41 protein-coding genes and 1 pseudogene (2 of these 42 only partly in view) are annotated in these 57,671 nt (G+C 72.1%); 19 read left to right on the top strand and 23 right to left on the bottom strand.

Annotated features, from left to right (window positions below; genetic code table 11):
* Positions 1–1,460: the 5' portion of a hypothetical protein gene (locus HEP85_RS07645; protein ID WP_329525856.1), read on the bottom strand. 106 nt of this gene lie to the left of the window's left edge; 1,460 of the gene's 1,566 nt are visible here — the first part of the coding sequence; its start codon is at positions 1,458–1,460; the stop codon falls past the left edge of the window.
* Between the two features lie 37 nt (positions 1,461–1,497).
* Positions 1,498–1,692, bottom strand: a complete 195-nt coding sequence (locus tag HEP85_RS07640; RefSeq protein ID WP_168527119.1) for a hypothetical protein — start codon at positions 1,690–1,692, stop codon at positions 1,498–1,500.
* Positions 1,693–2,133: 441 nt separating this feature from the next.
* Here HEP85_RS07640 and HEP85_RS07635 point away from each other — a divergent pair, with 441 nt between their 5' ends.
* From HEP85_RS07635 to HEP85_RS07615, 5 genes are all read left to right on the top strand, one after another.
* Complete coding sequence (locus HEP85_RS07635; protein ID WP_168527118.1) at positions 2,134–2,526, top strand: ankyrin repeat domain-containing protein; 393 nt, start codon at positions 2,134–2,136, stop codon at positions 2,524–2,526.
* 300 nt (positions 2,527–2,826) lie between these two features.
* Positions 2,827–4,245, top strand: a complete 1,419-nt coding sequence (locus HEP85_RS07630) for a HEAT repeat domain-containing protein (RefSeq protein ID WP_329525855.1) — start codon at positions 2,827–2,829, stop codon at positions 4,243–4,245.
* Positions 4,246–4,384: 139 nt separating this feature from the next.
* Positions 4,385–5,548, top strand: coding sequence for a glycosyltransferase family 1 protein (locus HEP85_RS07625; RefSeq protein ID WP_168527116.1), 1,164 nt, complete (start codon positions 4,385–4,387; stop codon positions 5,546–5,548).
* Positions 5,545–6,699, top strand: coding sequence for a glycosyltransferase (locus HEP85_RS07620; RefSeq protein WP_168527115.1), 1,155 nt, complete (start codon positions 5,545–5,547; stop codon positions 6,697–6,699). The genes HEP85_RS07625 and HEP85_RS07620 overlap by 4 nt, the downstream gene beginning before the upstream one ends.
* Positions 6,696–7,781, top strand: coding sequence for an SGNH/GDSL hydrolase family protein (locus tag HEP85_RS07615; protein ID WP_348772386.1), 1,086 nt, complete (start codon positions 6,696–6,698; stop codon positions 7,779–7,781). Before HEP85_RS07620 ends, HEP85_RS07615 begins: the two co-directional genes overlap by 4 nt.
* Positions 7,782–7,806: 25 nt before the next feature.
* Here HEP85_RS07615 and HEP85_RS07610 read toward each other — a convergent pair whose 3' ends face one another.
* From HEP85_RS07610 to HEP85_RS07590, 5 genes are all read right to left on the bottom strand, one after another.
* The gene (locus HEP85_RS07610; RefSeq protein ID WP_369657640.1) at positions 7,807–8,676 is read right to left on the bottom strand and encodes a biotin-dependent carboxyltransferase family protein; all 870 of its coding nucleotides are present in this window, start codon (positions 8,674–8,676) and stop codon (positions 7,807–7,809) included.
* A complete protein-coding gene (locus HEP85_RS07605; protein ID WP_365225006.1) occupies positions 8,676–9,290 on the bottom strand; it encodes an allophanate hydrolase subunit 1 in 615 nt (204 codons plus the stop codon). Before HEP85_RS07605 ends, HEP85_RS07610 begins: the two co-directional genes overlap by 1 nt.
* Complete coding sequence (locus HEP85_RS07600) at positions 9,287–10,045, bottom strand: LamB/YcsF family protein (protein ID WP_168527114.1); 759 nt, start codon at positions 10,043–10,045, stop codon at positions 9,287–9,289. The genes HEP85_RS07605 and HEP85_RS07600 overlap by 4 nt, the downstream gene beginning before the upstream one ends.
* Before the next feature lie 29 nt (positions 10,046–10,074).
* Entirely contained in the window at positions 10,075–10,917 is an 843-nt protein-coding gene (locus HEP85_RS07595; protein ID WP_369657639.1) for a putative hydro-lyase, read from the bottom strand.
* Positions 10,918–10,994: 77 nt separating this feature from the next.
* Positions 10,995–12,314: an MFS transporter gene (locus HEP85_RS07590; protein ID WP_168527113.1), complete on the bottom strand. Its 1,320-nt coding sequence runs from the start codon at positions 12,312–12,314 to the stop codon at positions 10,995–10,997.
* Positions 12,315–12,517: 203 nt separating this feature from the next.
* On the opposite strand from HEP85_RS07590, the gene HEP85_RS07585 reads away from it, so the two are divergent.
* The 4 genes from HEP85_RS07585 to HEP85_RS07570 all read left to right on the top strand — a co-directional run bounded on the left by HEP85_RS07585 (position 12,518) and on the right by HEP85_RS07570 (position 20,680).
* Positions 12,518–13,222 carry a GntR family transcriptional regulator gene (locus HEP85_RS07585; protein WP_168527112.1) on the top strand — a complete coding sequence of 235 codons (705 nt, stop codon included), beginning with the start codon at positions 12,518–12,520 and terminating at the stop codon, positions 13,220–13,222.
* Positions 13,223–13,337: 115 nt separating this feature from the next.
* Positions 13,338–14,855 (top strand): hypothetical protein, encoded by a 1,518-nt coding sequence (locus HEP85_RS07580; RefSeq protein WP_168527111.1) that lies wholly within the window; start codon positions 13,338–13,340, stop codon positions 14,853–14,855.
* Between the two features lie 133 nt (positions 14,856–14,988).
* Entirely contained in the window at positions 14,989–15,870 is an 882-nt protein-coding gene (locus tag HEP85_RS07575) for a hypothetical protein (RefSeq protein ID WP_369657638.1), read from the top strand.
* A 58-nt stretch (positions 15,871–15,928) separates the two neighbouring features.
* The gene (locus tag HEP85_RS07570; protein WP_369657637.1) at positions 15,929–20,680 is read left to right on the top strand and encodes a hypothetical protein; all 4,752 of its coding nucleotides are present in this window, start codon (positions 15,929–15,931) and stop codon (positions 20,678–20,680) included.
* Between the two features lie 99 nt (positions 20,681–20,779).
* Here HEP85_RS07570 and HEP85_RS07565 read toward each other — a convergent pair whose 3' ends face one another.
* The 8 genes from HEP85_RS07565 to HEP85_RS07530 all read right to left on the bottom strand — a co-directional run bounded on the left by HEP85_RS07565 (position 20,780) and on the right by HEP85_RS07530 (position 32,870).
* Entirely contained in the window at positions 20,780–22,330 is a 1,551-nt protein-coding gene (locus HEP85_RS07565; RefSeq protein WP_168527110.1) for a GMC family oxidoreductase, read from the bottom strand.
* A gap of 49 nt (positions 22,331–22,379) precedes the next feature.
* A complete protein-coding gene (locus tag HEP85_RS07560; RefSeq protein WP_168527109.1) occupies positions 22,380–23,942 on the bottom strand; it encodes an APC family permease in 1,563 nt (520 codons plus the stop codon).
* Positions 23,943–24,134: 192 nt separating this feature from the next.
* Positions 24,135–25,595 carry an aldehyde dehydrogenase family protein gene (locus HEP85_RS07555; protein WP_168527108.1) on the bottom strand — a complete coding sequence of 487 codons (1,461 nt, stop codon included), beginning with the start codon at positions 25,593–25,595 and terminating at the stop codon, positions 24,135–24,137.
* Complete coding sequence (locus HEP85_RS07550) at positions 25,588–26,733, bottom strand: aromatic ring-hydroxylating dioxygenase subunit alpha (protein ID WP_168527107.1); 1,146 nt, start codon at positions 26,731–26,733, stop codon at positions 25,588–25,590. The genes HEP85_RS07555 and HEP85_RS07550 overlap by 8 nt, the downstream gene beginning before the upstream one ends.
* A gap of 11 nt (positions 26,734–26,744) precedes the next feature.
* Positions 26,745–27,899, bottom strand: coding sequence for an N-methyl-L-tryptophan oxidase (gene solA / locus HEP85_RS07545; RefSeq protein ID WP_168527106.1), 1,155 nt, complete (start codon positions 27,897–27,899; stop codon positions 26,745–26,747).
* A 38-nt stretch (positions 27,900–27,937) separates the two neighbouring features.
* A complete protein-coding gene (locus HEP85_RS07540) occupies positions 27,938–30,391 on the bottom strand; it encodes an FAD-dependent oxidoreductase (RefSeq protein ID WP_168527105.1) in 2,454 nt (817 codons plus the stop codon).
* A gap of 202 nt (positions 30,392–30,593) precedes the next feature.
* Complete coding sequence (locus tag HEP85_RS07535) at positions 30,594–31,679, bottom strand: S-(hydroxymethyl)mycothiol dehydrogenase (RefSeq protein ID WP_168527104.1); 1,086 nt, start codon at positions 31,677–31,679, stop codon at positions 30,594–30,596.
* 369 nt (positions 31,680–32,048) lie between these two features.
* Positions 32,049–32,870: an IclR family transcriptional regulator gene (locus HEP85_RS07530; protein WP_248001867.1), complete on the bottom strand. Its 822-nt coding sequence runs from the start codon at positions 32,868–32,870 to the stop codon at positions 32,049–32,051.
* A 214-nt stretch (positions 32,871–33,084) separates the two neighbouring features.
* Here HEP85_RS07530 and HEP85_RS07525 point away from each other — a divergent pair, with 214 nt between their 5' ends.
* Positions 33,085–33,405, top strand: a complete 321-nt coding sequence (locus HEP85_RS07525; RefSeq protein WP_168527103.1) for a bifunctional 3-phenylpropionate/cinnamic acid dioxygenase ferredoxin subunit — start codon at positions 33,085–33,087, stop codon at positions 33,403–33,405.
* The gene (locus tag HEP85_RS07520) at positions 33,402–34,664 is read left to right on the top strand and encodes an NAD(P)/FAD-dependent oxidoreductase (protein ID WP_211117866.1); all 1,263 of its coding nucleotides are present in this window, start codon (positions 33,402–33,404) and stop codon (positions 34,662–34,664) included. Before HEP85_RS07525 ends, HEP85_RS07520 begins: the two co-directional genes overlap by 4 nt.
* Positions 34,665–34,882: 218 nt before the next feature.
* Here the strand turns inward: HEP85_RS07520 and HEP85_RS07515 are convergent, their stop codons facing one another.
* The gene (locus tag HEP85_RS07515) at positions 34,883–35,515 is read right to left on the bottom strand and encodes a hypothetical protein (RefSeq protein WP_348772385.1); all 633 of its coding nucleotides are present in this window, start codon (positions 35,513–35,515) and stop codon (positions 34,883–34,885) included.
* Between the two features lie 677 nt (positions 35,516–36,192).
* On the opposite strand from HEP85_RS07515, the gene HEP85_RS07510 reads away from it, so the two are divergent.
* The 5 genes and pseudogenes from HEP85_RS07510 (at position 36,193) to HEP85_RS07490 (ending at position 44,171) form a co-directional block, all read left to right on the top strand.
* Complete coding sequence (locus HEP85_RS07510) at positions 36,193–39,084, top strand: nitrate- and nitrite sensing domain-containing protein (protein ID WP_369657636.1); 2,892 nt, start codon at positions 36,193–36,195, stop codon at positions 39,082–39,084.
* Positions 39,081–39,521 (top strand): roadblock/LC7 domain-containing protein, encoded by a 441-nt coding sequence (locus HEP85_RS07505; protein WP_153291761.1) that lies wholly within the window; start codon positions 39,081–39,083, stop codon positions 39,519–39,521. Before HEP85_RS07510 ends, HEP85_RS07505 begins: the two co-directional genes overlap by 4 nt.
* Positions 39,522–39,530: 9 nt before the next feature.
* Positions 39,531–39,926 (top strand): DUF742 domain-containing protein, encoded by a 396-nt coding sequence (locus tag HEP85_RS07500; protein WP_168527102.1) that lies wholly within the window; start codon positions 39,531–39,533, stop codon positions 39,924–39,926.
* A gap of 24 nt (positions 39,927–39,950) precedes the next feature.
* A pseudogene (locus HEP85_RS07495) lies at positions 39,951–43,585 on the top strand (hydantoinase B/oxoprolinase family protein).
* A complete protein-coding gene (locus HEP85_RS07490; protein WP_168527101.1) occupies positions 43,566–44,171 on the top strand; it encodes an ATP/GTP-binding protein in 606 nt (201 codons plus the stop codon). The pseudogene HEP85_RS07495 and the gene HEP85_RS07490 overlap by 20 nt, the downstream one beginning before the upstream one ends.
* A 118-nt stretch (positions 44,172–44,289) precedes the next feature.
* Here HEP85_RS07490 and glpK read toward each other — a convergent pair whose 3' ends face one another.
* The 5 genes from glpK to HEP85_RS07465 all read right to left on the bottom strand — a co-directional run bounded on the left by glpK (position 44,290) and on the right by HEP85_RS07465 (position 50,476).
* Positions 44,290–45,810 carry a glycerol kinase GlpK gene (glpK, locus tag HEP85_RS07485; protein WP_168527100.1) on the bottom strand — a complete coding sequence of 507 codons (1,521 nt, stop codon included), beginning with the start codon at positions 45,808–45,810 and terminating at the stop codon, positions 44,290–44,292.
* Between the two features lie 13 nt (positions 45,811–45,823).
* Positions 45,824–46,564, bottom strand: coding sequence for an MIP/aquaporin family protein (locus HEP85_RS07480; protein WP_168527099.1), 741 nt, complete (start codon positions 46,562–46,564; stop codon positions 45,824–45,826).
* A gap of 536 nt (positions 46,565–47,100) precedes the next feature.
* Entirely contained in the window at positions 47,101–48,732 is a 1,632-nt protein-coding gene (locus HEP85_RS07475) for a GGDEF domain-containing protein (protein WP_168527098.1), read from the bottom strand.
* A gap of 99 nt (positions 48,733–48,831) precedes the next feature.
* Positions 48,832–50,022 carry a lipid-transfer protein gene (locus tag HEP85_RS07470; protein ID WP_168527097.1) on the bottom strand — a complete coding sequence of 397 codons (1,191 nt, stop codon included), beginning with the start codon at positions 50,020–50,022 and terminating at the stop codon, positions 48,832–48,834.
* A 28-nt stretch (positions 50,023–50,050) separates the two neighbouring features.
* Positions 50,051–50,476, bottom strand: coding sequence for a Zn-ribbon domain-containing OB-fold protein (locus HEP85_RS07465; RefSeq protein ID WP_168533412.1), 426 nt, complete (start codon positions 50,474–50,476; stop codon positions 50,051–50,053).
* A gap of 359 nt (positions 50,477–50,835) precedes the next feature.
* Between HEP85_RS07465 and HEP85_RS07460 the strand changes: the two genes are divergently transcribed.
* Positions 50,836–51,369, top strand: a complete 534-nt coding sequence (locus HEP85_RS07460) for an NUDIX domain-containing protein (protein WP_168527096.1) — start codon at positions 50,836–50,838, stop codon at positions 51,367–51,369.
* A gap of 28 nt (positions 51,370–51,397) precedes the next feature.
* Here the strand turns inward: HEP85_RS07460 and HEP85_RS07455 are convergent, their stop codons facing one another.
* On the bottom strand, positions 51,398–53,764 hold the full coding sequence (locus tag HEP85_RS07455) for a TIM-barrel domain-containing protein (protein ID WP_168527095.1): 2,367 nt from the start codon (positions 53,762–53,764) through the stop codon (positions 51,398–51,400).
* Positions 53,765–53,977: 213 nt separating this feature from the next.
* Here HEP85_RS07455 and HEP85_RS07450 point away from each other — a divergent pair, with 213 nt between their 5' ends.
* Both HEP85_RS07450 and HEP85_RS07445 read left to right on the top strand, forming a co-directional pair.
* Entirely contained in the window at positions 53,978–55,945 is a 1,968-nt protein-coding gene (locus HEP85_RS07450) for an acetoacetate--CoA ligase (RefSeq protein WP_168527094.1), read from the top strand.
* Between the two features lie 247 nt (positions 55,946–56,192).
* Complete coding sequence (locus HEP85_RS07445) at positions 56,193–57,086, top strand: hypothetical protein (RefSeq protein WP_168527093.1); 894 nt, start codon at positions 56,193–56,195, stop codon at positions 57,084–57,086.
* 71 nt (positions 57,087–57,157) lie between these two features.
* On the opposite strand, the gene ptsP is transcribed toward HEP85_RS07445, so the two are convergent.
* Positions 57,158–57,671 carry the end of a phosphoenolpyruvate--protein phosphotransferase gene (ptsP, locus tag HEP85_RS07440; protein ID WP_168527092.1) on the bottom strand. It continues 1,157 nt past the right edge of the window, so only the last 514 of its 1,671 coding nucleotides appear in the window; its start codon lies off the right edge, out of view; its stop codon occupies positions 57,158–57,160.

The raw sequence follows: 57,671 nt of genomic DNA, 5'->3' as shown, positions 1-57,671 counted from the left end.
CTCGTCGCGTCGTCGTAGGGGTCCGGGGTGGCCGGGACCTGGAGGCGCAGGACGGGGCCGGCGCCGAGCCGGGCGTATCCGCGGCCGGGCGGCACGCTCTGGGGCGGAGTGGTGTGCGGCGGCGCCCCGAGCACGGCCTCCAGTTGCGGGGCCGTCGCGGAACCGAGCACCACACGCGCGCGGGTGTGCTGGCGGACTGCCTCGCCGAGGGAGTCGAGGCTGTCGAACTGCTCGGCCACGACGACCGTGACGCCCGCCGCGCGCCCGTGCCGCAGCGGCACCTCGAGAAGGTCCTGGGGATCCCGGTGGCCGTCGGCGGCGGCGAGGTGCCCGAGCGTGCCCGGACGGTCCAGCAGGATCCAGAGCGGGTTCTTGATGTCCTCCGGGGCGGGATGCCCGGCCTGCCGGGCGTGGTTCGCGGAAAGCAGGCGCCGCTCCGTCTCGTGCGCCGCCCATTCCAGACTGGCGAGCGCTCCGGCGAGGCCGGACTCGACGGCGAGCACACCGTCCCGGCCGGTCAGGCACGCGTACTCGCCGGTGCCGCCGCCGTCGACGATGACGACGTCACCGTACTCGAGGGCCTGCAGGGCGATGGAGCGCACCAGCGTGGACAGACCGCTGCCCGGCTCGCCCGCGACCAGCAGGTGCGGTTCCGTCGAGCGGGCGCCGGTGCGCCAGACGACCGGCGGGACGTCGCGCTGGGCCTCGCCGAAGCCGAGGGGGAGCGTGCGCTGGACGTCGGCCGGGTCGGTGAAGCCGAGGACCGTCTCACCGGGCGCGGTGACGAAGCGCTGGGCGGCGATGTCGGTGGGCAGCGGCGGCAGCACGGTGACCGTGAGTTCGTTGCCCTCCTGCTCCCACGCGAAGTGGTATTCGCGGCCACGGCCCGACTTGGCCTGCAGCAGCTGTTCGATCCGGGCCCGGGAGATCGCCTCCCCGTCCGTGAAGTACGCCGGATAACGGACGAGGAGGCGGGACACGCGTCCGTCGCCGTCGAAGTCGTGGGTGGGGAAGGCCTTCTCCCAGTCGCCGCCGTGGGCGTAGAGGGGAGCGGGGTCCTCGGCCACGGAGAAGTACGGGACGAGTGCCTCGTAGAGCGATTGGAGGCGTTTGACCTGAGCCTCGTCGGGGCCCGAGGGCGCCGGCGGGGTGCGGTCGCGGCCGTACCAGGCTGCCGCCGCCATCAGGGTGATGGCGGCGAGCAGCGGTCCGTACGACACCAGTGCCACGACCAGGATCACCGAGGCCACCAGGAACAGCAGCGGCCCGCGCCCGTCCTTGGGGGTCTCGGCCCACTTGCGCTGCCCGGCACCTGCCAGGCGGCGCAGTCCACGGGCGACCGTGATCAGCGGCTGGAGAACGTCGGTGGCGCTGTCGGCTGCCGTCCGGGCCAGCTCCCGGCTTCGGGCGATCTGTGCGCTGCCGTTGCTGAGGATGCGGGGGAGGGGGCGCCGGGCCACTGCTGTCTCCTGAAGGTGCGTGCGATGGGCGGGGACGTCAGAACTTGATCCCGCCCAGGAGGCTCGCCAGGCTCTCGCCGCCGGCCTTGATGCTCGGCGCGATGGCCGTGCTGGCGAGATAGAAGCCGAAGAGCGCGGACGTCATGGCGTGCGACGCCTTGAGCCCGTCCTTGCGGAAAAAGAGGAAGACGATGATGCCGAGCAGGACGACGCCTGACATGGACAGAATCATTTGTGCTCTCCTGGTTCGCGGGGACAGTCACCATGAGTTGTTCCAGGATCACAGGATGTATCCATACGATAAAAGGTGCAAATGGGTCGATTTCTTGTGATTTCACTCGTTCGACTGAGCTGTTCCGGTGGGACGAAGGGGGTCTGCCGACTCCCGTTGTCTCCCGGTATCTCCTGGTGGAATCGTGGTGATCCTTGCCTCGGTGGCGGCCGGTCATGTGCCGCCGGAGCCAGTACGCTGACGATTCACCCGTACGGCCGCACATCCCGCTGTCGTACGAACCTGCGCATGACACTCCGCGCGTTGTCGTAGGCTCCCGCAGTCCGTGGTCGGTCGTCGGTCAGCCGGTCGCCGGGCAGTCGTTGTCAGTCGTTGTCAGTCGTTGTCAGTCGTTTGTTGTGGTTCCTGTCGTTGTCGCCGTTGTGAGAGGTGGTCCGGCCGATGAGTGAAGTCCCCGACCCCGAGGTCGTGGAGTTGGCGACCAAGATCTTCGATCTGGCACGCCGGGGCGAGACCGAGGCGCTCGTGGCGTACGTAGACGCGGGCGTTCCGGCCAACCTCACCAACGACCGTGGCGACTCCCTCCTGATGCTCGCCGCGTACCACGGTCACGCCGGGGCGGTGCGCGCCCTCCTGGAGCGCGGCGCCGAGGCGGACCGGATCAACGACCGGGGTCAGACACCGCTCGCCGGGGCCGTCTTCAAGGGCGAGGAAGCGGTCATCCGCGCCCTCCTCGACAGCGGTGCCGATCCGGCCGCGGGCACCCCCTCGGCCGTCGACACGGCCCGGATGTTCGGCAGGACGGAACTGCTCGAACTGTTCGGCGCACACTGATCCGACCACGCTGACCAGGCACGACAAGGAAAACGGGGGAGGCGGTACGGGGCCGCCGGAAATACGGTCGCGGCAGGAAGAACTGCCGAGTCATCATGACGTCGTGATTCACGGACGCGATGGCTGGGCAGGTGTTGCCGCACCGCGCGGGCCGTGACGCGGCCCGCATGGGCCACCGACGAGAGGCAGAGGAAGATGGTCTACAGCAAGCAAGAAACGGCGGACGCTCCGACGTGTTGTCACGCGGCCAGGTAATGCAGGATCCCGGTTGCGTCGACGCTTGATGTGAGGCTGTTTCCCATGTTCGATCCGGTCATAGCGCCCAGCGGAACGCTGCTCGGCCTGCTCCAGAGGGGCCGCGGCGACGGCACGCTGCACGCGCTCACCGCACCGCGGGCCGAGGCGCTCGCGGCACTGAACCACTGTGTGCTGAGTGATCCCCGCCACGACTGGCAGGTGGAGAACCGCTCCCTGTACTACGCCCGTCTCTACCTCGATCTGAGCGGTGGGCTCGACGAGATCGAGCGGCACCTCTTCGACGCCGAGGACGTCCTCGACGACTGCGAGTCACGCACGGGGCTCGCCCTCGCGGTGCTCGGGCACCTCGCCTCGTACGGCCGGCGGGACGCCCTGGAGCTGCTGCGCGGGTACGCCGCCTCGGGTACCAACTGGGCGTGGGCCCTGGACGAGCTGGCCCTGCGCGACGACGACGCGGGCCTGCGGGCCCTCGCCGAGCCCGTGCTCGCCCGCTTCCCGGCCGACCCGGAGGGCGAGGCGGCTCTCACCGCCCAGGTGCGCGACGCCTTCGAACCCCGGCCCTGGCGGCTGTGGGCCGACGATCCCCGCCCGGCGATCGCCGCACGCGTGCGCGCGGCCCAGGAACAGGGCTCCTTCGACCGATGGCAGCGGCAGATGCGGCCGGCCGGCCCCCGCCCGGGGTGGAGCGTACGAGCGGTGTTCGAGTGGGCGCAGCAGGGCCTGGACCGCGGAGCCGCACTCCATGTGCCGGCCGCGCGCTGTCTGACGGCCGTCGCGGCCCCCGAGGACCGGCCCGAGATCGTCGAGGCCGCCCGTGGCGGCGGCGACGGAGCCCGGTGTACGGCCCTGCGCTATCTCGCCGACAGCAACGATCCGGACGCCCTGGCGCTGATCGAGGCCGCCGTGGGCGACGGCACGGCGGCGGTCGCGGAGGCCGCCGTCGACGCGTTCGAACGCATGCGCAGTGTCGCCGCCGTCGACCGGGCGCGCGGCTGGGCGCACCGGCCCGACGCCCTGGGCGCCGCCGCGGGCCGGATGCTCGCCTGCCGCGGCGGCACCAAGGACAGCGAACTGGTCCTGGGCGCGCTGCGGGAGGCCGTACGCGGCGAAGGCCCCGACGCGCCGACGCTGTGGACCCTGGTGGACGGCGCCGGGCGCCTCGGCATCGTCTGCGCCGCCCCCGTACTGCGGCACATCTACCGCGAGACCGCCTCGTCCCATCTGCGCGGGCGAGCCGCCCGGGCGCTCGCCGCCACCGATCCCTCCTTCCCCGCGGGCTTCGCCGTCGAGTGCCTGTGGGACTGCGAGGAGTCGACCCGGGAAGTGGCCGCGCGACACGCCGAGACGGGTGACGCCCGCGTCGTGGATCAGCTGCGCCGGCTCGCGTCGGATCCGGCCGAGGAGGCGGAGGTCCAGACGGCCGTCCGCAGCCGGATCGGGCCCGACGCACCCGCCGTATGAACGAGAGGTGACTCGGGGGGCGTGAGGGCATGGCCGCGGGCTGACCTGGACAGGTGTGCGAGACAACGCTCACGGGCCGTTCCCCGGCAGGAAAGATCCACGTTGACGCGACCACGTCCAGCACGGCGAGAACACCGGTATGCGTGTCGTCATCGTGACCGAATCCTTTCCCCCCGATGTGAACGGCGTGGCCCACTGCGCGCTCCAGACCGCCCGGCACCTCGTCGATCGCGGTCACGCTCCCCTTGTCGTCGCTCCGGCCACCTCCCCCAAGTTCGCGGCTTCGTTCGAAGAGGGTGGTGCCCCCGTCGGGGGCGGGCCCGACGCCCTCTCGCCGTGTCCCGTCGTCCGTGTCCCCTCCATTCCGCTCCCGGGCTATCCCCAGGTCCGCGTCGCCCTCCCCAGCCGACGCGTCGCCGCCGCCCTCGCCGAACACCGCGCGGACGTCGTCCACCTGGCCAGCCCCTTCATCCTCGGCGTGCGCGGCATGGCGGCCGCCGCCAAGCTCGGCATCCCCGCCGTGGCCGTCTACCAGACCGACCTGGCCGGATACGCCCGTACGTACATGGGTGCCGGCGAAGCCACCGCCTGGCGGCGGATCCGCTCCGTCCACACCGCCGCCGACCGGACGCTCGCGCCCTCCAGCGCGGCCCTGCACGACCTGGAGGCACACGGTGTGCCCCGGGTACGGCTGTGGCCGCGCGGTGTGGACACCGTCCGCTTCCGTCCCGACCTCCGGGACGAGGCGCTCCGGCGTGAACTGGCGCCGAACGGCGAGCTGATCGTCGGCTACGTCGGCCGGCTCGCCCCCGAGAAGCAGGTCGAACTGCTCGCCGGGGTCTGCGGCCTGGACGGCGTACGCGTCGTGATCGTGGGCGACGGGCCCAGCGAGACCTCGCTGCGCGAGGCGCTGCCCGGCGCCGTCTTCCTCGGGCGGCGCACCGGCGACGAACTCGCCCGGATCTTCGCCTCGCTGGACGTCTTCGCGCACACCGGCCCCTTCGAGACCTTCTGCCAGACCGTGCAGGAGGCCATGGCCAGCGGGGTCCCCGTCGTCGCGCCCGCCGCGGGCGGACCGCTGGACCTGGTGGCACACGGCCGTACGGGGCTGCTGGTGCCGCCCCGCGACGCGACCGCCGTACGCGACGCCGTGGCGGCCCTGGCGGCCGATCCGGCCCGCCGGGCCGACTACGGCGCCGCCGGGCGCGCCACCGTCGAGGGCCGCACCTGGGCGGCCGTGGGTGACCAGCTCATCGATCACTACGCCGACGTGCTCTCGGCACGGACGGTGGTGGCGGCATGAGTCTGCGCATCGTACGGCTGGCCAACTTCGTGGCCCCCTCCTCCGGAGGCCTGCGCACCGCCCTGCGGGAGCTCGGCGCCGGCTACCTGGCCGCCGGGCACGAGCCGGTGCTGGTCGTCCCCGGAGAGCGGGTCAGCGACACCGACACCGAGCAGGGACGGGTGATCACGGTGCCCGGTCCGCTGCTGCCCGGAACCGGCGGCTATCGCGTGCTCACGGACAAGCGGCGCGTCGCCCGCCTCCTGGAGTCGCTCGCCCCCGACCGCCTGGAGGTCTCCGACCGGACCACCCTGCGCTGGACCGGAGTGTGGGCGCGACGGGCCCGGGTGCCCGCGGTGATGGTCTCCCACGAGACCGCCGACGGCGTGCTGCGGACCTGGGGGCTCTCCGAGGCGATGGCCCGCAGGACCGCCGACGCCCTCAACATCCGTACGGCGCACTCCTACGCACGGGTCGTGTGCACGACGGAGTTCGCGGAGCGCGAGTTCGTCCGTATCGGCGCCCGTAACGTCGTACGGGCCCCGCTGGGCGTCGATCTGGCCGGCCGGCACCCCACGCTGCGGGATCCCGCGGTGCGCGACCGGTACGCGCGCGCCGACCAGGTCCTGCTGGTGATGTGCTCCCGGCTGTCCGTCGAGAAGCGGCCGGGCACGGCGCTCGACGCGCTGGAGGCACTGCTGCGGCGCGGCGAGCGGGCCGTGCTGGTCGTCGCGGGGGACGGACCGCTGCGGGCCCGGCTCGAACAGCGGGCCGCCGAACGGCGGCTGCCCGTCACGTTCCTCGGGCATGTCGCCGACCGTGCGCTGCTGGGCGCGCTGCAGGCCTCGGCGGACGTGTGTCTGGCGCCGGGCCCCGCCGAGACGTTCGGGCTCGCCGCCCTGGAGGCGATGGCCTGCGGTACCCCCGTGGTGGCCAGCGCGCTGTCCGCGCTGCCCGAGATCGTCGGGTCCGCCGGGGCCACCGCCGGGGACAGCGGTGACTCCTTCGCGGACGCGGTGCGGCTGCTCCTGGGGCGTACCGAGACCGAGCGCCGGGAAGCGGCACGCGCGCGTGCCGAGTGCTTCGGCTGGGACACCGCCGTGAAGGCCTTCCTCGCGGCGCACGACGCGACCGTCGAGGTGCGGCCCCGGCTCCAGGAGGGCGTCGGATGAGACCCCTTCGGTTCGTGGCTCTCGGGGACTCACTGACCGAGGGCGTGGGCGACCCCGTGGGAGAGGCCTGGCGGGGCTGGGCGGCGCTGCTCGCCGACGGGTTGTCCGGCGGGGTGCCGGAGGCGGTTCCCGAGGCGGTGCCCGAGGCGGTGCCGGTCGGGGCCGCCGCCGGGTTCGGCCGCGGGCCGGTTGGCGGGTTCGCCCACGGGGTGGTTGGCGGGTTCGCCCACGGGGCGGCCGGTGAGCCGTCGGGTGCGGTTGCCGACGGGGCGGCCGTCGAGTCGTCCGGTGGGCCGGCCGGTGGGTCCTCGGGACGGCCCGTCGGCGGACCGTCCGATCGGCCCGTGGCGTCCGTGGAGTTCACCAACCTCGCGGTGAGCGGCGCCCAGACGCGCGACGTCCTGGAACGGCAGACGCCGCAGGCGCTGGCCCTGCGCCCGGACGTGGTGTCCGTCGTGATCGGGGTGAACGACACTCTGCGGTGCACCTTCGACATCCACGCCGTGGCCGCCCGGCTCGACCAGGTGTACGCGGCCTTCCGGGACCAGGGCGCCGTGCTCCTGACCGCCTGTCTGCCGGATCCCGGTGCGATGCTCGGGCTGCCGGGGGCGCTCGCACGTCCGCTGGCCCGGCGCCAGCGGGCCGTCAACGCGGTCGTGCACGCGCTGTCCGAGCGCTACGGCGCGGTGCACGTGCACGCGGCGGAGGGCGCCTGGCTGACGGACCGCGCGTTGTGGAGCGCGGACCGGCTGCACCCGGGGGAGCGCGGGCACCGGCAGCTCGCCCTGCGCTTCCACATGTCCCTCGCACAGCGGGGCGTCGCCACCGGGCCCGCGCCGTCGGCCGAGCCCGAGTTCCCCGCGCCCACCCGTTCGGCGAGCCTGTGGTGGCTGGCCACCGCCGGGACGGGATGGGTGGCCCGGCGGTGCACCGACCTGTTGCCGCAACTGCTCACCCTGGCCGCCGCCGAGATCCGCCACCGGGCGCGCGGCACCAGCGCCCGGCTCGACCTCGGTGCCTCGCACGCCGTGGCGTCCGCGCTGGCCGCCCTGTCCGGGGGCGAACAGCCGGACGCCGCATGAGGAAGCGGGGCGGACCGCCGGCGCCTCAGCGTCGGCGTACGACCAGGAAACGGACCGGCGTGCCCGGGACCGCCTGAGCGGCCGCCGAGAGGTCGGCCGTACGGACCACCGCGATCACCGGGTAGCCCCCGGTGGTGGGATGGTCGGCGAGGAACACCACCGGTCTGCCGTCGGGCGGCACCTGCACGGAGCCCAGCACCATGCCCTCACTGGGGAGTTCGCCGGAAACGGCCCTCTCCAGTGGGGGCCCTTCCGTACGCAGCCCGATGCGGTTGCTCGCCGAGGACACCCGGTAGGCGGCCGTCGCCAGGGTGCGCAGGGCGGAGGCGGTGAACCAGTCGTCGCGCGGACCCGGCGTCACCCGCAGGACGAGCTCGGTGGGCGGACCCGGGTGCGGAACCACGTCCACGCGCGCGGGGACGTCGTCGGGGTGCCCCAGCGGCAGCACCGTACCGTCCGTGAGGGGCGGCGGACCCAGGCCCGAGAGGAGGTCGGTGGAGCGGCTGCCGAGGACCGGGTCCACGGCGATTCCGCCGGACACGGCCACATAGCTGCGCAGTCCCGCGCGAGCGGCGCCGACGTCGAGCAGCGCCCCGGCGGGGACACGTACCGGCGCACCCCAGGGAGCCGGGCGTCCGTCCACCGCGACCGGGCAGGGCGCGCCCGCGACCGCCACCGTGACCGCCGAACGCGGGCGCAGGCCGCAGCCGTTGAGGGTCGTCTCCAGGACGGCCGCCTCGACGGGGTTGCCGACGAGACGGTTGGCCAGCGCCGCCGCGGGCGCGTCCAGCGCGCCGGAGCGGGGGACACCGAGGTGCGCGTGGCCGGGGCGGCCCTGGTCCTGGACGGTGGTCAGGGCCCCGGCGCGCACGACGGACAGGGCCCGGTCGGTCATCAGCACCCCGCCGCTACGAACCGGACCCGGGTGCCCGGGGCGAGCAGCGCGGCCGGCACGCGCGCGTGGTCCCACAGCACCGCGTCCGTCGTGCCGATCAGCTGCCAGCCGCCCGGCGACGAGCGCGGGTACACGCCCGTGTACGGACCCGCGAGGGCCACGGAACCCGCCGGGACCGAGGTACGCGGAGTCGGCCGGCGCGGCACGTCGTACCGGGAGGGCAGTCCGGTGAGGTAGCCGAATCCGGGTGCGAACCCGCAGAAGGCGACCCGGAACTCGGCCGCCGCGTGGATCTCCGGCACCTCGTGTTCCGGCACCCCCCACCGCGCCGCCACGTCGGCCAGGTCGGGGCCGTCGTAGCGTACGGGGATCTCTACCGCGTCCTTCGCGCGCGCGGGCAGCGGCGGGATGTCCCAGGCGGGGAGCCGTGACGCCAGACGCACCGGGTCGTCCACGCCGTCCAGCAGGACCGTACGGGCCGCCGGGACGATCTCCCGGACGGACAGGGAACCGTCGGCGCGGCGGCGCAGCAGCTCGGCGTGCAGGGACTGGGCCGCCTCGCCGGAGGCGACCTCGACGAGCAGGGCACGTTCCCCGACCGGCAACACCCTCATACGAAGGCCTCCACGCGGACGCCCGAGGACTCCAGACGGGCGCGGACCCGGCGCGCCAGCTCCACCGCGCCCGGGGTGTCCCCGTGCAGGCACAGCGAGCGGGCGCGGACCGGGACGGGCTCCCCGGTGTGGGACGTCACCGTGCCGAACCGGGCCAGGCCCAGGGAGCGTTCGACGACCTCCTCGGCGTCCGTGATCACCGCGCCCTCCAGGGTGCGCGGCACGAGGGTTCCCTCCGCGGTGTAGGCGCGGTCCGCGAACGCCTCGGTGACCGTGGGCAGTCCGGCCCGCTCCGCCAGCTTCAGGAAGCGGGAGGACGGCAGACCGAGGACGGGCAGTGCGGCGTCCGCGAGCAGGACGCCGTCGACGACCGCTGCCGCCTGCTCCTCGTCGCGCACGACGCGGTTGTAGAGCGCCCCGTGCGGCTTCACGTACGCCACGCGCGCGCCCGCCGCACGCGCGAAGACCTCCAGGGCGCCGATCTGGTAGGCCACTTCGGCCGTCAGTTCGTCGGGCGGCACGTCCATCGCGCGCCGCCCGAAACCCGCCAGGTCGCGGTAGGAGACCTGGGCGCCGATCCGTACGCCCCGTTCGGCCGCCAGCTCGCACACCCGCCGCATGGTGACCGCGTCCCCGGCGTGGAATCCGCAGGCCACATTGGCGCTGGTGACGACGGACAGCAACTGCTCGTCGTCGGTCAGCCGCCAGCGGCCGAAACCCTCGCCGAGGTCGGCGTTGAGATCGATCGGGGTCATGAGGCGCAGTCTCTCCTTTCCGGGCCGCTTCAGGCCACGCGGTACTGCTCGTCACGGGCGTCGGTGAGGAACATCTGCCCGGGTGCGTGGGTGATCGCGAACGGTGGGCGGGACGCCATCACGGCCGCCTGGGGAGTCACTCCGCAGGCCCAGAAGACGGGGATGTCGTCCGGTTCGGTGTCCACCGCGTCACCGAAGTCGGGGTGCGCGAGACTGCGGATGCCCAGCCCCGAGGGTTCCCCGCAGTGCACGGGGCTGCCGTGCACCGCGGGCATGAGGCTGGTCTCCCGGATCGCCGCGGCCAGGTGTTCGGGCGGGACCGGACGCATCGACACCACCATGGGGCCGTGCAGCCGCCCGGCCGGCCGGCAGCGGCGCGCGGTCACGTACATGGAGACGTTGCGGCCCTGTTCGATGTGGCGCAGGGGGACGCCCGCCTCGGTGAGCGCCCACTCGAAGGTGAAACTGCACCCGATCAGGAACGAGACCAGGTCGTCGCGCCAGCGGCCGACGACGTCGGTGGGCTCGTCCACCAACTCGCCGTTCTCCCAGACCCGGTAGCGGGGCAGATCGGTGCGCAGGTCCGCGCCGTCGGCGAGCGGGGTGGTCCAGGAGCCGGCGTCGGTGACGTCGAGGACCGGACAGGGTCCTGGGTTGCGCTGGCAGAACAGCAGCATGTCGTACGCCCAGTCGGCGGGCACCGAGATCAGGTTGGCCTGGGTGTGCCCCGCGGCGATCCCGGCCGTCGGGCCCGACACGCCCGAACGGAACCAGGCCCGTGCCTTTTTGGGGGTCCACGCGCGTGCGTGCTCGCCGAGCGGGTGCAACGGGCGCTCCTTGGAGGGGCGTTGTGCGGAGGCCGTGGGAGTCACGGGAGGTGCCGATCCTGTGGCAGCCGCGGAGGCCGAGGCGGACAGGGGGGCCGGGGAGGGCGGGGAAGCCACGGACGTCACAGGAGTTCCTTTCCACGGGTCTCGGGGAGGCCGATCAGCGCCAGGGCGGCGAGTGCGTAGCCGATCGCGCCGAAGACCAGGGCGCCGCCCACGCCCCAGCTGTCGGCCAGGAAGCCGACCAGGGTGGGGAAGACGGCGCCCACGGCGCGCCCGGTGTTGTACGTGAAGCCCTGCCCGGTGCCGCGCACCGCCGAGGGATACAGCTCGCTGAGGAACGAGCCGAAGCCGCTGAAGATCGCCGACATGCAGAAGCCGAGCGGGAAACCGAGCACGAGGAGAAGCGTGTTGGCGCCGCTCGGGAGGTTGGCGTAGATGAGGACGCAGACCGCGGAGAGGATCGCGAAGAGCAGGATGTTCCGCTTGCGGCCCAGCCTGTCGGTGAGGTACCCGCCGGTGAGGTAGCCGATGAAGGCCCCGGAGATCAGGAACGTGAGGTAGCTGCCGGTGCCGACCACGGACAGGCCCCGCTCCGTCTTCAGGTACGTGGGTACCCAGGTGGCCAGCGTGTAGTAGCCGCCCTGGACTCCGGTGGAGAGCAGTACCGCGAAGAACGTGGTGCGCAGCAGACCGGGGTTTTCGGCCGTGGCCGGCTTGAAGATCGCTGTGAACGAGCCCTTGTCCGCGCTCCTCTCGCGCTCGGCGGCCGCCTCGGGGGCGTCCTGCACCCGGCGGCGCACCCAGATGACCAGCAGCGCGGGCAGCGCGCCGGTCCAGAACATCACGCGCCACGCGAGGTCGTCGCCGAGGAACTGGAAGACGAGGGTGTACACGAGCACCGCCAGTCCCCAGCCGACGGCCCAGGAGCTCTGGATCGCGCCGAGTGTGCGACCGCGGTGCTTCGGGCTCGCGTACTCGGCGACCAGGATCGCGCCGACCGCCCACTCGCCGCCGAACCCGAGGCCCTGAAGGGCGCGGAAGACCAGCAGCGTCTCGTAGTTGGGCGCGAATCCGCAGGCCACGGTGAACACCGCGTACGTGATCACGGTGATCATGAGTGCCTTGACGCGCCCGATCCGGTCCGCGACCACGCCGGCGATCGCTCCGCCGACCGCCGAGACGACCAGGGTGACGGTGGTGAACAGACCGGTCTGGCCGCTGTCCAGACCGAAGTACGCCGCCAGGGTGACCATGCTCAGCGGCAGGGTGAAGTAGTCGTACGAGTCGAGGGCGTAGCCGCCGAACGCGCCGGCGAAGGCCCGGCGGCCCCGTGGACCGAGGGCGCGCAGCCAGGCGAACGCGCCTTCCTGGGAGCCGGGTTCACCCGCGCCCCGATGGGGGTCGGTGGTCAGGGCCTGTGGGGGAGGGGTCGTGCTCATGGGCACCTCGCAGTGAGGGACGAAGGGTGCGTGTGGACTGAGCCGTGCCGTGCCGTGCCGTGCCGTGCGGAAGGGACGGGCGCCGCGTTCGAGCGGGCGGTGGGGACTGTGCGGCGCCGCCTGACCGCCAAGGTAGAGGATCGTTGAACGATCCTTCAATACCCGTGTTGTTTCGTTCCTGTATCTACGATTGAATTCCGGGTATGGCAGAGCTGACCGGACTGGCCGACGACCGCGCCCTGCTGGGCCGCACCAGCACCGCCGAGCGGGTGGCGGACATCCTCAGGAGCCGGGTCGCCGAGGGGTACTTCCTGCCCGGGACGCGGCTGTCCGAGGACAGCATCGGCGGGGCGCTCGGTGTGTCACGCAACACACTGCGCGAGGCGTTCCGGCTGCTCACGCACGAACGCCTGCTCGTCCACGAGCTCAACCGCGGGGTCTTCGTACGGGTACTGACGGTCGAGGACGTCGAGGACATCTACCGCACCCGCACCCTCGTCGAGTGCGCCGTGGTCCGAGGGCTCGGCGAGCCGCCGTACGCTCTCGACGACCTCGCCCACGCCGTCGGGGAGGGGCAGCGGGCGGCCCGCGAAGGCGACTGGAAAGCCGTGGGTACGGCCAACATCCACTTCCACCGGGAGCTCGTCGCACTCGCCGGGAGCTCCCGCACCGACGAGGTGATGCGCAGTGTCTTCGCCGAACTGCGGCTGGCCTTCCATGTGGTGGACGACCCGCGGCGGCTGCACGAGCCGTACCTCACCCGGAACCGTGAGATCCTCGAGACGCTCCGGGCGGGCGACCGCGACGGGGCCGAGCACCTGCTCTCGGTCTATCTCGGCGACTCGCTCGAAAGGGTTGTGGAGGTCTACGCGCGACGGGTGGCGGACGGCGCGCAGGGCATCGGCTGAGGCGCGGGCGGGCCGTCGGCGCACGGCGGGCGGGAGCGCACCGCGAACCCGGTGACGGGCGGTCGCTTCTGCGCCGTTTCGACCGTTGTCGGACCGAGGACCTAGTCTGTGCACCGTGACTTCGCCTGTACCGACGGACCGTGTTCCGCCCCAGCTCAGCGCGGCGCCGCGCCTTGCTCCGGGCCCGGCCGCCGACGAGGGCCTGGCGCGGCGGCTGCGCGCGCTCGCCTGCACCGCGCCGCTGCACGACCTGGACGTGCGCAAGGCGAATCTCGCGGGCGAGTACACGGTCTACGGCATGGCCGAGGTGGCCCTCGCCGTCATCGACCTCGTCACCCTGAACATGGACTTCGACACCGGAGCCGACCACGACCAGATAGTGGCCCGGCTCCTCCCGCGCATCGCCGCGCAGGCACCCCGGCGCCCCGTCGCCGAGCACGAGCGGGTGGCCCGCTGGGTCCTGGAGAACCTGATCAACGTCGGCAGCGTCGACCGCGGCTTCCGGGCCGTGTACGGCACGTTCGCGCCCGACGGCTCCTATGTGCGCCGCGACTACGACTTCAAGCTGATCGAAGAGGTCCCCGGCTACGGGGGCACCGTCTACCTCCGTACGACGGACGAGGCGGTCAACGTCCTCGTCGGCGCCCTCGACACCGACGTCACCAGCGCGCAGATTGCCGCCGAGGTCAAGCTGGAGGTGCTGATCAGCCGTGGCCGGCTCGCGGACGCCCAGCTCGCCGCCGAGCAGGCCCGCTACCGGACCGTGCAGTACGCGGAGACGCTCCGCAGGGCGCTCGACGCCACCCGGCGCAATGTGCGGGCCGTCGACTGGCTCCAGGCCGTGCCCGACATGATCGCCGAGGCCCTCGACCACGTCGCGGACCGCTATCGCCACGAGAATGCGATCCTCACCAACATCCGCAAGGCCCGCGACGAGTCCGAGGACCCCGAGCAGAAGCGCCGCGCCGCCGAGCTCGTCGACATCGTCAAGGACTGCATCCGCCGGCACACACAGCTGCAGTCCAGGCTCCTGGAGGCCGGCCCGCTGTTCCGCGCCGAGCAGGACCGACAGGCCTTCGCCACCCCCATGACGACCGCCGGCATCGACCTCTACGGCCATCTCGTCGCCCCCCTGCTGCCGCTGCCCGTCGAGCAGGCGCGGCGCGTGACCGACGCCTTCTTCGCACGCGGAACCGGTCTGCGCACCCCCGTGTCCGTCCGCGTCACGGATCTCGTCGACCTCCTGCTGACCCCGCCCGTGGAGCGGGAGCACCTCGGCGCCGAGATGCCCGAGCCGGACCTGATCGCCACCCCGGACGACAGCCGCTTCAGCGACGAGCAGCTCGCGAGCGCCATGGAGCTGCTCGACCTGCCCGCCGACGCGCCTCGGCGGCTCTCCGGACTGCTGGCGGAGGCACGCGACCGCGATTGCGAACTGCCCTATCTCGTAGCGCTGTTGGCCATCCACGCGGCCAGCCCGCCGGTCGGTACCGCCTACCGGCAGGGCGAGGAGAAGCTGCTCTTCGCCGTGGACGACGGCACCGAACTGGACGATCCGGAGTTCGGCGGCGCCGATCTCATCGTCGGGATGGCCCTGCTGGACGCGGCGGGGATGGCGGCGGACCGGAAGTGAACGCCTCGTCGCACGCACCGGGGAGCCGCGAGCCGTCCACGGCCCGCCGGTCGGCCCTGGTAAGCCACGCGGCCCGCCGCACCCCGCACCGGGGCGCCCCCGCCCCCGTACCTCTGAACAAGGAGCCCCTTCCGTGACCGAGCAGCACGTCGAGTGGAGCGAGCCGGACGTCGTCGCCGCGCCGGCGAGCGCCCCCGTCACGCCCGCCGACGCCGCCGACGCGGCGCGGCTCGTCGCCTTCGGACTGCAGCCCAAACTGCAGCCCGCGCGCGACCAGGAGTACGCGGAGCTGCTGCGGCGCTACCGCGAGGACCCGCCCTTCGCGCGCCTCACCGACGCCGTGGCCGCCGGGCTCGGACTGGTCGTCCTGGAGGTGTCCGCACGCGCCGGGATGGCGGTCACGGCCGCCGAGGACTCCGTCTTCGCCGTCCGCATGGGCGACTACGCGCGCCGTACCTCCGCCGACTCCGTGGACCGCTTCCTGCACGGCCTCGCCCACCTCGCCGTGGCCGCCCTGGCCTTCCCACGGCCGGAGGACCTGGCCGACGACGGATACATCGGACGCGTCTCGGTCAACGGCGTCGACGCGTTCGTACGCCAGGCCTGCCGCCGTCTGGAGGAGCGGGCCGAGGAGCTGGGCGAGAACACCGATCCGGCGACCGAGGCCCCGGGGCTGGAGGCGGCCTGGCGGACCTGGGCCCGGCGCAGCTCCACCGGCGCCACCAAGGACGCGCGAAGACTCGCCGGCTCGACCACCGGCATCGTCGGCAAGGCCGTCGTGTTCCTCACCGACTCCGGCTTCCTGCAGCGCACGGGCGACGACGCGGGCGGCACGTACCGGACGACGGCCCGCTACCAGCTCCAGGTCCGGGACATGGCGGGCAGCGCCGCGATGGCCGAGCTACTGGAACTGGGCGTCGTCCCGGTGACCGACGGCTCCGCGAGTCTGCTGCCCGCCGAGGACGGCGACGATCTGGAGCCGGTGGCCGGCGCCGGCCTGCCGTTCCACTCCTGACCCCGCATCCGAAGAACCTCCTCACGTATCCGAAGTCTGACGACGAGAGTCCGCCGCCATGTACGAGCTGTCCCGGGTCCGCCTCTACTCCATCGGGCCGGCCGGTGCGCGCTACGCCGACACCGTGCTGGACCTGCGGGGTGTCGGTGAGCCCGTGCCCGACCCCGCGCCCATCCAGGCGGAGTTCTTCGCGGACGAGCCCGTCGGGCCGCCGCGCCGGCCCGCGCCCGCGGGCGTGCTCTTCCTGGAGAACGGCGGCGGCAAGTCCGTACTGCTCAAGCTGATCTTCTCGGTGATGCTGCCGGGGCACCGCAACACACTGGGCGGCGCCAGCTCCGGTGTGCTGCGCAAGTTCCTGCTCGCCGACGACTGCGGCCATGTCGCGCTGGAGTGGCAGCACACCCTGACCGGCGAGTGCGTCGTGGTCGGCAAGGCCAGTGAGTGGCGTGGACGGCAGGTCTCGAACGACCCGCGGAAGTTCGCGGAGGCCTGGTACTCCTTCCGCCCCGGACCGGGCCTGAGCCTGGACAGCCTGCCCGTCGCCGAGGCCACGACCGTCCGCCCGGCCGTCGAGGGGGCGTCCGGCGCGCAGGGACGGCGCCGCACCATGAAGGGCTTCCGGGACGCCATCACCGAGGCGGGCAAGGCCTACCCGCACCTGGAGGTGCACTGGGAGGAGATCCACGACCGCTGGAACGAGCACCTCGGCGACCTCGGCCTCGACCCCGAACTCTTCCGCTACCAGCGGGAGATGAACGCCGACGAAGGCGAGGCCGCCGGTCTCTTCGCCGTCAAGAAGGACTCCGACTTCACCGACCTGCTGCTGCGCGCGGTCACCGACACCCGCGACACGGACGGCCTCGCCGACCTGGTCGGCGGCTTCGGCAACAAGCTGGGCCGGCGCTCCGAGCTGATCGCGGAGCGGGACTTCACGGCCGGCTCCGCGGACCTGCTCGGACGCATCGTCGAGGCCGCCGACGCCCGCTCCCGCGCCCGTGACATCCACGCGGCCGCCGAGCGGCGCACCCGGACACTGGCCCGGCGCCTGTCCGCACGGGCCGTGCGGGAGCGGGTGCGCGCCGGAGAGCTCGCGCAGCGCGTCACCGCCGCCGCGTACGCCGTCACCCATGCCGAGGGCGCCCGGGAGCGCAGTGCGCTGATCGCCGCGGAACTCGCCTACCGGCACGCCTCGTTGGCGCTCGCCGGGGCCGAGAAGTCGGCGGCCGCGCAGAAGCGCGAGCTCGCCGACGCGCGCACGCTGCACGCCTCCTGGCAGGCCGCCGAGCTCGTCCTGCGCCACCGGGCCGCCGCCGACCGCTCCGCGCGCGTGGCCGCCGCGATCCTCGAGGCCGAGAGGGACGCCGCACCCGCGCTCGCCGCCCGCGCCCGGGCCGCCGTCGACCTCGTCCGCGCCCTGCACCGCGCCGCCGAGGGCGCCGAGGCACTCGCCAACGAGGAGGAGGAGCGCTCCGCCGGACTGCAGGACGTCGGCGAGACCGCGTACGCCGACTCCACCGCCGCGGCCACCGCCGCCCAGCGTGCCCGCAGCGAGATCGGACACCTGCGCCAGCGGCTCAGCGAGGTCGAACAGGAGACCGCCGAGGCGGTCCGCGCGGGCTGGCTCGACGACACCGCCCCCGACGCCGACCCGGCCCGCGCCGCGCTCGCCGCCAGTGACGCCGAGAAGACCGCCGTCGCGGCCTGGGACACCGCCCGTGAGGCCTCACGACGGGCCACGGAGCACGCAAGGGAGGCGGCGTCCACCGAGTCCCGCGCCGAGCTGACGGCCGCCCGCGCGTCGGACGCGGCGGCGGCGGCCGACCGGGCGTACGACGGGGAGCGCCACACCGCGGAGGGGCTGGCGGGCGAGGAGCGGCTCGCCGAACTGCTCAGCCTGCCGAGCGCCGGGGCCAGGGCGCGCGGCGGGGTGCCACTGCCCCGGGCGGGCGCGGACACCACCGGCGTGACGGCCGGCCGCCTCGGCCGGCAGGCGGGCGCGGGCGACGACACGGTCGGGCGCACCGGGAACTCCGTGTCCGGCGGCCACGGCGGAGCCGGCGGCGACACCTCCGCCGACCTCTGGACCGCGGCCGAAGGCGCCCTCACCCCCGAGGAGCTGGACCAGTACGCCGACGAGCTGCGCACGCTCCTCGACGACGGTGTCTCCTCCGCCGAACGCCAGCTGTTCGAGCTGCGGACCGCCGCGGCCGACGACGCACGCATCCTCGGCGCCCTCGGCGACGGCGGGCTGCTGCCGCCCGGCCCGGACGTGCTGGCCACCGTCGAGTACCTCGGCGAGCACGGCATCCCGGCGCTGCCCGGCTGGCGCTATCTCGCCCAGGCCGTCGACCCGGTCGACCACGCGCGGGTACTGGCCGCCCGCCCGGAGCTCGTCGACGGCGTGATCATCACCGACCCGGACACACACGCACGGGCCCGCGAGGCACTCGCCGAGGCGGCGCTGCTGCCCCGCTCCGCCGTCGCCGTCGGCACCGCCGCCGCGCTGCTCGCCCCGACCCCCGCCACCGACGAGGGAGACAGCGGGGTGTTCCTCGTCCCCCCGAACCCGGCCATGCACGACGAGCACGCCGCCGACGAGGAACGGCAGACGCTGCGCGCCCGCGCCACCGGCCGGGACGAGGAGATCCGCGCCCTGGCCGGCCGGCTCGCCAAGGACCGGGAACTGGCGGCGCGGCTCGCGTCCTGGCGCACCGGATGTCCGTCCGGCCGGCTCGTCGAGCTGGCCGGGGCCGCCCAGGAAGCCCGCGCCTTCGCCGAGGAGGCCGAGGCCGAACTCGCCGAGGCGCGCACGGTACGGGCCGAGGCCGACGAGACCGCCGCCGAGGCGGCCCTCGTACGCGACGAACGCCAGGACACCGCCCAGCGTGCCCGGCGCGCCGCCGACGCGCTCGCCGGCCTCGCCTTCCGGCTGCGCGAACGCGCCGGCTGGCAGGTGAAACTGCGCGAACTCGCCGACGAGGCGACGGAGTCGGAGGCCCGCGCCCAGACCTGCCTGGAGCGCGCCCGAGCCGCCGACGAGGACCGCCGCGCCACCCAGCGTGCCGCCGACGACGCCCGCCGCACGGCCCGCGCACTGCGCGCCGAGCGCGCGGAGATCGCCGGCGCCCCCGACGACGTACCGCAGGACGCGCCGGACACCGCGAAGGCGTCGCTGCCCGCCCTGCGCGAGGCCTACCGAGCCGCCTCGCAGCTGTACGAGAAGGTCGGCGTCGGCGCCGATCTGCGGGCCGAGCAGGCGCGGGCCGAGAGCGACGAGAGCGCGGCGCTGGCCGAGCTGGACCGGCTCAGCAACAAGGTGCGCACCCGCGCCGCGCAGCTGCTGGAGTCCCCGGACGGGTCCGACGGGCCGTCCCGGCAGGCCGCCGTCGCCCGTGCCGAGGAACTCGTACAGCTCCTGGAGACCCGGATGTCGACCGCGAGCGAGCAGCTCGGGCGGCTGCGGGGCGAGGCCGAGCGGCACGCCCCGGAGGACGGCGGGGTCCACACGGAACTGTCGGAGGAACTGGTCCCGCGCGACGCCGAGCACGCCCAGACCCTGCTGCGCACGGCCACCGGTGAACTCGCCTCCCGTGCCGAGGCGTTGAACCGGACCCGGGCGGCGCACACCGAACTGCTCGACGCCCACCGCACCGCCGAGGACGCGGCAGGCGGCTTCGACGAGACGGCGGCCCTCCTGCGGGACCTGCTGCGCGAGCACTCCGACGAGGAGCAGGAGGAGCAGGAGCCCTACCCCGGCAGCCTCGAAGAGGCACGGCACGCCGCCGCCGAGACCCGCCGCTCCCTGCGCGGCTGCTCCGCCGACCTCTCCGCCGCCGAGGGCGCCGTCCGCGAGGCCGGCGACATCCTCGTACGCCACGCCAACTCCACGCGCTACGAGCAGGTGCGCACCCCGGCCCGCCAGCAGATCCGCGAGCTGCCCGCGTCCGCGCTGCCCGAGCACGCCCAGAAGTGGGCGGACGCCTTCGCGCCCCGACTGCGGGTCCTCACCGACGAGTTGGAGCAGCTGGAGCGCAACCGGGACTCGATCGTCGACAGGCTGCGCGGGCTCGTGGAGTCCTCCCTCGCCACACTGCGCTCCGCCCAGCGGCTGTCCCGGCTGCCCGAGGGGCTCGGCGAGTGGTCAGGACAGGAATTCCTGCGGATCCGTTTCGAGGAGCCCGACCAGGCCACGCTGACCGAACGGCTCGGTGAGGTCGTCGACGAGGCCACCCGCGCGGCGGTCAAGAAGAACTCCGACATGCGCCGCGACGGCATGTCGCTGCTGCTCAGGGGCGTCGGCGCCGCACTCCGGCCCAAGGGTGTCGCGGTCGAGATCCTGAAGCCGGACGCCGTGCTGCGAGCCGAGCGTGTTCCCGTAGGACAGATGGGTGACGTGTTCTCCGGCGGGCAGCTGCTGACCGCCGCCATCGCGCTCTACTGCACGATGGCCGCGCTGCGCAGCAACGACCGGGGCCGCGACAAGCACCGGCACGCCGGCACGCTCTTCCTCGACAACCCGATCGGCCGCGCCAACGCGACGTACCTGCTGGAGCTGCAGAGGGCCGTCTCGGACGCGCTCGGCGTCCAACTCCTGTACACCACGGGCCTGTTCGACACGACCGCGCTCGCGGAGTTCCCCCTCGTCATCCGGCTGCGCAACGACGCCGACCTGCGCGCCGGGCTGAAGTACATCAGCGTCGAGGAACATCTCCGACCAGGACTGCCGCGCGAGGCTCCCGCCGGGGAGGCCGTGCACACGGAGATCACGGCGACACGGATGTTCAAGCGCCCGGCGCCGACCGCCCCGTAGGACGGACGGCCCTGGGGAGCCGCGTGCTGCTCGGGGCCGGCCGTGCCCACCCGGCGGGGCCGCATGCCGTCACGGCCCCGCGCGCCTTATGGAGTGCTCCTACACGTCCTCCTTCACCAGGTCCGCGCACTTCTCGCCGATCATCATCGTCGTGACGCAGGGATTGACGGAGATGAGATCCGGCATCACCGAGCCGTCCGCGACCCGCAGACCCTCGACGCCCTTGACCCGCAGCCGCGCGTCGAGCGGGGCCGAGGTGTCGTCGTCCGCGCCCATCTTCACGGTGCAGGACGGGTGGTAGACGGTGTTGTGGGTCTTGTGGATGTAGTCGAGCAGTTCGTCGTCCGTCCGGACGTCCGGGCCGGGAGCCAGTTCGGCCCCCGCCCAGCCGCTCAGCGCGGGCTGCGCCACGATCTCCCGGGCCAGCTTCAGCCCGTACGTCATCACGCGCACGTCGTGCTCGTGGGTGAAGTAGCGCGGATCGACCCTCGGCTTGTCCCGGTAGTCGCGGGTGCGCAGCCGCACGGTGCCGCGTGACTTCGCGCGGGTGACGTTCGGGGTGAGGCAGAAGGCGTTCTCGGTCGTGGGGAAGCCGTGTCGCGCGGTGTTCATGTCGAACGGCACCGAGCCGTAGTGGTACATCAGGTCCGGCCGGTCCAGGCCCGGTTCGGTGTCGTAGAAGATGCCGGCCTCCCACCACTGGCTGGACGTGGTGGTCATCGGCTGCCGGGCCTCCCACATGATGACGCCCTCGGGATGGTCCTGGAGGTTCTCGCCGACACCCGCCGAGTCCACCACGACGTCGACGCCGACCTCGCGCAGGTGCGCCGCGGGCCCGATGCCCGACAGCATCAGCAGCTTGGGTGTGTCGATGGACCCGCAGGACACGATCACCTCGCGGCGGGCGCGTACCGTCCGCGTGTGGATCAGGTCCGGGTCGAGGTACTCGGCGCCCACGCACCGCCGCCCCTCGAGGACGAGCTTCTTGGCGCGCACCCCCGTCCGTACCGAGAGGTTCGGCCGCTTGCCCATGACCGGGTGCAGATACGCGACCGACGAGGACTGGCGGACGTTGTTCTCGTCGGAGTTGATCTGGAACCAGTTGGCGCCGCGGACCACGGTCGTGCCGGTGTTGAAGGCCGTGGTCGCGATGCCCGCCTGCGCGCACGCCTCGAGGAGTGCGGTGCCGCAGGGGTCCTCGCCCTTGAGCGTGCGCAGTTTCACCGGGCCGGTGCGGCCGTGGTGGTCGCCGGGAGCGTCGTTGGACTCCAGCCGCCGGTAGAGCGGGAAGAGTTCGGCCGCACTCCACCCCGTACAGCCCGCCGCGGCCCAGTCGTCCAGGTCCTCGGCGGGGGCCCAGAACGCGATGCAGGAGTTGTGCGAGGAGCAGCCCCCGAGCACCTTGGCGCGGGCGTGCCGCATGAAGCTGTTGCCGCTGGCCTGCGGCTCGACCGGGTAGTCCCAGTCGTAGCCGGACTCCAGCAGTCCCATCCAGCGTTCCAGTTTCAGGACGTTCTCGTCGCCGACGTCGCTGGGGCCCGCCTCCAGCACGCACACGGTGACGGAGGGATCCTCGGAGAGCCGGGCCGCCACCACGTTGCCCGCCGTACCGCCGCCGACCACTACATAGTCGAACTCATCGCCATTCATGGAGAGTTGACCTCCTCGGGTTGCTCTTCGGCCGGTTGTCCGCCGGTCCTCACTCGGCGGCGGGGGCGATCAGGGGAGAGGCGACGGACGTGTCGGACCGGAGCTGGTGCTCGGCGAGCACCCCGGTGCGGTGCCGCTGCACGAACCAGTAGTAGGCGAAGCCGCCGCCGGCGACGACGGCCACGAACAGGACGGCGCCCCAGCGCAGGTACCAGTGGTACGGGGCGGCCGCGTTGTAGACCGCGGAACGCGGCCAGATGAGGTTGACCGTCATGGCCGCGCCCCAGACGACGGCGACGACGTTGACGAGCAGCCCCCAGCGCCCCAGCGAGAACTTGCCGTCACCCGCGGGCTGCCACCTGCCGCGCAGCCGGGCGACCAGCATGGGTCCGGTGACCATGAGGTACGCCAGGTAGATCATGATGATGCCGATGCTGGTGACCACGGTGAAGATCTGCGGCTGGCGGATGTTGACCACCAGGATCGCCAGCGCGAGGACACCGATGATCACCGTCGGCAGCACCGGTGTCCGGAACCGCGCGTTGACCTTGGCCAGCTTCGAGGAGGCGGGCAGGTTGTTGTCGCGGGCCATCGCGAAGGCCAGCCGGACCGCCGCCGTGTGCACGGCCAGCGCGCACACCGTGACCGCGATCAGCACACACCACAGCATCGCCTTGCCGGCCGTGGGGCCGAGCACGTCGAGGACGATGTACTGCAGCCCGTCCGTGGAGAGCTTCTCGCCCTTCAGGCTGGAGACGCTCATCAGCGCGAGGAGCAGGACGAGCCCGCCCAGGACGAAGGAGGCGACGATGGCGCGGATGATGGCGCGCGGCGCGTTCCGCGAGGGGTCGAGGCACTCCTCACCGAGCGACGAGGCCGTGTCGAATCCGTACATCACGTAGGCGGACGCCAGCGAGGCCACCAGGAACGCGCCGAGATAGCCGAACGACTGACCGTCGCCGGTGCCCTGGGTGTCCATCACCACCTGGGGGCCACGCGTGATGTGCACCGCGAACAGGACGATCAGCACGACGGTGGCGATCAGTTCGATGAAGACACCCGCGGTGTTGATGGTGGCCATCAGCTTCACGCCGAAGGCGTTGACCAGGGTGGTGAACAGGATCAGTACGGCCGCCAGCAGCACCGCGTTGGTGGCGACGTCGTACTTGCCCGTGCCGTCGCCCACGAACTGGAAGGTGGAGGAGATCTGCGGAAGGGTCAACTGATAGGCGAGTGCGACGGCCGCGATCGACACGATCGACGCGAGCAGCATCATCCAGCCCGCGAGCCAGCCTATGTGTGGATTGCCCACCTTCTTCGACCAGTTGTAGACGGAACCGGCCACCGGGTAGCGGGCGGCGAGTTCGGCGAAGCAGAGCGCGACCATGAACTGGCCTATGAACACCATCGGCCAGGACCACCAGTAGGCGGGACCGCCGCTGCCGTAGCCGAAGTAGAAGAGCTGGAAGGTGCCGGTGAGGATGGAGATGTAGCTGATGCCCGCGGCGAAGGTATGGAAGTTGCCGAGGGTGCGCTTCAGTTCCGGTTTGTAGCCGAACTCGGAGAGTTCGGCGTCGTCGTTCTGGTCGACGGTCGGTGGACGGGTGGTCATGAGCGGCCTCCTGGATCGGGGAGAGGGGCGCGGCTCGTGCGGGTGGAGTCGGGGGGTGGCGGCGGTCGGGCGGGAAATTCGGGAGGTGGCTCAGGCAACCGTCAAGGGATGACCGGGGATTACCTGTAATCACCGGGGATTACCAGGGATCACCCGGGGATTACGAGGTATCACCCGGCGATCACCGGGTGATCAAGCGAACCAGCCCTGCGGGGACGGATCGGTGTTGCGCCAGATGTGCTTCGCCTCGCGGTACTCGGCGAGGCCGGCCGGTCCGAGCTCGCGCCCGAAACCGGACTGCTTGAAACCACCCCATTCGGCCTGCGGGACATAGGGGTGGTAGTCGTTGATCCAGACCGTGCCGAGCCGCAGCCGCGCCGCCACCCGCTGTGCCTTGGCCTCGCCCGTGGTGAACACGGCGCCCGCCAGGCCGTAGACGGTGTCGTTGGCGAGCCGCACGGCGTCCGCCTCGTCACGGAAGCGTTCCACGGTCAGCACCGGACCGAAGGACTCGTCCTGGACCACGGACATGTCGCCCGTGCACTCGTCGAGCACGGTGGGCAGATAGTAGAACCCCTCGTCGAGCCCCTCGGGACGCCTGCCGCCGCAGCGCAGCACCGCGCCCTCGGCGACGCCCCGCTCGACGTACGCCTCGACCTTGGCGCGATGCGCCGCCGAGACCAGCGGCCCGGTCTGCGCCTGCTCGTCGAACGGTCCACCGAGCCGGATCAGTTCGGCCCGGCGGACGAGCTCGTCGACGAACCGGTCGTGCAGCGGGTCCTCGACCAGCAGCCGGGCCCCCGCCGAACAGACCTGCCCGGAGTGCAGGAAGACCGCGGTCAGCGCCAGGTCGACCGCGGTCTCGAAGTCGGCGTCGGCGAAGACGATGTTGGGGTTCTTGCCGCCGAGCTCCAGGGCGACCTTCTTCACCGTCCCGGCCGCCGCGGCCATCAGCCGCCGCCCGGTGTGCAGGCCGCCGGTGAACGAGACGAGGTCCACGTCCGGGTGGTCGGCGAGCGGCGCGCCCGCCTCGGGTCCCGCGCCCAGCACGAGGTTGGCCGCTCCGGCCGGCAGCCCGGCCTCTTCGAGAAGCCGCATCAGATGGATCGCCGTGTGCGGGGTGAGCTCGCTCGGCTTCAGCACGAAGGTGTTGCCCGCCGCGAGCGCCGGAGCGACCTTCCAGGCTGTCTGCAGCAGCGGATAGTTCCAGGGCGTGATCAGCGCGCAGACCCCGACGGGCTCGTACACGACCCGGCTGTCCACGCTGGCCGTGCCCGTGTCCACGACCCGGCCGGTCTCGGCGGAAGCGGCCCGGCCGAAGTAGCGGAAGCAGTTCGCGATGTCGTCGATGTCGTACTCGCTCTCGACGAGCCGTTTGCCGGTGTCGAGCGATTCGGCGCGGGCGAGCGCGTCCTTGTCCCGTACGAGGAGGTCGGCGACGCGCAGCAGCAGGTCGCCGCGGTCCGCGGCCGGGGTCGAGGGCCAGGGACCCTCGTCGAAGGCACGGCGTGCCGCGGCGATCGCCTCCACCGTGTCCTTGCCGCCCGCCTCGTCGACGACCCCGACCAGGGAGCCGTCGGCGGGGCAGCGGATCTCGCGGGTGCGCTCGTCGAGAGCGCCCCGCCACGTACCGTCGATGAACAGGTCAGGCACTGGGGCCTCCCAATTGCCGGATCAGCCACTCGTGGAAGATCCCGATGTGATGCTCGGTGGGCACCAGGACACCACCCTTCCGGTACGCCCGCGACGCCATCGCCGGCTGCGTACGCTCGCAGGCCTCGAAATCCTGTTCGTTGACCCGGTGGAAGAGCTCGACCGACCTGGACACGTCGGCGCCGGACTCCACGACCTCCGGCGCGTAGAGCCAGTCGCACTCGACGACCGTGCGGTCCTCGGCGAGCGGGAACATGCGGTGCAGGATGACATGGTCCGGGACCAGATTGACGAAGACCGTCGGTTTCACCGTGATCGCGTAGTAGCGGCGGTCCTGGTCGTCCGCCAGGTCCGGCAGCCGGCCGAAGCCCTCGCTGCCGTCGACCGTGAACCCCCGGACGTCCGCACCGAACTCGGCGCCGTGCCCCACGTAGTACTGGGCGGCGTACCCCTCGGCGAACTCCGGGAGCACGTCGGTGAGCTCGGGGTGGATCGTGGCGCAGTGGTAGCACTCCATGAAGTTCTCGACGATCAGTTTCCAGTTCGCCGTCACGTCGTACCTGACGCGCCTGCCGAGCGCCAGCTTCTCGGTGCCGTAGTGCTCGATCGCGGCCGCGTCGCCCAGCCGCTCCACGGCCGCGCCCAGCACCGTCTCCTCGAAGGAGGGCGGCTCGTCGGCCAGGCACACCCAGGCGTAGCCGAGCCACTCGCGCAGCGCCACCCCGATCAGGCCGTACGCGACGCGGTCGATGTCCGGCATCTTCACCAGGTTCGGCGCGGCGACCAGCTTCCCGTCGAGGCCGTAGGTCCAGGCGTGGTACGGGCACTGGAGATTGCGGCGGACCTCGCCCGACTCCTGCGTGCACAGCCGGGCCCCGCGGTGCCGGCAGACGTTCAGGAAGGCCCGCAGTTCACCCGTGCGTGAGCGGGTGATCAGGACGTTCTCCCGGCCGACCTGCACGGTACGGAAGGCACCGGGCCGGGCGAGATCCGCGGAGCGGACGGCACAGAACCACATCGACTCGAACAGGGATTCCTGTTCCTGCCGGAAGATCTCCGGGTCGGTGTAGTAGTGGCCGGGCAGGGTGGCGATCAGGCTGGGGGAGAGGGGGGACCGGGAGACGGGGATCGTCGTCACGTGCGTACTCCTCAGGCGGGCGCGGCGGTGAGGCGGTGGGGGTCGAACAACCCGATCGGGTGATCGGTGGTGCCGGTCAGCGCGAGGTCGGCCAGGATCTCGCCGACGACCGGCACGAACTTGAAGCCGTGCCCGGAGAAACCGCAGGCCACGGTCACGGTCTCCGGATGCGCCGGATGGCGGGCGATGACGAAGTGCTCGTCGGGGGTGTTGGAGTACATGCAGGTGGCGGCCTTGAGGAAGGTGCCGGGCAGGTCGGGGATGCAACGGGACATGTGATCCGCCATGGCCTGGATCTCGTCCTCGTGGACCGTCCGGTCGATGGTCTCCGGGGTGGTCACGACGCCCTTGCGGAAGAAGGCGACCTTGGCGCCCAGCTCCGGCCCGTCGATGGACGGGAAGCCGTACACCTGGACTCCGGCGCCGTCCTCCCAGATGTAGACGGGATGCTCCCCGGGCAGGAACGGCCGGACCCCGCCCTTCGGCTGGAACCAGTACATGACCTGGCGCTCGATGGTGAACGGCACCCCGAGGTCGGTCAGCAGCCGCGGCGCCCAGGCACCCGGGCAGATCACCAGCCGGCCCGCGGTGTACGTGTTCTCGGCGGTGTGGACACGCACCCCGTCCCGGTAGGGCTCCCAGCGCGTCATCGGTTCTTCGAAGTGCAGGTCGGCGCCCTGCCGGGTGGCGAGCTGGAGGTGCGCGGCGACGGTGTTCTCGGGGCGGACGAGCCCGGCCCGTGCCTCGTACAGCGCGACCTCGTCGTCGTCCGGGTTCAGGGTCGGGAAGCGACGGCGGATCTCCGGGGCGTCCAGCATCTCGTGGGGCAGGTCCCACCGCTCGGCGGAGAGCAGCGAACCGGAGACCGTCCGCGAGTCGGGACGGCCGATCATCACACCGCCGCAGAGGGTGGCGATCTCACGGCCCGTCGCCCTCTCCAGCTCCTCGTACAGCTCGTAGGAGCGCAGCAGCAGGGGTACGTACGCCGGGTCCTCGAAGTAGGACTGCCGGGTGATGCGCGAACCGCCGTGGCTGGAGCCGCGGTTGTGGACCGGGCCGAACTTCTCCAGGCCGAGCACGCGGGCGCCGCGGGCCGACAGATGGTGGGCGGCGGCACTGCCCATGCCGCCGAGACCGATCACGATCACGTCGTAGGTGGGGGACACCGGGACCTCCTGGGCGTGTTGGGGCGTGTCCGGGTTTCTCAGCGGCGGATGCGGGTCATCCCCGGGTCGAAGAGCGGCTCGTCGGCGACGGTGGCCGGGATCTTCTCGCCGAAGTACTCGATGTGCACGCCCGTGCCGGCCGGGAGCGCCGGCAGCCAGGCGTAGGCGACACAGCGGCCCAGCGTGTAGCCGTAGGAGGCGCTGGTCACGTACCCCGCGGGGGCGCCGTCGACGTGGACGGGCTCCTTGCCGAGCACGACGGACGCCGGGTCGTCCAGGAGCAGCGCGGTCAGTCTGCGGGCCGGCTCCGCCGCCGCGAGGCCGTGCAGCGCCTCCTGGCCGACGAAACCGTCCTTGTCCATACGGACCGCGAAGCCGACGCCCGCCTCGAACGGGTTGTGCTCGTCGGTCATGTCGGTGCCCCAGGCGCGGTAACCCTTCTCCAGCCGGAGACTGTTGAAGGCCGACCGGCCGGCCGCGACCACACCGTGCGGCTGCCCCGCCTCCCACAGGGTGTCCCAGAGCCTGAGCCCCAGATCGGCGGTGGTGTACAGCTCCCAGCCCAGCTCACCCACGTACGACAGCCGCATCGCCGTCACCGGGACGTGCCCCAGATACGTCTCCTTCGCGCGGAAGTAGCCGAAGCCCTCGTGCGAGAAGTCGTCGCGCGTCAGTGGCTGGACGAGGTCCCTGGCGAGCGGACCCCAGACGCCGACGCAGCAGGTGCCGGAGGTGATGTCCCGGATGTGCACGTCGCGGGGGGCGTGCCGGGTCAGCCAGTCCAGGTCGGCGGGGGAGTTGGCGCCCACCTGGAAGCGGTCGGGGGCGAGACGCGCGACGGTGAGGTCGGAGCGTATGCCGCCCGTCCCGTCGAGGAGCAGGGTGTAGGTGACCGCGCCGGGCTTCTTGCGGAGGTTGTTGCTGGTCATGCGCTGGAGGAAGTCGAGGGCACCGGCGCCGGTGACTTCGAGGCGGCGCAGCGGGGTCATGTCGTACAGCGCGACCCTCTCGCGGGTCGCCCTCGCCTCGGCCGCCGCGATCGGCGACCAGAAGCGCGACGACCAGGCGTCCCGCGCGGGGAGTTCCAGGCCGTCCAGCAGGGGGGCGTTCGTCTCGTACCAGTGCGGGCGCTCCCAGCCGCCGCCCTCCAGGAAGTACGCGCCGAGCTCGCGCTGCCTCGCGTGGAACGGGCTGACGCGCAGCGGGCGGGGGTCCTCCATCGGCTGGAGCGGGTGCAGGACGTCGTACACCTCGACGAACTGCCGCGCACCGCGCTCGCGGACGTACGACGGTGAGCGCTGCGCGTCCTCGAAGCGCGTGAGGTCGCATTCGTGGAGGTCGAGCGAGGCACGACCGTCGACCATCCACTCGGCGACGGCCTTGGCCACCCCCGCGGAGTGGGTGACCCAGACGGCCTCGGCCAGCCAGAAGCCGCGCAGGGCGCGCGATTCGCCGAGCACCGGCATGCCGTCCGGAGTGAAGGAGAAGACGCCGTTGAAGCCCTCCTCGATCTCCGTCCCGCGCAGGGCGGGCAGCAACCGGCGGCAGTCCTCCCAGCTCGGCGCCCAGTCCTCCTCGGTGAAGGGGTACGAGGACGGCATCGCCATGTCGTTCGCGCGCGCCTCGTCGTAGGGCAGGACCCCGAACGGGTCGACGGGCAGCGGCTTGTGGGCGTAGCTGCCGATGCCGATGCGGTCGGTGTGCTCGCGGAAGTAGAGGTCGCGGTCCTGGAAACGGAGGATGGGCCTCGAGGCCTCGGCGGTGGCGTCGGCCAGCTCGGGGAGCCGCTTGGTCTTCGCGTATTGGTGTGCGAGCGGCTGCAGGGGTACGTCGACACCGGCCATGCGTCCGATGACCGGTCCCCAGAATCCGGCCGCCGAGACGACGTGGTCGGCGGGGAAGACGCCGCGGTCGGTGACGACGGCGGTGACCCTGCCCTCCTCCCGTTCGATGCCGACGACCGTATGGCGGTCCAGGAAGCGGGCGCCTCGCGCGGTGGCGCGCGCCAGCTGGGCGCGGGCCGCGAGCAACGCGCGGGCCAGGCCGTCGTCGGGCGTGTGGAAGCCCCCGAGCACCGCCGAACGGTCGATGAGCGGCCACAGTTCCGCGCAGCGCGCCGCGCTGACGATCTCGCCGCGGACGCCCCAGGCGGCGGCGTAACCGGCCCTGCGGTGCAGATCGGCGAGGCGCTCGGGCGTGGTCGCGAGCTCCAGACCGCCGACCGGGTCGAAACAGGGGACACCGTCGACCTGGAGGGAGGTGAACTTCTCCACGGTGTAGCGGGCGAACGCCGTGAGGGTCCTGGACGGGCTGGTCTGGAACACCAGGCCCGGCGCGTGCGAGGTGGAGCCGCCCGGGGCGGGCAGCGGCCCCTGTTCGAGAACGGTGACGTCGGTCCAGCCGCGGGCGGTCAGTTCGTCGGCGAGGGAGCAGCCGACGATGCCGGCGCCGATGACGACCACACGGGGACGGGTTGCGGGTGTGCTGGACATGCCCCTCCTTGCCGGGGTGGGGAGCGAACGCGCTGAGGGTGCGGGCGGGGCGCGCCCTGCTGGAGCGGGCGCGGACCGGGAAGCGGCGTGGATGTGGGAGCGGGCGGGGAGGCGGGAACGGGTGGGATGTGGGAGCAGTCGGGGGTGGGACCGAGCGGGACCTACGAAGCGAGGGCGTCGGACCGTTCGGCGGTCGCGGCGGTCACAGGACCACCACCGAGCGCAGCACCTCACGCCGCCGCATCTTCGCGAACGCCTCCTCCACCTGGTCGAGTGCGATGGTCTCGGAGACGAACGCGTTGAGGTCCAGCAGTCCGTACAGGTACTGGTCGATGAGGTACGGGAAGTCCCGGCTGGGCAGACAGTCCCCGTACCAGGACGACTTCAGCGCGCCGCCGCGCGAGAACAGGTCGATCAGCGGAAGGTCGATCTTCATCTCGGGATCGGGGACGCCGACCTGGACGAGCACACCGGCGTGGTCGCGCATGTAGAAAGCCTGTCTGTACGTCTCCGGGCGGCCCACCGCGTCGATGGCGATGTCGACCCCGAAGCCCCCGGTGAGGGCCCGCACGGCCTCGACCGGGTCCGTGCCGCGCGAGTTCACCGTGTGGGTCGCGCCGAACTTCTCCGCCTGGTCGAGCTTCTTGTCGTCGATGTCCACGGCGATCACCTTCATGGCGCCGTTGAGACAGGCGCCGGCGATCGCGGCGTTGCCGACACCGCCGCATCCGATGACGGCGACGGTGTCGCCGCGGCCCACGTTGCCGGTGTTGACCGCGGCGCCGTATCCGGCCATCACACCGCAGCCGATCAGGCCCGCGGCCTCCGGGCGGGCGGCCGGGTCGATCTTCACCGCCTGCCCGGCCGCCACCAGGGTCTTCTCGGCGAACGCACCGATGCCGAGGGCGTTGCTGAGCGCGGTGCCGTCGAGGAGCGTCATGGGTTGGGTGGCGTTGCGGGAGTCGAAGCAGTACCAGGGGCGGCCACGGCGACAGGAGCGACAGGTCCCGCAGGGTGCCCGCCAGGCGAGGACGACGTAGTCGCCGGGGACGAGGTCGGTGACGCCCTCCCCGACCGCCTCGATCGTGCCGGCCGCCTCATGGCCGAGGAGGAAGGGGAAGTCGTCGGTGATCGCGCCCTCCCGGTAGTGCAAGTCCGTGTGGCAGACCCCGCAGGCCTGGACGTCGACGAGCACCTCGCCGGGGCCCGGGTCGGGGACGACGACGGTCCGCACCTCCACCGGTGCGCCCTTCTTGACAGCGACTACGGCACGGACCTCGTGTGGCACGACAAGCTCCTCTGCTGTTGCGCATTGCACTATGGGTTGCGCGATGAGGAACATCTTGAGAACGCCGTCAGCGAGCCGTCAAGGGGTGGGAGTTAACCCTTGGCAAAAGGAACGGGGTGCCCGAAACCTGACGGACACACAAGGCGGCGGGGCCCGGGATCGTCCCGGGCCCCGCGTCGTGGTGAGGCGACGAATCGGCTCGATTCCGCCGCGGCGCGCACCCCGTGGGGGCGCGTGCGGGCCTCGTCCGGGTGAGGAAAGGCGGGTGAGGAAAGGCAGTTGAGGGGGCGTCGGAACCGGCCCTTGCCGCCGTCGCCGCAGCCGGTGACCCCGTCTTCGCGGCGGTCCCGCCGGCGTCCGCGGCGGCTCTCAGAAGCCGTACCCCATCCGCCGTGACAACTCGGCCCCCGCAGCCACCGTCCGCTTGGACAGCTCCGGGAGGCGGTCGGCGTTCAGCCGGTAGACCGGCCCCGACACGCTGATCGCCGCGATCACCTTGCCGTCGTGCGCGCGGACCGGCGCGGCCACGGCGGCAAGGCCGAGTTCCAGCTCCTCGACGGTGATGCCGTAGCCCTGCTCGATCACGGCATCCAGCTCCGCGCGCAGGGTGGAGGGGCCCGTGACCGTCCGCTCCGTGAAGCGCGGCAGCGGCCTCGCGAGCAGGCCTTCGCGCAGCGTGGGCGGCATGTGCGCGAACAGCACCTTGCCACTGGAGGTGGCGTGCAGCGGGGTGCGTCTGCCGAGCCAGTTCTGCGCGGTGACCGAGGCGGTGCCGCGGGCCTGCATGATGTTGACCGCCGCGTCGTCGTCGAGGACCGCGATGTTGACCGTCTCGCCCAGCTCGTCGGCGAGTTCGCGGCAGACCGGGACGCCCTCCTGGGAGATGTCCAGGCGCACCGCCGCCGCTCCCGCCAGGCGCAGTACGGCGGCCCCCAGGTAGTACTTCCCGCGGTCCTTGGCCTGGGCCACCAGACCGCGGTTCTCCAGGACGCCGAGGAGGCGGAAGGCGGTGGACTTGTGCACGTCCAGCTCCTCGGCGATCTCGGTGACCCCGGCCTCGCCGAGCCGGGCGAGGATCTCCAGCACGCTCACGGCGCGGTCCACCGACTGGACGGCACTGCCCGCGCCCCTGCCGTTCCGCTTCTCGGGAAAGCCCTCGGAGTGCTCAGCCTGCTTCTGCGTGCGGGTCATAGCTCAACTCTCACCACCTGGCAGCCCTGTTTGGGCCGCATCTGCGGGAAGCCCTTGACGTGACGGGACCCCCGCACGGATTCTGTTGCGCATAGCGCTCCCTCGTGCGCCATGCGAAACATCATGTTACCGAAGCGTCCGGAACCGGAAAGGTGTCCGGACCACCTGGACCAGGAGGTCCCGGACGGAGAGTCCCGGACCGAGAGGGGGGCCCATGATTCCCGTCTGCCGCCTTGCCGACCTCCCCGCGGGCGCGTCCGTCCGTGTCGACATCACCCCGCCCATCGCCGTGTTCAACGCCGACGGCGAGCTCTACGCCGTCGACGACACCTGCACCCACCAGGACGCCTCCCTCTCGGAGGGCTGGCTGGAGGGCTGTCTGGTCGAGTGCCCCTTGCACGCCGCCTCCTTCGATCTCCGTACGGGGCAGCCGACATGTCTTCCGGCGCGGCGCCCCGTCCGCACGCACCGCGTCACCGTGGACGACGGAATCATCCATGTGCACCTGGCCGTGGAGGAGGGCACCGCCGCATGAGGACCGTGACCGTCGTCGGTGCCTCGCTCTCCGGTCTGTACGCCGCCCGGGAACTACGGTCCCAGGGCTTCGACGGCCGCCTGGTGATCGTCGGCGACGAGATCCATGAGCCGTACGACCGCCCGCCCCTGTCCAAGGACTTCCTCACCGGCCGCGCCGACGAGTCCCGACTCGCCCTGACCGACGCCGAGGAGAGAGCCGGACTCGACGCCGAGTGGCTGCTCGGCGTACGCGCCCGTGGCCTCGACACCCGTGACCGCACCGTCCTCCTCGACGACGGCCGTACCGTCTCCACGGACGGCGTGGTCATCGCCACCGGTGCCTCGGCCCGGAGGCTTCCGGGTGACGGCCTCACCGGTGTGCACACCCTGCGCACCCTCGACGACGCCCGTGCCCTGCGCGCGGAACTCGTCCACGGACCGCGCCGCGTCGTCGTCATCGGCGGCGGCTTCATCGGCGCCGAGACCGCTTCCTCCTGTGCCGGACTCGGTCACGACGTCACCGTCGTCGAGGCCGCCCCACTGCCTCTCGTCCTCCCCCTCGGCCCCGAAATGGCCGCCGTGTGCGCCGCGTTGCACCGACGTGGCGGCGTCGAGCTGGTGACCGGCACCGGGGTCGCCGCGCTGCGGGGCAGCGGGGCCGGCGCGAGCCGGGATCGCGACGCGAGGGGTCCGGAGCGCGCCCACGGGCCTGCGGGTCCCGCTGTCACCGGAGTGGAGCTCTCCGACGGCCGGATCCTGCCCGCCGACGTCGTGATCGTCGGTATCGGCGCCACCCCCAACACCGGCTGGCTGGCCGGTTCGACACTCGCCCTGCACGACGGCGTCCTGTGCGACGACGGATGTGTCACCGGGCTGCCCCAGGTGGTCGCCGTCGGCGACGTCGCCCGCGTCGGTGGCACCCGGGCCGAGCACTGGACCTCCGCCACGGAACAACCCCGCGTCGCGGTGGGCAACCTGCTCGCCGGCCGCACCATCGGGACCGTACGCGCCGTGCCCTACTTCTGGTCCGATCAGTACGGCGCGCGCATCCAGTTCGCGGGACGTCGCCAGAAGGCGGACACCGTCCGGATCGCCGAGGGCACCATCGAGGACGGCGCACCGGGAGAGGGCGGCCTCCTCGCCCTGTACGAGCGAGATGGCCGCACCACCGCCGTGCTCTCCGTCGACCGCCCGCGCCCGTTCATGAAGGCGAGGCGTCAACTCGCCTCCAGCCAGGGCCCGGTGGAACAAGACGAAGCCGCCGTCGCGAACCTCTGACGCCGCCTCTGAGGGCGACCCGATGAGCGCGAGGCGCGAGGCGGCCCGACGTGCTGGGCCCGGACGGCTTCCCGAACGCGGCTCCGGGAGGGTGAACCCCCGGAGCCCGGCGTCGGGACAGTCGGCCTCGAAGCACCGCACTGAGAGGCGTCGACGACGCTGATCTCGGGGCGTCGCCCTCAGAAATGGTCGACGATGCCGACCTCAGGCCTTCGGCCTCACGGGTGCGACAACCGCCCGGCGCCGCCCCGCCGTTGTATCCGCTCCTGCGCCCGCTCCGTCGTGCGCGCCTGGCGTCGCGCCCGACGGCGCTCCCGCCGCAGGGCCCGGGCGGTGCTGCTCGGCTCCGACACCACCCCGTTGCGCTGATTCCACACCTGCCGTGTGACCCAGACGTCGAGGACGGCCCAGGTCGCCACGACCGTGCTGGCCACGCTGCTCAGGACCATGGGGAAGGCCAGCCAGGACGCCGCCATCGTGGCCAGGAAGGCGGTCACCGCCTGGATCAGTGTCACGGAGATGATGAGGACCGCCCGCACGGCCGACGTCCGCACCGGGTCGGGCAACCGCCGACGCCGCGCCGGCTCCTCGATCCACAACGGCCGGTAGTACGCCTGCTCTTCGTGCGCGGCGACGCCCCGGCCGACCGCACCGCCCCGGCTCGCCGCCCCCTGCGCACCGGCGGCCACTCCCGTCCCCTCCACATGCCGGTGCCCGTCGGACGCACCGCCCGGCCTGCCCGCGTGCTCGTGCTCACGGGATGCCGCGGCAGAGCCGCTCCGTCGTACGTATCGACTCCCCACGCTGGTGCGGGCGCCTCCGTCCCGGGCGGCGGCCTGCCGCCCGATCACGGGGTCCTGCTCCTGATGCGAGGCGCCCCGCCCGCCCGACCGCTCGCGCTCGGCCGTGACAGCTCTCTGTCCGCCCACTTCGCCGGGTCCGCCCGCCGCGGCGTGCCGCCCGTCCCCTCGATCGCGCCCGTCCACCGGGCTGTCGCGATCCGATGCCTGTGCGGTTCCGCGCTCCGCCACCGGTGCCGCAACACCGCTCCCGGACGCCCCGTGCCGCTCCGCCGTGCCCATCAACTCGTCACTCCCCACCGCCCAGCAGACCTCTCGCACGGGTGCCGTACGGCACCTGCTCCCCAGTGGCTGCCCGGCTTGCGCTGCTTTACGCCGCCTGGACGCGTCATGCGACCCCTGTGGCCGATTCCGCCCCCATATCCCACACAGAAAGACGAACGGAGTGCCCCGAAGATTCCCGACCAGCGAAAAAATCCGGCCAACTGACCAAGTCCGCCGGTCCGATGCGATTCGCTCACGCGTGCCGGAATCAGGGAGGCAATCTCCCCCAATGGACGGACAACTGCCCATCCCCGGTTCCCGGAAGCGCGTAGGTTCCGCGACCTTCGCGCCGGGCGGCCGCCCGGACAGCCCTTCGAGTTACCTGTGAGTCAGTAGTAGGCTCACGCCGTTTGTTGACGCACAGGTGTGCCCCCGGGCCGGAGGGGGCCGAGCTGGGGGAGGCCATGCGCTTTCGCGGGAAGTCCATCCGCCGGAAGATCGTGGCGCTGCTCCTCGTGCCACTCCTCTCCCTGACGGGTATCTGGGCCTTCGCGACGGTCATCACCGGGCGCGAGGCGAACCAGTTGTTCCACGTGTCCGACGTCGTCGAGAAGATCGGCTACCCCACCGAGGACGCCGTCGGCGTCCTCCAGCAGGAGCGCCGCCAGACCCTCGTCTATCTCGCCGATCCCCGCGCGTCCGACGCGCTCGCGGCGCTGCGGCACAGCCGGAGCGCCACCGACCGGGCCGTGGCGAAGGTCCGCGGGAACGCCAAGAGTGACGGCATGGCCGAGGAGATGGGCGCGGGCACCGCGGAGCGCCTCACCATCATGCTGGACGCCCTCGACGGCATCGACTCGCTGCGCCGCAGCGTCGAGGAGGGCACCGTCGACCGGGCCCAGGCCCTCGACCTCTACAACCGTCTCGTCGACCCCTGCTACACCCTGGTCTCCAACCTCCATCTCGTCGACAACGTCGAGATGGACAAGCAGGGCCGCGCCCTCGTCAACATCGACATCGCGCGCGAGCTGCTCTCCCGCGAGGACGCCCTCCTCGGCTCCGCGCTGGTCGCGGGCCGCGTCACCGGTGACGACATCCGTGACATCTCCGATCTCGTGGCCCAGCGCACGCTGCTCTACGACGTCAGTCTGCCGCTGCTGCCCGACTCGGAGAGCGAGCGCTACGAGAGCTACTGGAAGAACGCCGACACGGCGCCCCTGCGTGTCGCCGAGCAAGCCGTCGTCACCTCCCCGGCCGGTTCGCCCCACGGCGTCACCGCGAAGAGCTGGGACCGGGCCGCCGGCCATGTGCTCGACGAACTCGGCGACCTCGACAACAGGGCGACCGACCGCTACCACGACCGGATCCGGCCCGTGGCCACGGGAGTCGTCGTCAAGGCGGCCATCGCGGGCGTCCTCGGGCTCGTCGCCGTGCTGGTCTCGCTCATCATGTCCGTCCGCATCGGCCGGAGCCTCATCCGCGACCTGGGCCGACTGCGTCTGGAGGCCCACGAGGCCTCCGGCGTCCGGCTGCCCAGCGTGATGCGCCGGCTCTCGGCGGGTGAACAGGTCGACGTCGAGACCGAAGCACCGCGCCTGGAGTACGACAGGAACGAGATCGGCGAGGTCGGCCAGGCCCTCAACACCCTCCAGCGCGCCGCTGTCGAGGCCGCGGTCAAGCAGTCCGAACTCCGCGACGGTGTCTCCGAGGTCTTCGTCAACCTCGCCCGCCGCAGCCAGGTCCTGCTCCACAAACAGCTCACCCTCCTCGACACCATGGAACGCAGGACCGAGGACACCGACGAACTCGCCGACCTGTTCCGCCTGGACCACCTGACCACGCGTATGCGCCGGCACGCCGAGGGGCTCGTCATCCTCTCCGGCGCCGCCCCCTCCCGGCAGTGGCGCAAGCCCGTTCAGCTCATGGACATCGTCCGCGCTGCCGTCGCCGAGGTGGAGGACTACGAGCGCATCGAGGTGCGCCGGCTGCCCCGCGTCGCCGTCACCGGGCCGGCGGTGGCCGACATCACCCACCTCGTGGCCGAACTCCTCGAGAACGCCACGGTGTTCTCGCCCCCGCACACCGCCGTGCAGGTCATCGGCGAACGCGTCGCCAACGGCTTCACCCTGGAGATCCACGACCGCGGCCTCGGCATGGCGGCCGAAGCACTCCTCGACGCCAATCTGCGGCTCGCCGAAACCCCCGAGTTCGAGCTCTCCGACACCGACCGGCTCGGTCTTTTCGTCGTCAGCAGGCTCGCCCAGCGGCAGAACGTACGCGTCTCCCTCCAGCCCTCCCCGTATGGCGGCACGACCGCCATCGTCTTCCTCTCCGACGCGCTGCTCACGGACGACGTCCCGGACACCAACGGCATCGGCTTCCGCCTCGACCGCACACTGCCCTCGAAGGAGGGCAAGGTCGAGGCGGACCGCAAGGCGGCGCTGTCCGAGGTCCCGGTGCGCCTCCCCGGTCTGCCCGCCTCGATCCTGGACGGCCCGGTCGAACTGGAGGCCCCGGTGGAGCTGGACGCCCTCGGCGGATTCCCGGACGCCCTCGACGAGGACACCGAGCAGGATGGTCTGTTCGGTCCGCGCCGCTCCATCGCCGGCGGACCGGTCGAGCACCACCAGCCGGGCCGTGAGGGGCAGGACGAGACGGCCCGCGCCGGTGACGACGGTCCGGGCGCCCCGGTGCCGCTGCCGCGGCGCAGGTCCCCCAAACTCGTCAGCTCGCACGGTCGTCCCGTGACCCGGACACGGCCCCGGCGCGGCGAGACGGACGAGCGCACCGCCGAGGCTCCGGAGCCGGCCAAGGGCCTGGAGCCGGTGGAACTGCTCGGTGTCGCCGGCCTGGCCGAGCGCGAGAGCGCGAAGCCGTCGGCCGTCCGGCGCGCCGAACGCACCGACACCTCCGCGCGTCGCAACGGCGAACGCGCCCAGGGCGCGACCCCCCGCTCCGGCGTTCCGGGCCCCCGGTCCGAGACGCCCGGCCCCAACCAGGCGGCCTCCGCGCTGCCGAGACGCACCCGTCGCACGTCCCCGCCGGGTACGACCGGGACCGGCCCGAGCCCCGACACCACGGCCGAAGGGGCGGAACCGGGTACGAGCCCCCTGCCCCGCCGCGTCCGGCAGGCCCATCTGGCCCCGCAGTTGAAGGACGGCCCCGAGCGGCGCGGGGAGCGCGAGGGGGCCGGCGCGGTCCGCGGGCCGGATCCCGCCGAACGTGACGCCGAAGAGGTTCGCAACCGGATGGCCTCGCTCCAGCGCGGCTGGCGGCGCGGCCGCGAGGAGAACGCCGTGGGCGACCAGGCCCAGGACGGCACAGCACCAGGAACCACAGAGGGGGACGGCCGATGACCGCGCCGAAGACAACAGGGCCCACCGAGACCGGCACGGCGTCGGGAGAGCTGAACTGGCTCCTCGACGATCTGGTGGACCGCGTCGCCAGTATCCGCAAGGCGATCGTGCTCTCCGGCGACGGCCTGCCCACCGGGGCGTCCAAGGACCTGACCCGGGAGGACAGCGAGCACCTGGCCGCCGTCGCCTCCGGCTTCCACAGCCTGGCCAAGGGGGTCGGACGACACTTCGAGGCGGGCGGCGTCCGGCAGACCGTCGTCGAACTCGAGAACGCCTTCCTCTTCGTCACGGCCGCCGGTGACGGCAGCTGCCTCGCCGTGTTCTCGGACGCCGACTCCGACGTCGGGCAGGTCGCCTACGAAATGACACTCCTGGTGAAGCGGGTCGGCGCACATCTGGCCGCCGCTCCGCGCACCGATCTGCCCTCCGGCGGGTAGTGGGATGGCATGAGCGGAGACGGTCAGGGAACAAGCCACTGGTTCGACGACGACGCCGGACCGGTGGTCCGGCCCTATGCCATGACGCGCGGCCGCACCACCAGCCCGGCCCAGCATCGCCTCGACCTGATCGCCGTGGTCGTCGCCGAACCGCACGCGGACGACCCCGAAGCGGACCACAGCCTGTCCCCGGAACACGTGGACATCGTGGAACTCTGCCGCGACACGCCCCAGTCGGTCGCCGAACTCGCCGCCGAGCTCGACCTGCCCATCGGAGTGGTACGGGTCCTGATCGGTGACCTCGTGCACGAGGAAATGGTCCATGTGACACGTCCCGTACCCCCGGCCGAGCTGCCGGACGAGAGTATTCTGCGCGACGTGATCAACGGCCTCCGAGCGCTCTGAGCTGGGCGGAAGCGGGGAACAAAAGTGACTGGCTGGCAGTTCTGGGTCGACCGGGGCGGCACTTTCACCGACATCGTCGCGCGACGCCCGGACGGCCGTCTGCTCACGCACAAACTGCTGTCCGACAATCCCGCCCGGTACACCGACGCGGCGGTAGCGGGCGTACGCCAACTCCTTGGCGACGACGGCCGGGATCCCCAGGACACGCCCGTCGACGCCGTCCGCATGGGCACCACCGTCGCCACCAACGCCCTCCTGGAACGCAAGGGAGAACGCACCCTTCTCGTCATCACCCGCGGCTTCCGGGACGCCCTGCGCATCGCCTACCAGAACCGCCCCCGCATCTTCGCCCGCGCCATCGAACTGCCCGAGCTGCTGTACGAGCGCGTGGTCGAGGTCGACGAGCGGATCGCCGCCGACGGCACCGTCCTGCGCGCCCCCGACCTCGACGCCCTCGCCGTGCCCCTCCAGGAGGCGTACGACTCCGGCATCCGCGCCGTCGCCGTCGTCTGCATGCACAGTCACCTCCACCCCACCCACGAACAGGCCGTCGGCGAACTCGCGGCCACGGTCGGATTCCCGCAGATCTCGCTCTCCAGCGAGGTCAGCCCGTTGATGAGGCTGGTCCCGCGGGGCGACACGGCGGTCGTGGACGCGTACCTGTCGCCGGTGCTGCGCCGCTACGTCCAGCATGTCGCCGACGAACTCCGCGGCGTGCGGCTGATGTTCATGCAGTCCAACGGAGGACTCACCGAAGCCGGCCAGTTCCGCGGCAAGGACGCCGTCCTGTCCGGGCCCGCGGGCGGCATCGTCGGCATGGCCCGGATGTCGCAGCTCGCCGGCTTCGACCGCGTCATCGGCTTCGACATGGGCGGCACCTCCACGGACGTCTCGCACTTCGCGGGCGAGTACGAACGCGTCTTCACCACGCGGATCGCCGGGGTCCGGCTGCGCGCGCCCATGCTGGACATCCACACCGTCGCCGCCGGGGGCGGCTCGGTGCTTCACTTCGACGGCTCCCGCTACCGCGTGGGACCCGACTCGGCCGGCGCCACTCCAGGACCCGCCTCCTACCGCGGTGGCGGCCCGCTCACGGTCACCGACGCCAATGTGGTGCTCGGCCGCATCCAGCCCGCGTACTTCCCCCAGGTGTTCGGCCCCGACGGCGACCAGGCCCTCGACGACACCCTCGTCCGCGGCCGGTTCGCCGCTCTCGCGCGCGAGATCCGCGAGAAGACCGGCGACGACCGCACCCCGGAGCAGGTGGCCGAGGGATACCTGCAGATCGCCGTGGCCAACATCGCCAACGCCGTCAAGCGGATCTCGGTCCAGAAGGGCCACGACGTCACCCGGTACGCACTCACCACCTTCGGCGGCGCGGGCGGTCAGCACGCGTGCATGGTGGCCGACTCGCTCGGCATCCGCACGGTCCTCGTGCCGCCCATGGCCGGTGTCCTCTCCGCCCTCGGCATCGGGCTGGCCGACACCACGGCCATGCGCGAGCAGTCCGTGGAGGCACCCCTGGAGCTCTCCTCGATGCCCGGCGTGCTCAAGACCGCCGACGACCTGGAGGGCGCGGCGCGTGCCGAACTCCTCGCCGAGGACGTGCCGGGGCACCGCATCCGCGTCACCCGCCGCGCCCAACTCCGCTACGACGGCACGGACACGGCGCTCACCGTCGAGCTGACGCGGCCCGACGCCATGACCCGGGCCTTCGAAGAACTCCATCGCGCCACCTACTCCTTCACCCTCGATCGTCCGGTCGTCGTGGAAGCCCTGTCCGTGGAAGCCACCGGTCTCACCGAACCCCCCGATCTCTCCGCCCTCGTCACCCCCTCGTCCGCCCCCGGTGCGCCGGGAGACGGTCAGCCTCCACACCGGGGGTGCCCGTCGCGACGTGCCCCTGCACCGCCGCGAGCAACTGCCCCCCGGGCAGACCGTCACCGGACCCGCGATCATCACGGAGTCCAGCGCGACGACCGTCGTCGACGACGGCTGGCGGGCCGCGGCGACCGACGACGGGCATCTGCTCATGGAACGCGTGGCGGTCACGCAGAGTTCCGATCTCGGCACGGAAGCGGACCCGGTCCTCCTGGAGGTCTTCAACAACCTCTTCATGTCCATCGCCGAGCAGATGGGCGCCCGCCTGGAGTCCACCGCCCAGTCGGTCAACATCAAGGAGCGCCTGGACTTCTCCTGCGCCCTCTTCGACCCCGACGGCAGCCTGGTGGCCAACGCACCCCACATCCCGGTGCACTTGGGCTCCATGGGCACCAGCGTGCAGGAGGTCGTCCGGCGGCGCGGCGACAGCATGCGGCCCGGCGACACGTACGCGGTCAACGACCCGTACCACGGTGGTACCCACCTGCCGGACGTCACCGTGATCACCCCGGTGTTCGACACGGAGGGTGACCGGATCCTCTTCTACGTCGCCTCACGCGGCCACCACGCCGAGATCGGCGGCATCGCGCCGGGTTCCATGCCCGCGGACAGCCGCACCATCGACGAGGAAGGCGTCCTGTTCGACAACTGGCTGCTCGCCGAGAACGGCCGGTTCCGCGAGCCGGAGACACGGGCCCTGCTCACCGAGGCGCCCTACCCCTCGCGCGATCCGGAGACCAACCTCGCCGACCTGCGCGCCCAGATCGCCGCCAACCAGAAGGGCGTGGACGAAGTCGCCCGCATGATCGAGGACTTCGGGTTCGACGTCGTACAGGCCTATATGCGCCATGTGCAGGACAATGCCGAGGAAGCCGTGCGACGCGTCATCGACGCCCTGGAGGACGGCGAGTTCGCCTACGAGACCGACTCGGGGGCCGTCATCCGGGTCAGCGTGCGGGTGGACCGCCGCGAGCGCTCCGCGACCATCGACTTCACGGGTACGTCCGCGCAGCTCACCACCAACTTCAACGCGCCCCTCTCCGTGGTCGACGCCGCGGTCCTGTACGTCTTCCGCACCCTGGTCGACGACGACATCCCGCTCAACGAAGGCTGCCTGCGTCCTTTGGACATCGTGGTGCCGCCCGGCTCGATGCTCGCCCCGGAGCCCCCGGCCGCCGTGGTCGCCGGCAACGTGGAGACGTCCCAGGCGATCACCGGAGCGCTGTACGGAGCCCTGGGTGTACAGGCCGAGGGCTCCGGCACGATGAACAACGTCACGTTCGGCAATGAGCGCTGCCAGTACTACGAGACCGTGGCCTCCGGATCGGGCGCCGGGGACGGCTTCCCCGGCGCGTCCGTCGTGCAGACCCACATGACCAACTCGCGGCTCACCGACCCCGAGGTGCTGGAATGGCGGCTGCCGGTCCGGCTCGACGAGTTCGCGGTCCGGCACGGCAGCGGAGGCCGGGGACGCTGGAACGGCGGGGACGGCGCCGTGCGCCGGATCCGTTTCCTCGAGCCGATGACCGTCTCCACGCTCTCCCAGCACCGCCGGATGCCGCCCTACGGCATGGCGGGCGGCGGGCCGGGGGCACTCGGGGCGGGCCGGGTGGAGCGCGCCGACGGCACGGTCACCGAACTTGGCGGAAGTGCTACGACGGATGTCGGCCCCGGCGACGTACTCGTCATCGAAACCCCCGGCGGCGGAGGCTACGGCCCACCGCCGCACGACCCCCCAGCAAGCAGGAGTAGAGACCAATGATCTTCGGGCGTACTGAGCGCGGCAAGCCTCCGGTCGAGCCCGTCACGCTCAAGATCCTGGTGGCCGGCGGCTTCGGCGTGGGCAAGACGACCCTGGTCGGCGCGGTCAGTGAGATCAAGCCGCTCCGCACCGAGGAGGTGCTCACCGAGGCGGGCCGGCCCGTGGACGACACCAGCGGTGTGGAGGGCAAGAACACCACCACCGTCGCCATGGACTTCGGCCGCATCACCCTCCGCGAGGACCTGGTGCTGTACCTCTTCGGGACGCCCGGACAGGACCGCTTCTGGTTCCTGTGGGACGAACTGGCCACCGGTTCGCTCGGTGCGATCGTGCTCGCCGACACCCGGCGGCTGGAGGACTGCTTCGCCGCCGTCGACTACTTCGAGCGGCGCTCCATTCCGTTCGTGATGGGGGTCAACTGCTTCGAAGGAGTGGCCCGCCACCCGGTCGAGGAGGTGCGTCAGGCCCTGGACCTCGACGAGGACGTGCCGCTCGTCCTGTGCGACGCACGGGACCGGGAGTCGGCCAAGGAGGTCCTCATCGAGGTCGTCCAGCACGCGCTGGCGACCACCGCCGCCCGGCGCGAACCCGTCGCGACCTGACCCGGGCCCCTGGGCGGCGCGGTGGATACGGCCCGTACCCCCGCCGACCGGGGTACGGGCCGCAGCTCCGCACGCGCGCGTACGCCTCACGCGGGCCACGCGCGCGTGGACCTCGTTCTCAGCCGACGTCGTCCGTGTGCCAGCCGAAGCTCTTCTCCACAGCCTTGCGCCAGTTGTGGTACTCGCGGTCGCGTACGGAGGCCTCCATGGCCGGTGTCCACTCGACGTCCTTCTGCCAGTGCGACTTCAGCTCGTCGAGGTCGTTCCACACGCCGGTGGCGAGCCCGGCCGCGTAGGCCGCTCCCAGGCACGTCGTCTCGGAGACCTTCGGGCGGATCACCGGCACGCCGAGGACATCCGCCTGGTGCTGCATCAGCAGATTGTTCTTGGTCATGCCGCCGTCCACCTTCAAGGTGGTGATCTGCACGCCGGAGTCCTGGAACATGGCGTCCACGACCTCCCGGGTCTGCCAGCTCGTCGCCTCCAGGACCGCGCGGGCGAGGTGCGCCTTGGTGACGTACCGGGTGAGGCCGGTGACGACACCGCGGGCGTCGGAGCGCCAGTACGGGGCGAACAGGCCGGAGAACGCGGGCACGATGTAGGCGCCGCCGTTGTCCTCGACGCTCGCCGCCAACGGCTCGATCTCGTCGGCGCTGCGGATGATGCCGAGCTGGTCGCGGAACCACTGCACCAGGGCGCCGGTGATCGCGATCGACCCCTCGAGGCAGTAGACGGGCGCCTCACCGCCGATCTTGTAGCCCATGGTGGTGAGCAGCCCGTTCTTCGAGGGGACGGGCCGGTTGCCGGTGTTGAGCAGCAGGAAACTGCCCGTGCCGTACGTGTTCTTGGCCGTCCCCACGTCGTAGCAGGCCTGCCCGAAGATCGCCGCCTGCTGGTCGCCGAGCGCCGACGCGACGGGGACGCCCGCGAGCTGGCCCACGGCGGTGCCGTACACCTCGGCGGAGGACCTGATCTCGGGCAGCACCGCTTCGGGGACGTTCATCGCGGAGAGGATGGACGGGTCCCACTGGAGGGTCTCCAGGTTCATCAGCATGGTGCGCCCGGCGTTGGTGACGTCCGTGACGTGCCGTCCGCCGTCCGTGCCGCCCGTCAGGTTCCAGATCAGCCAGGAGTCGATGGTGCCGAAGGCGATCTCGCCGCGTTCGGCACGCGCGCGCAGGCCCGGCACGTTGTCCAGCAGCCAGGCCGCCTTGGGCCCGGAGAAGTAGCTGGCCAGCGGCAGGCCGGTCTGGTCGCGGAAGCGGTCCTGGCCGTCCGTCCCGCCCAGTTCGTGGCAGAGCGCGGAGGTCCGGGTGTCCTGCCAGACGATCGCGTTGTGCACGGGTTTGCCGGTGGCGCGGTCCCACAGGACCGTCGTCTCGCGCTGGTTGGTGATGCCGAGCGCGCTCAGCTGGTCGGCGCGCAGACCGGCCTTGGCGATCGCGCCGGCCACCACCGCCTGCACCTTGGACCAGATCTCGGTGGCGTCGTGTTCCACCCACCCCGGCTTGGGGAAGATCTGGCGGTGCTCGCGCTGGTCGACGGCGACGATCGCGCCGCCCCGGTCGAAGATGATGCAGCGGCTCGATGTGGTGCCCTGGTCGATTGCGGCGACGTACTTCTCGGCGTTGTCCGTCATGACGTCCCCTTCGTCAGAAGGCTGCGTTGTAGATCGCGGCCCCGATGGCGGCACCCGCGATCGGGCCGACCACCGGGATCCAGGAGTAGCTCCACTGCGAGGTGCCCTTGTTGGGAATCGGCAGCAGTGCGTGGATGAGGCGTGGTCCCAGGTCGCGTGCCGGGTTGATGGCGTACCCGGTGGGGCCGCCCAGCGAGAGGCCGATACCGACGACCAGGAACGCGATGAGCTGCACCGGTAGTCCCGCGTCGCCGATCCCCGCCACGTGCTTCTGCCCGCCGACCATGGCCAGAATGGGCAGCATCAGGCCGGCGGTGGCGATGGTCTCGGTGATGAGGTTCTGCACCGGGTTGTCGATCTCGGGCCGGGTCGAGAAGATGCCCAGCGTCTCGATGGCGTTGTCCTCGTCCGCGTTGAGGTTGAACTGGCCGAGGTAGAGCAGCCAGCAGAGAGTGGCGCCGATCGCGGCGCCGGCGAACTGCCCCAGGACGTAGAAGGGCACGTCCTCCCACTTGGTCGTGCCCTCGATGGCGAAACCGATGGTCACGGCCGGGTTGAGCTGTCCTCCGGACAGCGGTGCGGCGGTGTACGCGCCGGCGAGCACGCCGAATCCCCATCCGAAGGCGATGACGACCCAGCCGGCGCCCTGCGCCTTGGACTTGTCGAGTGTGACAGCGGCGCAGACGCCCGCGCCGAACAGAATCAGAATCGCAGTGCCGATCAACTCGCCGACGAATATGTCGCCGTTGCTCATGGCGGCTCCTAGGCCTCGCCCGGAGCGGACCGCCCCGGGCCACCGTGCAGGGTGCGTTTCCCATGGCCACTTCAGCCGAGGGCAGGGAGGTCCCGCGCCCCGCCCGGCGTCCGTGACGAGCGTGCCGTCGCAGCGGAATCGCCCGTGGGGGACGGCCTTTGGAACAGGTCGGGAACCCGAGCGGCGCGGTGCCTGGAGACGCCCGAATGCGGCGATGCCGACTGACACCCGGAAGTGTTCACCGGTGCCCAGGGGGCGTCAAGGTCGGTGACGGGAACGGTTGAGGGCCGTGAACGAGCCAAGATCGACACACGGCACGGGCCTCCCGGCCCCCTCGTTCGGGGGCGACCGCCCCCTGAGCACCGCCCGTCGCAGGGCTCCCGTGTCTCCCCGCGGCACGCGGCTCCGGTGTCCCCGCCCGTCCACTCGGTTCCGGTGCACCCACGCTCCATGCGGCTCCCGTGTCCCCGCAAGTCACCCGGTACCCCGCCGCCGCACCCACCTACGGGAATCGACAGATACCCGCCCCATGCCGCTCAGCCCGCCTGAGCCTGCGCCTGTGCCGCGCCCGAGCCGCGGCGGACCTCATGGCCCGGTAGACCCGCACGCCCCAGCACCCAGCTCGCCCCGCTCAGTGACTTCGCCGCCTGCTTCAGCGGTGCCAGACAGGCCGCCGCCTGTCGGTGGTCGCTCACGCTTCCCGGCGCGCAGAGGATCGTGGCCAGCGACAGCGTGACGGGCCGGCCGCCCGCCGACCAGGGCGCGTCGAGCACGGAACTGGCCAGTGGGTCGAGCGTGTCCGGGTCCGCCAGGACCAGGAAGTCGTCGCCACCGATGTGCCCCACCCGGGTCGCCTCGGACGCCGCGAGCTGCAGAGCCCGCCCGACCGCGCGGATCAGTTCGTCGCCCGCCGCGAATCCCGCTCCGTCGTTGACCTGCTTGAAATGGTCGACATCGAGCCAGCTGAGCGCGAACACGCGGCCGTGCGCGATCCGCCGGTCCACCTCCGTGGTGATCACGTCCGAACCGGGCAGCCGTGTCAGCGGGTTGAGCCCCGCCGCCTCCTCGACCCGGCTCTCGGAGAGCGCTCGTACGAGATCGGCCAGGCGTACGACTCCCACGCACCGCCCGTAGCGGTCGACGACCGCCACGTCGTCGGACGTACGGTCCCGTTCCCCGTCCGCCACCACGTCGAGGACCTCCCACGCGGTGGCGTCCACGCCGACCGTGCGTGGCGGATCACCGAGCTTGGCGGCCGGGCGGTCGGCGTACAGCGCGTGCCCGTAGGGACCCGACATGGACAGCAGGAATCGTGACCGGTGCACCGAGCGGACCGGGATCCCCGCGGAGTCCACGAGCAGCACCCCGGACACGTCGGGCGACCCGGTGAGCAGCGCGCGTACCCGCCCCGCGGAGGCCGTCGCGGGCAACAGTGCGGCGGGCCGCACGAACTGCAGCACCGAAGGCCCGGACGGGGGCGTCGGGGCGACGCCGGGGGAGAGGGCCGGAACGTATACGTCCGCCGCGGGCAGCCGGGCGGGCGGCGCGAACAGGTCGCCCTGCGCCAGTTGAGCGCCCGCCGACACCGCGGCCGCGCACTGCAGCTCCGTCTCGACGCCCTCCACGGACAACAACGCGCCCAACTGTTCGCACAGCGTCCGCATCGCCCGCACGGCCGCGGGGCGCGCCAGCAGTGACACGTCGAGCTTCACCAGCTCGGGTGCGAGATCCGTGAGCAGGCGCAGCGGTACGTCGCCGTCACCCACGCCGTCAGCGCAGATCCGAAAGCCGTCGCCGCGCAGCGTGGCGACCGCCTCCAGCAGGGCGTGCTGCGGCACATGCGTGTACGGAGGACCGATGTCGACCGTGACCTCCCACGGCAGCCGCCCGGCCGCGCGGACCGCCTCGCGCAGCGCCGCGAGTCCGCCGAGATCGGCCAGGGTCCCGGCGAACACGTTGACGTGCAGCGGCAGAGCGGTTCCTTTGCGGGCCGCCGACTGGATCGCCACCGCGGCCAGCCGGCCGTCGAGTTCGGGATCGCGACGGGCCTGCGCGAGGATGTCTCCGGCCTCCGGACGGGCGAGTATCTCCAGCGCCGCGACCCCTCCGGTCGTCAGGTTGACGACCGGCTGGAAGGCGAAGCGGACAGTATCCGTCCAGGAGGGCACGGAAGCATACTGGCGCCGTCCGCGCACACCCGGGCGTGATTCACGAGCTGTTCACGCGGGATTCCCGACTCATCACAGAGAGTGCGCAGATCTGGCGGCTCAGCGGACGGCGACCACCGACGACCCGTGTCCGAACAGCCCTTGGTTCGCGGTGATCCCCACGCGTGCTCCCCCGACCTGCCGGTCGCCCGCGTGGCCCCGCAACTGCCAGGTCAGCTCGCACACCTGGGCTATGGCCTGTGCCGGTACGGCTTCACCGAAGGAGGCCAGGCCGCCGCTGGCGTTGACCGGTATCCGGCCACCGAGCGCCGTGGCCCCTTCCCACAACAACTTCGCCGCCTCGCCCTCCGTGCACAACCCGAGATCCTCGTACCACTGCAACTCAAGCGCCGTGGACAGGTCGTACACCTCGGCCAGCGACAGATCCTCCGGGCCGATACCCGCCTCCTCGTAAGCCGCCCGTGCGATCGAGGCGCGGAAGGTGTCCGCAGCGGGCTCCACCGCGGCCGCGGAGTCCGTGGCGATGTCCGGCAGATCCAGCACGGTGTGGGGATAGCGCGGCGTCACCGTCGACACCGCGCGGATCCGCACGGGGTCGGCTGTCCCGTGCCGTCGTGCGAACTCCATGCTCGACAGCACCAGAGCGGCTCCTCCGTCGGAGGTCGCGCAGATGTCGAGCAGCCGCAGCGGATCGGCGACGACCGCGGAGCCGGCCACCTCCTCGGCGGTGACCCTCTTGCGGTACCGCGCGTTCGGGTTCAGTGCCCCGAAGGCGGCGTTCTTCACCTTGACCTGCGCGAAGTCCTCCAGGGTGTCTCCGTGCACGGCCATCCGCCTGCGCGCGTACAGCCCGAAGTACGTCGGATTCGTCGCCCCGAGGACACGGAACCGCAACCAGTCGGGATCGTCCGGCCGGTCCCCGCCCGCCGGACGGAAGAACCCCTTGGGCGCCGCGTCCGCGCCCACTACGAGCACCAGGTCCGCGAGACCCGACAGGATCTGCGCCCGCGCGGTGCCGACGGCCTGCGCCCCGGAGGCGCACGCCGCGTACACGCTCGTCACCCGTGCTCCCTGCCAGCCGAGCGCCTTCGCGAAGGTCGCGCCCGCCACGTGTCCGGGATAGCCACCGCGCACGGTGTCCGCGCCCACGACCGAGTCGACGTCACGCCAGTCGACCCCCGCGTCGGCCAGCGCCGCGCGGGCCGCCGCGACCCCGTACTCGACGAAGCCGTGTCCCCACTTGCCCCAGGGGTGCATGCCCGCGCCGAGCACCGCCACCTCGCCGCTCATGCCGTCACCCCCGTGCCCCGCATGCTCCTCATGCCGTCACCCCCGTCGGCCGCCAGTGCCACGTCGTCCACGTCGTCTCCTCGTCCTCGTTCAGGACACCGGGGACGACCTCCACCTCCATGCCCACCGCCAGATCGACGGTGGAGACACCGGGAACCGTCTGGCCGAGTACGACGATCCGCTCGGATTCCAGCTCCACAGCGATCAACGCGTAGGGCTCCCACGAGAGTTCCGGATCGGTCACATACGGTGACGGTGGCCGGTACCGGCTGTCCGTGTAGGACCAGATGCGACCGCGCCGGGAGAGCGGGACCTCGTTCAGGTCTCCGCCGGGGCAGCCGGGATTGCGGCAGAAGCCGTCCTCGCGGGGGAAGAAGACCGAGGCGCACGCCGAGCAGCGCGTGCCGAGCAGATGGAACCCGTCCCCGTCTCCGGCGAACCATCCGGCGACCACAGGTGTGTGCGTACGCGACAAGACCCCTCCATGGCATGGATCTGACGGAACGTCAGAAGTGTGTCACGGGCAACGGAAAATGGGCAGCTTCGGAAGAGAACCACGCAGGCCTCCGGGGCGTCGGAGTACAGGAGGGGCGGCCGGGGCCCACGGGGGTGGTTCCGGCCGTCCTTCCGGCAGTGACGCTCGTCCCGCAGCGAACCGGTCGCTCGACACCGGCCTCGAAGGCCTCGGGCTCATCAACCTCGCCGAGGAGCGGCGGCACCAACCTCGCCGACGAGTGGCGGCATCGCGGCGGAATACGGACCGAGGACGGAGGCGCCGGAAGCCGGGGCCGGGTGATCGGCTACAGTCCCGGCGTGTCCGAAACCCCGCACCCGCCTGCCGACTTCGCCCCGGACTCGCACTGTTCGAGTTGCGGAGCACCCTACGGAGAGGGCATCTCCGGCTGGCCCCGCACCTGCGCGGCCTGTGGCACCGTCGCCTACCGCAACCCCTTGCCGGTCGCGGTGGCCCTGCAGCCCGTCTACGACGCCGCGGGCACCGCCCTGGTCGTCATCACCCGGACCATCGCCCCCGCGCGCGGGGGCATCGCATTGCCCGGAGGCTTCATCGACGACCGGGAGGACTGGCGGCACGCCGTCGTCCGGGAGCTCAGGGAAGAGACGGGCATCGACGCCGCCGGCCGCGAGGTACGCCTCGCGGACGCGATGAGCTCCCCCGCGGGCCACCTGCTGCTCTTCGGCCTCCTCCCGGAGCGCCCGGCGGCCGACCTGCCGGTCTCCGCCGCCACGGACGAGACCGAGGGCTGGCACCTGCTGCGCAGACCGGCCGAACTCGCCTTCCCGCTGCACACCCTGGCGGCCGGGGCATGGTTCGAGGGACGGTACTGAAGGGACTCCTGGGGCCCCACGGGGCCCTTCAGAGCGTCCCGAGACCCCGCATCCGAACGGGACGCTCCGGCTCGCTCGCGCCGTTGTCCCCCTCCCGCCGGACGACCACGTGCTCCCCCTCCCAACGCGTCACATAGCGTTCCACCTCGGGCTCGTCCCAGCCGTCGCCCTCGTCGGGCACCACGAGGCCACCACCGGCCCGCCCGCGCGCGGGAGCCCACACCTCCAGCTCCAGAGCGCCGTCATCGCCCCGGACGGGCAGAACGGCACCCGCGCGCGCCAGGACCGGAATCCGCGACAAGGGGGCGTCGAGCAGCACCTGGGCCGGCCCCTCGTAGGCCTCTTCGGTGACGGTGTCGTACCAGCGCCCCCGCGGCAGCTGGACCGCACGCCGGTCCGCCCCGTGGTCCAGCACCGGCGCCACGAGGAGACAGTCGCCGAGCAGGAAGGTGTCCTCGCAGTCGCGCAGCGCCCGGTCCTCGGGCGCGCCCCACCACACCGGACGCACGTACGGCGCTCCGGTACGGGCCGCCAGATGCGCGAGCGTCACGAAGTACGGCAACAGCCGCCGCCGCTCGACGAGCGCCACGCGCGCGTGCTCCAGAACGTCGGCACCGAACTCCCAGGGCTCCCGGCGCCCCGCCCGCAGACTCGCGTGCGTACGGAACAGCGGGAGATACGCGCCGAGCTGGAACCACCGCAGATACAGCTCCGGCGACGGACTCCCGTCGAAGCCGCCCACGTCGGGACCCGAGTACGGCACCCCGCACAGACCGAGTCCCAGCACCAACGACAGCGACGCCCGCAACCCGGGCCAGCCGGTGGCCACGTCCCCGGACCAGGTCCCCCCGTAGCGCTGCATTCCGGCCCACCCCGAGCGCGAGAAGAGGAACGGCCGCTCCTGGGGGACCAGTTGGCGCAGACCCTCGTACGCGGCCCCGGCCATCCCCAGGGCGTACACATTGTGCGCCTCACGATGGTCACCCCCGCGCCCCTCCAGGGAATGCCGCGCCGACCGCGGCAGCGTCGACTCCCCGAAGGCCGTGAACGACGTGGGTTCGTTCATGTCGTGCCAGAACCCCGCGAACCCCTGCGCGAGCCGCTCCTCGTAGAGACCGCCCCACCACTGCCGCACGCGCGCGTCCGTGAAGTCCGGATGGACCGAGTCCCCGGGCCACACCACACCGCGTACGGGCCGGCCCGAGGCATCCCTCACGAAGGCGTTCTCGGCGACGCCACTGTCGTACACCGCGTTGCCCGGCTCGGCCTTGACGGCCGCGTCGACGATGGACACCAGCCGGATACCGTCACGACGCAGATCCCCGGCGAGCGCCGGCAGTTTCGGGAAGCGCTCCCGGTCGACGGTGAACACCTGGTGCGCGTCGTAGTGGTCGATGTCCAGATGAACCGCGTCGAGCGGCAGATCACGCTCCTGGTAGCCCGCGACGATCCGCCGCACCTCCTGCTCACTGCCGAAGCCCCAGCGCGCGTGATGGTGGCCCAGCGCCCAGGCGGGCGGCAGCGCGGGGGCCCCGGTCAGCGACACCCAGGCGTGCAGCACGCGCGCGGGAGTGCCCACTATGACCCAGCAGCGCAGTGGTCCGCCGTCCATCCGCAGCTCGCACGTCCCGGCCCGGTCGTGTCCGGAGCCCGCGCCCTCCTCACCCTCGCGCAGAACCACCGTGCCGTCCCACGAGGAGTCGTGGAACACGAGATGGGTGGCCGCGTCGGCGACCACCATCTGCACGGGCATGGTGATGTACAGCGGGTCGTCGCCGGGCGCGAAGGCATGCCCCGGATCGGTGTTCCACAACCGGTACGTGCCGTCGCGCAACCGAGGACCCGCCGCCCGCCCGCCAAGACCGAAGAACCGAGCGTCGGCGGCCACTTCCGAACGCTGCATCCAGCGCGCCGTGCCCCCGCCGACCGGCTCCCACCAGCGGGGCGGCAGATCGCGGCGTAGGATCACCCCACCAGGGGTGCGCACCTCGACGGCGCCGTGCCGCGAGACGACGACCGTCACCCGTTCGGCCACCACCCGCCACCCGCCGTCCTTGTCGGGCTCCAGGACGGCCCGCGGGTCAGGTTCCGGACAACGGCCGGCGAGCCCGTACGACGGCTCCGGACCGACGCCGTCCCAGCCCCAGAACACCGCGCCGCTCACCGCGACCATGATCCGCAGTTCCGATCGGCTGAACCGGACGACACCACCGCCGGGCCCCGGTTCCACGGCCTGCACCGGGCCCGGCACCCGTGCACGCTCGGCCCCCCGTCGCGGCAGCCCGGCGGCATCGGCACGCCGCCTGCGCCATGCGGCACGCACGGTCCGCAACCCTTGGGCCGCCCCCGTCGAACCGACCGCCTTCACCGAACGCACCAGGTCACGACCATCCATGCTGCTCACCCTGCCATTGCCTCCATCGAACGGGTGAGTCGTTCAACTTCCGTTCACCCGTGGTGAGGGCACATCTTCATGTCGCCGACTATGTGTGGCGCGCCCTGGTGCTGAAGTCGATCACATGGCATCGTCCGTGTCAGCCGCGCGACGCGCACACCCCAGCGCGTGCGCGACCGACGCACACGACGCGCACAGTCCGGGAGCCGCCCCATGTCCACCGCGAACCCCTCACCGCTCTGGCAGCCCGCTCCAGAGCGCATCGCCCAGGCACAGATCACGAAATTCCAGGCCTGGGCGGCCGAGCACCACGGAGCCCCGTCCCACGGCGGCTACGCGGCACTGCACCGCTGGTCGGTGGACGAACTGGACACGTTCTGGAAAGCCGTCACCGAGTGGTTCGACGTAGGCTTCTCGACCCCCTACGCGCGCGTGCTCGGCGACCGGTCGATGCCCGGCGCCGAATGGTTCCCCGGAGCGACCCTCAACTACGCCGAGCACGCTCTGCGCGCGGCCGGAACCCGCGCCGACGAACCGGCGCTCCTCTACGTCGACGAGACCCACGAGCCGACCCCCGTGAGCTGGTCCGAGCTGCGCCGCCAGGTCGGCTCCCTGGCCGCCGAGCTGCGCGCCCTCGGCGTACACCCGGGCGACCGCGTCAGCGGCTATCTCCCGAACGTTCCGCAGGCCGTGGTCGCCCTGCTCGCCACGGCCGCCGTGGGGGCCGTGTGGACCTCCTGCGCCCCCGACTTCGGAGCCCGCAGCGTCCTCGACCGCTTCCAGCAGGTCGAGCCCGTCGTGCTCTTCACGGTCGACGGCTACCGCTACGGCGGCAAGGAGCACGACCGCCGCGACGTGGTCGCCGAACTGCGTGACGAACTGCCCACCCTGCGCGCCGTCGTCCACATCCCGCTGCTCGGCACGGACGCCCCCGAAGGCGCCCTGGACTGGTCCACGCTGACCTCAGCCGATGTGGAGCCGGTCTTCGAACCGGTGCCGTTCGACCACCCCCTGTGGGTGCTCTATTCGTCGGGAACGACCGGACTGCCCAAGGCGATCGTCCAGTCCCAGGGCGGCATCCTCGTCGAGCACCTCAAGCAGCTCGGGCTGCACTGCGACCTGAGCACCGAGGACCGCTTCTTCTGGTACACGTCCACCGGCTGGATGATGTGGAACTTCCTCGTGTCGGGCCTGCTCACGGGCACCACGATCGTCCTGTACGACGGCAGTCCCGGCTACCCGGACACCGGTGCCCAGTGGCGTATCGCCGAACGTACGGGAGCGACCCTCTTCGGTACGTCCGCCGCGTACGTCATGGCGTGCCGCAAGGCGGAGGTGCACCCCGCACGCGACTTCGACCTCACGCGCGTGCGGTGCGTCGCGACCACCGGCTCGCCGCTGCCGCCCGACGGATTCCGCTGGCTGCACGACGAGGTGGGCGAGGACCTGTGGATCGCCTCGGTCAGCGGAGGGACCGACGTGTGCTCCTGCTTCGCGGGAGCCGTGCCCACCCTCCCGGTGTACATCGGCGAGCTCCAGGCGGCGGGACTCGGCACCGACCTCCAGTCCTGGGACCCGAGCGGCAAACCCCTCATCGACGAAGTCGGTGAACTCGTGGTCACCAACCCGATGCCGTCCATGCCCATCCGCTTCTGGAACGACCCCGACGGCAGCCGGTACCACGACAGTTACTTCGACACCTACCCCGGAGTATGGCGTCACGGTGACTGGATCACCGTCACCTCGCGGGACTCCGTGGTCATCCATGGCCGCTCCGACTCCACGCTCAACCGCCAGGGCGTGCGCATGGGCTCGGCCGACATCTACGAAGCCGTCGAACGCCTCCCCGAGATCAAGGAGTCGCTCGTCATCGGCATCGAACAGCCCGACGGCGGCTACTGGATGCCCCTCTTCGTCCAGCTCGCCCCCGGAGCCGCACTCGACGAAGCCCTGCTGAACCGCATCAAGCAGACCATCCGCGAACAGCTCTCGCCGCGCCATGTCCCCGACGAGGTCATCGAGGTCCCCGGCGTCCCGCACACGCTCACGGGCAAACGCATCGAGGTCCCGGTCAAGCGCCTGCTGCAGGGCACTCCTCTGGACAAGGCGGTCAACGTCGGCTCCGTGGACAACGTCGAACTGCTGAGGTTCTACGAGGACCTGGCCCGCAAGCGCGGCTGACCAGCCTCCGCGGCCAACCCGCTCGGGCGGCCTCGGACTCGCACCGTCCGCCCGGGGCGGCACCGATCCACGCGCCGTCACCGCGACGGTCGAGCCGCGCCGGCGGCTGGACCGTCCCGGGCGCGTCCACCCCTGTGACCTGCTCGTTCCCTCGCAGAGCGGTCCGCGAGCACCTCGCCCGCAGGCCGTTGTCAGTGCCGCCGGTTACTGTGAGTGAGCATTGATCGACTGTGCGCAGGGGGAAACAATGGCGCACACCGAACACCAGACCATGCGACGCGTCCTGCGCCGTGAAATCGCCGGCACGATCGGTCTGCTGACCGACGCCCACGACTTCACAGCGATGCGGCGCTACCGCACCTTCACCTTCGACGACCACACGGCCTACCTCCAGCAGGTGGAATCCCTGCTGCGGACCCTCGCCGCCCAGGGCAGCCACACCACGGTGGCGCTCTTCGACCCCGAGGAGTACGCGGAGTTCTGCGTCCACAACGGACTGGAACCCGACGCCGCCGCCAGCCGCACCCGTTTCACCGCCGAACTGGCCGCCACCGGCTCCACCGTTCCGTACCAGGGCCAGCCCCTCGCCGACCTCGTTCCGGACCTGATCGACGAAGCCGTCCGCAAAGCGACCTGGGAGTACGCGACGACGCTCCTGGCCCGCGTCGGCAACTGCGCGTCCTGCGGCGAGGACATCGGACGCGCGTCCTTCGCCCGGGCCTCCCGCCTCCTCGCCCGGGTCCTCGACACCGCGGGTCCCGGCGAGCGCCACCTCGTCTGCAGTGTCTCGACGCCACCCGAACCACTCGTCGCCGCGCTCCGGGCCCACGACGACGCCGGGGGCACCGCCCGCCTCGACGAAGCCGAAGCCCTGGAATTCACCACGGTCCTCGCCCTGGGCATCGCCACCCGAAGCGCCGGCGGCCTCGTCATGCGCACCGCCGCCCCCGGCACGACCGACCGCGTCTACGGATGGCGCCTGCGCGCCGACGGACTGGAACCCCTCACCGCCGGCGAGGTCTTCGACGCCTACTGCACCGACGTCGCGTCCGGTGACCTGGTCTCCCCGGAATCGGGCGTCGACTACTGCGTACCGCCCGACCTCGGACCCGAAGCAGGGACGACGGACCACACCCACTGAAGGCGAAGGGGCGCCCCACCCGCAGGTGGAGCGCCCCTCAGCAGGCGGCCCTCGCTCGGCGAGGAGCCACGTCACTCGCCGGAGAGCACCGCCTGAGCCGCCGTGCGCGCCTCCTCGGCCGTGTCCGCGGCACGTGCGGCCGCGGCCGCACGTTCGCACTGCGCGAGCGTGTACTTGGCGAGCGCCGCCCGGACATAGGGAATCGACGCGGCACCCATCGACAGGGAGGTGATCCCCAGACCGGTCAGCACACACGCGAGCAGCGGGTCGGACGCGGCCTCACCGCAGACGCCACAGCTCTTGCCCTCGGCCTTCGCCGCCTCGGCGGACAGCGCGACCAGGTCGAGCAACGCGGGCTGCCACGGGTCCTGCAGCCGGGACACCGCGCCCACCTGCCGGTCCGCGGCGAAGGTGTACTGCGCGAGGTCGTTCGTGCCCAGGGACAGGAACTCGACCTCCTGGAGGATCGACCGCGCCCGCAGGGCGGCCGACGGGATCTCCACCATGGCACCGAACTTCGCCCGCAGTCCGGCGGCACGGCACGCGTCGGCGAACGCCTTGGCGTCGATGCGGTCCGCGACCATC

Origin of the sequence: Streptomyces sp. RPA4-2 (assembly GCF_012273515.2) — a bacterium.
Lineage (GTDB): Bacteria > Actinomycetota > Actinomycetes > Streptomycetales > Streptomycetaceae > Streptomyces > Streptomyces kaempferi.
Note: the sequence above shows the minus strand (reverse complement) of the source record. Positions and strands in the feature narration are given on the sequence as shown.

Bases quoted from the DNA above. Each gene is read 5' to 3' on its own strand.
- HEP85_RS07500 (WP_168527102.1), top strand. From the start codon at position 39,531: ATGAGCGGAGACGGTCAGGGAACAAGCCACTGGTTCGACGACGACGCC.
- HEP85_RS07540 (WP_168527105.1), bottom strand. From the start codon at position 30,391: ATGTCCAGCACACCCGCAACCCGTCCCCGTGTGGTCGTCATCGGCGCC.
- HEP85_RS07525 (WP_168527103.1), top strand. From the start codon at position 33,085: ATGATTCCCGTCTGCCGCCTTGCCGACCTCCCCGCGGGCGCGTCCGTC.
- HEP85_RS07505 (WP_153291761.1), top strand. From the start codon at position 39,081: ATGACCGCGCCGAAGACAACAGGGCCCACCGAGACCGGCACGGCGTCG.
- HEP85_RS07565 (WP_168527110.1), bottom strand. From the start codon at position 22,330: ATGAATGGCGATGAGTTCGACTATGTAGTGGTCGGCGGCGGTACGGCG.
- HEP85_RS07445 (WP_168527093.1), top strand. From the start codon at position 56,193: ATGGCGCACACCGAACACCAGACCATGCGACGCGTCCTGCGCCGTGAA.
- HEP85_RS07450 (WP_168527094.1), top strand. From the start codon at position 53,978: ATGTCCACCGCGAACCCCTCACCGCTCTGGCAGCCCGCTCCAGAGCGC.
- HEP85_RS07455 (WP_168527095.1), bottom strand. From the start codon at position 53,764: ATGGATGGTCGTGACCTGGTGCGTTCGGTGAAGGCGGTCGGTTCGACG.
- HEP85_RS07590 (WP_168527113.1), bottom strand. From the start codon at position 12,314: ATGAGCACGACCCCTCCCCCACAGGCCCTGACCACCGACCCCCATCGG.
- HEP85_RS07470 (WP_168527097.1), bottom strand. From the start codon at position 50,022: ATGAGCGGCGAGGTGGCGGTGCTCGGCGCGGGCATGCACCCCTGGGGC.
- HEP85_RS07600 (WP_168527114.1), bottom strand. From the start codon at position 10,045: ATGACCCCGATCGATCTCAACGCCGACCTCGGCGAGGGTTTCGGCCGC.
- HEP85_RS07510 (WP_369657636.1), top strand. From the start codon at position 36,193: ATGCGCTTTCGCGGGAAGTCCATCCGCCGGAAGATCGTGGCGCTGCTC.
- glpK (WP_168527100.1), bottom strand. From the start codon at position 45,810: ATGACGGACAACGCCGAGAAGTACGTCGCCGCAATCGACCAGGGCACC.
- HEP85_RS07620 (WP_168527115.1), top strand. From the start codon at position 5,545: ATGAGTCTGCGCATCGTACGGCTGGCCAACTTCGTGGCCCCCTCCTCC.
- HEP85_RS07570 (WP_369657637.1), top strand. From the start codon at position 15,929: ATGTACGAGCTGTCCCGGGTCCGCCTCTACTCCATCGGGCCGGCCGGT.
- HEP85_RS07490 (WP_168527101.1), top strand. From the start codon at position 43,566: ATGATCTTCGGGCGTACTGAGCGCGGCAAGCCTCCGGTCGAGCCCGTC.
- HEP85_RS07615 (WP_348772386.1), top strand. From the start codon at position 6,696: ATGAGACCCCTTCGGTTCGTGGCTCTCGGGGACTCACTGACCGAGGGC.
- HEP85_RS07630 (WP_329525855.1), top strand. From the start codon at position 2,827: ATGTTCGATCCGGTCATAGCGCCCAGCGGAACGCTGCTCGGCCTGCTC.
- HEP85_RS07560 (WP_168527109.1), bottom strand. From the start codon at position 23,942: ATGACCACCCGTCCACCGACCGTCGACCAGAACGACGACGCCGAACTC.
- HEP85_RS07605 (WP_365225006.1), bottom strand. From the start codon at position 9,290: ATGAGGGTGTTGCCGGTCGGGGAACGTGCCCTGCTCGTCGAGGTCGCC.
- HEP85_RS07530 (WP_248001867.1), bottom strand. From the start codon at position 32,870: ATGACCCGCACGCAGAAGCAGGCTGAGCACTCCGAGGGCTTTCCCGAG.
- HEP85_RS07610 (WP_369657640.1), bottom strand. From the start codon at position 8,676: ATGACCGACCGGGCCCTGTCCGTCGTGCGCGCCGGGGCCCTGACCACC.
- HEP85_RS07640 (WP_168527119.1), bottom strand. From the start codon at position 1,692: ATGATTCTGTCCATGTCAGGCGTCGTCCTGCTCGGCATCATCGTCTTC.
- HEP85_RS07635 (WP_168527118.1), top strand. From the start codon at position 2,134: ATGAGTGAAGTCCCCGACCCCGAGGTCGTGGAGTTGGCGACCAAGATC.
- HEP85_RS07625 (WP_168527116.1), top strand. From the start codon at position 4,385: ATGCGTGTCGTCATCGTGACCGAATCCTTTCCCCCCGATGTGAACGGC.
- HEP85_RS07480 (WP_168527099.1), bottom strand. From the start codon at position 46,564: ATGAGCAACGGCGACATATTCGTCGGCGAGTTGATCGGCACTGCGATT.
- HEP85_RS07585 (WP_168527112.1), top strand. From the start codon at position 12,518: ATGGCAGAGCTGACCGGACTGGCCGACGACCGCGCCCTGCTGGGCCGC.
- HEP85_RS07520 (WP_211117866.1), top strand. From the start codon at position 33,402: ATGAGGACCGTGACCGTCGTCGGTGCCTCGCTCTCCGGTCTGTACGCC.